At 41.0% G+C, this 57,671-nt stretch carries 48 protein-coding genes and 2 pseudogenes (1 of these 50 cut by a window edge); 20 read left to right on the top strand and 30 right to left on the bottom strand.

Annotation, left to right across the window (positions count from 1 at the left end; all coding sequences use genetic code 11):
* On the bottom strand, positions 1-1,452 hold the 5' portion of the coding sequence (locus tag NYR17_RS01285) for a fumarate hydratase (protein WP_302505892.1). 156 nt of this gene lie to the left of the window's left edge; the window shows 1,452 of its 1,608 coding nt (coding positions 1-1,452); it begins with the start codon at positions 1,450-1,452; its stop codon lies beyond the left edge, outside the window.
* A gap of 227 nt (positions 1,453-1,679) precedes the next feature.
* Entirely contained in the window at positions 1,680-2,528 is an 849-nt protein-coding gene (gene hchA, locus NYR17_RS01280; protein ID WP_302505891.1) for a glyoxalase III HchA, read from the bottom strand.
* Positions 2,529-2,788: 260 nt separating this feature from the next.
* On the opposite strand from hchA, the gene NYR17_RS01275 reads away from it, so the two are divergent.
* The 6 genes from NYR17_RS01275 (at position 2,789) to NYR17_RS01250 (ending at position 11,972) form a co-directional block, all read left to right on the top strand.
* Positions 2,789-3,238, top strand: coding sequence for a MarR family winged helix-turn-helix transcriptional regulator (locus NYR17_RS01275; protein ID WP_302505890.1), 450 nt, complete (start codon positions 2,789-2,791; stop codon positions 3,236-3,238).
* 36 nt (positions 3,239-3,274) lie between these two features.
* A complete protein-coding gene (locus NYR17_RS01270) occupies positions 3,275-4,657 on the top strand; it encodes a TolC family protein (RefSeq protein WP_302505889.1) in 1,383 nt (460 codons plus the stop codon).
* Positions 4,658-4,667: 10 nt separating this feature from the next.
* On the top strand, positions 4,668-5,633 hold the full coding sequence (locus NYR17_RS01265; protein ID WP_302505888.1) for an HlyD family secretion protein: 966 nt from the start codon (positions 4,668-4,670) through the stop codon (positions 5,631-5,633).
* Between the two features lie 4 nt (positions 5,634-5,637).
* On the top strand, positions 5,638-6,789 hold the full coding sequence (locus NYR17_RS01260; RefSeq protein WP_302505887.1) for an ABC transporter permease: 1,152 nt from the start codon (positions 5,638-5,640) through the stop codon (positions 6,787-6,789).
* A 313-nt stretch (positions 6,790-7,102) separates the two neighbouring features.
* The gene (locus NYR17_RS01255; RefSeq protein ID WP_302505886.1) at positions 7,103-9,490 is read left to right on the top strand and encodes a TonB-dependent receptor domain-containing protein; all 2,388 of its coding nucleotides are present in this window, start codon (positions 7,103-7,105) and stop codon (positions 9,488-9,490) included.
* A 121-nt stretch (positions 9,491-9,611) separates the two neighbouring features.
* Positions 9,612-11,972 carry an outer membrane beta-barrel protein gene (locus NYR17_RS01250; RefSeq protein ID WP_302505885.1) on the top strand — a complete coding sequence of 787 codons (2,361 nt, stop codon included), beginning with the start codon at positions 9,612-9,614 and terminating at the stop codon, positions 11,970-11,972.
* 533 nt (positions 11,973-12,505) lie between these two features.
* Here the strand turns inward: NYR17_RS01250 and NYR17_RS01245 are convergent.
* Positions 12,506-13,213, bottom strand: coding sequence for a VIT1/CCC1 transporter family protein (locus NYR17_RS01245; RefSeq protein ID WP_302505884.1), 708 nt, complete (start codon positions 13,211-13,213; stop codon positions 12,506-12,508).
* Positions 13,214-13,710: 497 nt separating this feature from the next.
* On the opposite strand from NYR17_RS01245, the pseudogene NYR17_RS01240 reads away from it, so the two are divergent.
* Positions 13,711-14,442, top strand: a pseudogene (locus NYR17_RS01240) (nitroreductase family protein).
* 99 nt (positions 14,443-14,541) lie between these two features.
* On the opposite strand, the pseudogene NYR17_RS01235 reads toward NYR17_RS01240, so the two are convergent.
* From NYR17_RS01235 to NYR17_RS01215, 5 genes and pseudogenes are all read right to left on the bottom strand, one after another.
* Positions 14,542-15,066 (bottom strand): annotated as a pseudogene (locus NYR17_RS01235) (substrate-binding domain-containing protein).
* Complete coding sequence (locus NYR17_RS01230; protein WP_302505882.1) at positions 15,066-15,293, bottom strand: hypothetical protein; 228 nt, start codon at positions 15,291-15,293, stop codon at positions 15,066-15,068. Before NYR17_RS01230 ends, NYR17_RS01235 begins: the two are co-directional and overlap by 1 nt.
* 45 nt (positions 15,294-15,338) lie before the next feature.
* The gene (gene sufB, locus NYR17_RS01225; protein ID WP_302505881.1) at positions 15,339-16,802 is read right to left on the bottom strand and encodes a Fe-S cluster assembly protein SufB; all 1,464 of its coding nucleotides are present in this window, start codon (positions 16,800-16,802) and stop codon (positions 15,339-15,341) included.
* A gap of 124 nt (positions 16,803-16,926) precedes the next feature.
* Complete coding sequence (locus tag NYR17_RS01220) at positions 16,927-17,205, bottom strand: four helix bundle protein (protein ID WP_302505880.1); 279 nt, start codon at positions 17,203-17,205, stop codon at positions 16,927-16,929.
* Between the two features lie 43 nt (positions 17,206-17,248).
* Positions 17,249-17,578, bottom strand: a complete 330-nt coding sequence (locus NYR17_RS01215) for a HesB/IscA family protein (RefSeq protein WP_302505879.1) — start codon at positions 17,576-17,578, stop codon at positions 17,249-17,251.
* 183 nt (positions 17,579-17,761) lie between these two features.
* Here NYR17_RS01215 and NYR17_RS01210 point away from each other — a divergent pair, with 183 nt between their 5' ends.
* The 4 genes from NYR17_RS01210 to NYR17_RS01195 all read left to right on the top strand — a co-directional run bounded on the left by NYR17_RS01210 (position 17,762) and on the right by NYR17_RS01195 (position 21,814).
* A complete protein-coding gene (locus tag NYR17_RS01210) occupies positions 17,762-18,556 on the top strand; it encodes a GLPGLI family protein (RefSeq protein ID WP_302505878.1) in 795 nt (264 codons plus the stop codon).
* Between the two features lie 27 nt (positions 18,557-18,583).
* Positions 18,584-18,940, top strand: a complete 357-nt coding sequence (locus NYR17_RS01205; protein WP_302505877.1) for a hypothetical protein — start codon at positions 18,584-18,586, stop codon at positions 18,938-18,940.
* 74 nt (positions 18,941-19,014) lie between these two features.
* Complete coding sequence (locus NYR17_RS01200; RefSeq protein WP_302505876.1) at positions 19,015-19,407, top strand: heavy-metal-associated domain-containing protein; 393 nt, start codon at positions 19,015-19,017, stop codon at positions 19,405-19,407.
* 37 nt (positions 19,408-19,444) lie between these two features.
* Positions 19,445-21,814: a TonB-dependent receptor gene (locus NYR17_RS01195; protein WP_302505875.1), complete on the top strand. Its 2,370-nt coding sequence runs from the start codon at positions 19,445-19,447 to the stop codon at positions 21,812-21,814.
* Between the two features lie 138 nt (positions 21,815-21,952).
* On the opposite strand, the gene msrB is transcribed toward NYR17_RS01195, so the two are convergent.
* The 16 genes from msrB to mraZ form a co-directional block, all read right to left on the bottom strand.
* Positions 21,953-22,405 carry a peptide-methionine (R)-S-oxide reductase MsrB gene (gene msrB / locus NYR17_RS01190; protein ID WP_438826610.1) on the bottom strand — a complete coding sequence of 151 codons (453 nt, stop codon included), beginning with the start codon at positions 22,403-22,405 and terminating at the stop codon, positions 21,953-21,955.
* A gap of 138 nt (positions 22,406-22,543) precedes the next feature.
* On the bottom strand, positions 22,544-24,064 hold the full coding sequence (locus tag NYR17_RS01185; protein ID WP_302505873.1) for a GH3 auxin-responsive promoter family protein: 1,521 nt from the start codon (positions 24,062-24,064) through the stop codon (positions 22,544-22,546).
* Between the two features lie 165 nt (positions 24,065-24,229).
* On the bottom strand, positions 24,230-24,640 hold the full coding sequence (locus NYR17_RS01180) for a BrxA/BrxB family bacilliredoxin (protein WP_302505872.1): 411 nt from the start codon (positions 24,638-24,640) through the stop codon (positions 24,230-24,232).
* Positions 24,641-24,806: 166 nt separating this feature from the next.
* Positions 24,807-26,642, bottom strand: coding sequence for a cell division protein FtsZ (ftsZ, locus tag NYR17_RS01175; protein WP_302505871.1), 1,836 nt, complete (start codon positions 26,640-26,642; stop codon positions 24,807-24,809).
* 30 nt (positions 26,643-26,672) lie between these two features.
* Positions 26,673-28,019: a cell division protein FtsA gene (gene ftsA / locus NYR17_RS01170; RefSeq protein ID WP_302505870.1), complete on the bottom strand. Its 1,347-nt coding sequence runs from the start codon at positions 28,017-28,019 to the stop codon at positions 26,673-26,675.
* Between the two features lie 13 nt (positions 28,020-28,032).
* Positions 28,033-28,782: a cell division protein FtsQ/DivIB gene (locus NYR17_RS01165; RefSeq protein WP_302505869.1), complete on the bottom strand. Its 750-nt coding sequence runs from the start codon at positions 28,780-28,782 to the stop codon at positions 28,033-28,035.
* Positions 28,783-28,798: 16 nt separating this feature from the next.
* Positions 28,799-30,169, bottom strand: coding sequence for a UDP-N-acetylmuramate--L-alanine ligase (murC, locus tag NYR17_RS01160; protein ID WP_302505868.1), 1,371 nt, complete (start codon positions 30,167-30,169; stop codon positions 28,799-28,801).
* 12 nt (positions 30,170-30,181) lie between these two features.
* Entirely contained in the window at positions 30,182-31,330 is a 1,149-nt protein-coding gene (murG, locus tag NYR17_RS01155) for an undecaprenyldiphospho-muramoylpentapeptide beta-N-acetylglucosaminyltransferase (RefSeq protein ID WP_302505867.1), read from the bottom strand.
* Between the two features lie 24 nt (positions 31,331-31,354).
* Positions 31,355-32,587 (bottom strand): FtsW/RodA/SpoVE family cell cycle protein, encoded by a 1,233-nt coding sequence (locus NYR17_RS01150; RefSeq protein WP_302505866.1) that lies wholly within the window; start codon positions 32,585-32,587, stop codon positions 31,355-31,357.
* A gap of 4 nt (positions 32,588-32,591) precedes the next feature.
* Entirely contained in the window at positions 32,592-33,920 is a 1,329-nt protein-coding gene (murD, locus tag NYR17_RS01145) for a UDP-N-acetylmuramoyl-L-alanine--D-glutamate ligase (protein ID WP_302505865.1), read from the bottom strand.
* A gap of 77 nt (positions 33,921-33,997) precedes the next feature.
* Positions 33,998-35,239: a phospho-N-acetylmuramoyl-pentapeptide-transferase gene (gene mraY / locus NYR17_RS01140; protein WP_302505864.1), complete on the bottom strand. Its 1,242-nt coding sequence runs from the start codon at positions 35,237-35,239 to the stop codon at positions 33,998-34,000.
* Between the two features lie 49 nt (positions 35,240-35,288).
* Entirely contained in the window at positions 35,289-36,749 is a 1,461-nt protein-coding gene (locus tag NYR17_RS01135) for a UDP-N-acetylmuramoyl-L-alanyl-D-glutamate--2,6-diaminopimelate ligase (protein WP_302505863.1), read from the bottom strand.
* Positions 36,750-36,755: 6 nt separating this feature from the next.
* Positions 36,756-38,747 carry a penicillin-binding transpeptidase domain-containing protein gene (locus NYR17_RS01130; RefSeq protein WP_302505862.1) on the bottom strand — a complete coding sequence of 664 codons (1,992 nt, stop codon included), beginning with the start codon at positions 38,745-38,747 and terminating at the stop codon, positions 36,756-36,758.
* Entirely contained in the window at positions 38,737-39,099 is a 363-nt protein-coding gene (locus tag NYR17_RS01125; RefSeq protein WP_302505861.1) for an FtsL-like putative cell division protein, read from the bottom strand. Before NYR17_RS01125 ends, NYR17_RS01130 begins: the two co-directional genes overlap by 11 nt.
* A gap of 45 nt (positions 39,100-39,144) precedes the next feature.
* Positions 39,145-40,047 (bottom strand): 16S rRNA (cytosine(1402)-N(4))-methyltransferase RsmH, encoded by a 903-nt coding sequence (rsmH, locus tag NYR17_RS01120; RefSeq protein ID WP_302505860.1) that lies wholly within the window; start codon positions 40,045-40,047, stop codon positions 39,145-39,147.
* 33 nt (positions 40,048-40,080) lie between these two features.
* A complete protein-coding gene (gene mraZ / locus NYR17_RS01115) occupies positions 40,081-40,545 on the bottom strand; it encodes a division/cell wall cluster transcriptional repressor MraZ (RefSeq protein WP_302505859.1) in 465 nt (154 codons plus the stop codon).
* Positions 40,546-40,805: 260 nt separating this feature from the next.
* Between mraZ and NYR17_RS01110 the strand changes: the two genes are divergently transcribed.
* Genes NYR17_RS01110 through NYR17_RS01100 form a run of 3 tightly spaced genes read left to right on the top strand, consistent with a single transcriptional unit; the run spans position 40,806 to position 42,653 of the window.
* A complete protein-coding gene (locus tag NYR17_RS01110) occupies positions 40,806-41,573 on the top strand; it encodes an alpha/beta fold hydrolase (RefSeq protein WP_302505858.1) in 768 nt (255 codons plus the stop codon).
* A gap of 11 nt (positions 41,574-41,584) precedes the next feature.
* Positions 41,585-42,208, top strand: a complete 624-nt coding sequence (yihA, locus tag NYR17_RS01105) for a ribosome biogenesis GTP-binding protein YihA/YsxC (RefSeq protein ID WP_302505857.1) — start codon at positions 41,585-41,587, stop codon at positions 42,206-42,208.
* Positions 42,201-42,653: a GNAT family N-acetyltransferase gene (locus tag NYR17_RS01100; RefSeq protein WP_302505856.1), complete on the top strand. Its 453-nt coding sequence runs from the start codon at positions 42,201-42,203 to the stop codon at positions 42,651-42,653. Before yihA ends, NYR17_RS01100 begins: the two co-directional genes overlap by 8 nt.
* A gap of 40 nt (positions 42,654-42,693) precedes the next feature.
* Here NYR17_RS01100 and msrA read toward each other — a convergent pair whose 3' ends face one another.
* From msrA to NYR17_RS01075, 5 genes are all read right to left on the bottom strand, one after another.
* Complete coding sequence (msrA, locus tag NYR17_RS01095) at positions 42,694-43,335, bottom strand: peptide-methionine (S)-S-oxide reductase MsrA (RefSeq protein WP_438826604.1); 642 nt, start codon at positions 43,333-43,335, stop codon at positions 42,694-42,696.
* 1 nt (position 43,336) lies between these two features.
* Positions 43,337-44,302, bottom strand: coding sequence for an ROK family protein (locus NYR17_RS01090; protein WP_302505855.1), 966 nt, complete (start codon positions 44,300-44,302; stop codon positions 43,337-43,339).
* A gap of 133 nt (positions 44,303-44,435) precedes the next feature.
* Positions 44,436-47,507, bottom strand: coding sequence for a preprotein translocase subunit SecA (gene secA, locus NYR17_RS01085; protein ID WP_302505854.1), 3,072 nt, complete (start codon positions 47,505-47,507; stop codon positions 44,436-44,438).
* Between the two features lie 96 nt (positions 47,508-47,603).
* Positions 47,604-47,825 (bottom strand): DUF2795 domain-containing protein, encoded by a 222-nt coding sequence (locus NYR17_RS01080; RefSeq protein ID WP_002662059.1) that lies wholly within the window; start codon positions 47,823-47,825, stop codon positions 47,604-47,606.
* Positions 47,826-47,912: 87 nt separating this feature from the next.
* Entirely contained in the window at positions 47,913-48,944 is a 1,032-nt protein-coding gene (locus NYR17_RS01075) for a GDP-mannose 4,6-dehydratase (RefSeq protein WP_302505734.1), read from the bottom strand.
* A 104-nt stretch (positions 48,945-49,048) separates the two neighbouring features.
* Between NYR17_RS01075 and NYR17_RS01070 the strand changes: the two genes are divergently transcribed.
* Both NYR17_RS01070 and NYR17_RS01065 read left to right on the top strand, forming a co-directional pair.
* Complete coding sequence (locus NYR17_RS01070) at positions 49,049-49,843, top strand: DUF2797 domain-containing protein (RefSeq protein ID WP_302505732.1); 795 nt, start codon at positions 49,049-49,051, stop codon at positions 49,841-49,843.
* 42 nt (positions 49,844-49,885) lie between these two features.
* A complete protein-coding gene (locus NYR17_RS01065) occupies positions 49,886-52,345 on the top strand; it encodes a hypothetical protein (protein ID WP_302505731.1) in 2,460 nt (819 codons plus the stop codon).
* Positions 52,346-52,351: 6 nt separating this feature from the next.
* On the opposite strand, the gene NYR17_RS01060 is transcribed toward NYR17_RS01065, so the two are convergent.
* Entirely contained in the window at positions 52,352-52,837 is a 486-nt protein-coding gene (locus NYR17_RS01060) for a YkgJ family cysteine cluster protein (RefSeq protein WP_302505730.1), read from the bottom strand.
* Between the two features lie 105 nt (positions 52,838-52,942).
* Here NYR17_RS01060 and NYR17_RS01055 point away from each other — a divergent pair, with 105 nt between their 5' ends.
* From NYR17_RS01055 to bioB, 4 genes are all read left to right on the top strand, one after another.
* Positions 52,943-53,320 carry a group III truncated hemoglobin gene (locus tag NYR17_RS01055; RefSeq protein ID WP_302505728.1) on the top strand — a complete coding sequence of 126 codons (378 nt, stop codon included), beginning with the start codon at positions 52,943-52,945 and terminating at the stop codon, positions 53,318-53,320.
* Positions 53,321-53,359: 39 nt separating this feature from the next.
* Positions 53,360-54,466: a DNA-processing protein DprA gene (gene dprA, locus NYR17_RS01050; protein WP_302505727.1), complete on the top strand. Its 1,107-nt coding sequence runs from the start codon at positions 53,360-53,362 to the stop codon at positions 54,464-54,466.
* 183 nt (positions 54,467-54,649) lie between these two features.
* Positions 54,650-56,008 carry an NADP-specific glutamate dehydrogenase gene (gene gdhA, locus NYR17_RS01045; protein ID WP_302505725.1) on the top strand — a complete coding sequence of 453 codons (1,359 nt, stop codon included), beginning with the start codon at positions 54,650-54,652 and terminating at the stop codon, positions 56,006-56,008.
* Between the two features lie 146 nt (positions 56,009-56,154).
* Positions 56,155-57,258 (top strand): biotin synthase BioB, encoded by a 1,104-nt coding sequence (gene bioB / locus NYR17_RS01040; RefSeq protein WP_302505724.1) that lies wholly within the window; start codon positions 56,155-56,157, stop codon positions 57,256-57,258.
* The last annotated feature ends 413 nt before the right edge of the window (positions 57,259-57,671 follow it).

Raw genomic sequence — 57,671 nt, 5'->3', positions numbered from 1 at the left:
TGCTGGACCACCAATAGACCCTAAATAGAAACCGCCATATTTAGCACAAGCCTCTGTCACTTCTTTGCTTCTGTTGCCTTTCGCGAGCATAATCATACTACCGCCGTGCTTTTGAAATGGTGCCACATAAGGGTCCATTCTGCCGGCCGTAGTCGGTCCAAAACTTCCTGATGGCATATCTTCTGGCGTTTTTGCCGGTCCCGCGTAGTAAATCGGGTGGTTTTTAAAGTAGTCTGGCATCGGCTGACCTGCATCTATCATTTCTTTAATCTTGGCGTGAGCCGTATCTCTCGCTACGATGAGCGTTCCTTTCAGTTTCAATCTCGTTTTAATTGGATATTGTGAAAGCTCGGCTAAAATCTCAGGCATTGGTCTATCCAAATCGACTTCCACAGGAGCTTCCAAATGCGGCGGCACCTCTGGTAAAAAGCGTTTAGGGTTGGCCTCTAATTGTTCTAAAAACAAACCTTCTTTGGTTATTTTAGCCTTGATATTTCTGTCTGCCGAGCAAGAAACACCCATACCCACAGGGCAACTAGCAGCGTGGCGCGGCAAACGAATCACGCGAACATCATGGGTCAAATATTTCCCTCCAAACTGCGCGCCAATGGCACTTTCTTGGCAAATTTCCTGAATTCTTTTCTCCCATTCTAAATCTCGGAAGGCTTGCCCTCCCATATTACCTTCGGTAGGGAGATTATCGTAATAACCCGCGCTGGCTTTCTTCACGGCGGCTAAATTCGCCTCGGCAGAAGTGCCACCAACAACAAACGCCAAATGGTAAGGCGGACAAGCCGCGGTGCCTAAATCCATAATTTTTTCTCGTACAAACGCCTCAAAGCTCTCCTCGTTAAGCAAAGATTTTGTTTTTTGATATAAAAAAGTCTTATTGGCAGAGCCTCCACCTTTGGCTAAAAATAAAAAATGGTATTCATTGCCTTTCTCCGCGTAGATGTCAATTTGTGCTGGTAGATTGCTGCCCGAGTTTTTCTCCTCAAACATTTTTAGCGGCACCAATTGAGAATATCTTAAATTTCTATCCTGATAAGTGTTAAAAATACCTTTGCTTAACCACTCGGCATCCTCCACGCCTGTATAGACATTTTCACCTTTTTTAGCCACGCAAATGGCCGTTCCTGTATCTTGGCAAGATGGCAATGCGCCCTCCACGGCTACCGCAGCATTTTCCAATAAATTATAAGCCACAAAGCGGTCGTTATCCGTAGCTTCTGGGTCGTCTATAATTTTTTTAAGCTTCTCCAAATGCGAAGTTCTCAGCATAAAGGAAACATCTGCCAAGGCTTTTTCCGCTAAAAGCTCCAAGCCTTTGGGGTCTACACGCAAAATTTCGCGGTCGCCCAGTTGCTCCACAGTCACATAATCTGAACTTATTTTTTTGTATTGGGTATCGTCTTTCTGAATAGGAAATGGTTTTTGATAATTAAATTCCATGATTTAAATTTTAATTACGAAATAATTTTTGGTAAAATTACGCATCACAATGGTTTTATTCAAAAAATAGGCTATGATTTCGTGCCTGAATTCCAATTTATATCCAATCTAAATAATTGATTGATGTATTTTTAACCGCTTTCTTATTCATCCAAGAGACAATCGGTTAAAACCAAAGCCTCCCGAACTGTGCAGGAGGCTTTATAAGTTTGAAGTACCGTTTAATTTTAAGACAATAACGCTTCTGCGCTCATTTTTCCAAAATTATTGGCTGCCAAAGGGCTATCCCCTGTAATGAGTTTTCTATCCGTGTGGCAAAGCCCTGAAATGCCTTCATTGATAATTTCCACACCCAATTTCTGGAGTTTCTCGCCATAGAACCAAGGCATTTTGCCTGGCACATAGCCTATTTCTGGCGTTTGTGTGTCTATCACATCAGGAAACGAAGCGATTTTGTAACCTTTATAAGGGTAGTTTTCTGGCGCTTCCTCGTGTGCAGCTGCCAGCAGCGTAGCGGGACCATGACAAATAGACAGCATATATTTATCTTCATCTAAAACCCAATAGATCACCTTTTTGAGGTCGTTATTGGCAGGAAGCCCAAGCATAGCGCCGTGCCCACCAGGGGTAAACACCGCCACAAAATCCTCTTCTGACTGCATACCATTCTCTACGAAATCCTTTAAACTTCTTGGATGCTCAAACTGAGCGCGGTATTTTTCATAAATCCCTTTTACCGCCTCATCTTCGCTTGGCATAGCCCACATTTCCAAAACGACAGGTTTTCCTGTTGGCGTAAAAATCACCGACTCAAACCCTGCCGCCTCTAAGTGCAGCATCGGCACCAGCGTTTCCACAGGGTGATTGCCCGTAGAGAACATTTTGCCATTCTGCATGGTCATATATTGTTCTTGGGTACAAACCACCAATATTTTCTTGTTTTTATCTGTGTTGGGGCGGTCGTATTGGGTAAAATCATAATCGGTTTTTGCCGCTACAAACTGCGCGCGAGAAAACGGCGATGGCTCGTAGCCCACACCATCAAATATAGGTTCTTTGCTTAATTCTTGTGTCATCTTTTTTAAATTTTTAGTTGATTGAAGTCCAAAATTACGAATAAAAACCGAAATTCCTCGCCCCAGCGTGCGCCCACCATCACAAAATTATCGCCATTAAGCCTCCAGCTGTCATTATTTCTCAAGAATCTAATTTTAAATGCTATTTTAAATTACTGATAATCAAAATATTAAAAAATTTTATTAGATTTATCTTCAAAATAGTTGCGTAAACAACAGTAATGGTATTAACTTTGCAACTTCAAAAGAAAAATAACACAATGGAAGACACCATATTATCTAACGAAAACCGTTACAACCTTTTGGCAGGGCGCGTGCCGATGCTGGTCAACCGCTTTCTGTCTCAGCAATTGAAAAACGAGGGTGTGCCGCTCACCCGCGAACAATGGTCGGTGTTGGCAGTGCTTTGGAAATCTGATGGTTGCTCGCAACAGCACATCGCAGATGCAACTTTTCGGGATAAACCGAGCATCACCCGCCTGATTGACAATTTAGAAAAAGAGCAATTGGTAGAACGCCACAATGCCCCGAACGACAGGCGTTTGAACCTCATCTTCCTCACGCCCAAAGGGAAAAAAATGGAACAGAAAGTTCTAAAAGTGGTCAATGATACCATCAGCAAAGCCACAGAAAACCTCTCCAATGAGGAAATATTAACCATCAAAAATGGTTTTGAGAAAGTTTATCAAAATATCAAAAAATACGAATAAAATTTATTTATCCTAAAAATTTAAACCCTATCAACAATGAAAAAATGGATTCTAAGTTGCATATTGGCAGCATTCTCCCTCATCGGTTACGGACAGATTTTCGTATCAGAAGGGGTAGAAATGGCGATCAACCAAGCACTTCATAAAGATGTAGAGCTCCGCAACCAAAGTTTGGAACAGAAGAAAATGGCGCTGGAGCACAAAGCCGTGCTTCAAAAATACATTCCCAGAGTGGAAGCCAACGCCCTCTATGGCTACCTCCACAGCCAAGCGAATTTGGATTTACCTCCGCTCAAACTCCCTCTGACAGGGCTTACGCTGTTCAACGGCAGCACTGATTTTTCTGCGGAAGGACAGGCTTTCCACGGCGGCATTACGGCAAAAATGGTGCTCTTCAGCGGTGGACAAATTCCCAATGGTGCCAAGGCTTTGCAAGAAAAAAATCAAGGACAAATTTATATGATGGCACTGCGAAAAGACGAGGTTTTGCAAGACCTTTTGCAGAGTTTTGACCAACTAGAACTCCTAAAAACTGCCGAAGTCCTCATCAACGATAGCGACAAACGCCTCGCCAAAGAAGCCGAACGCGTGCAAAAAGCCATCGCCCTTGGGCTTGCCATTCCGTACGACCGAGATAAAATCAAGTTGGCACGCTTAGAATTGGAAACCAAACGCGCCGATGTTCACAACAAACAACAACTCCTCGCGCTGAAAATCAACCAGTTGACAGGATTGGAAACCGATGAGATTTTGAGCATCCAGCACCAAGTAACACCCATTGTGATTTTGAGCACACTGGACACCGAAAATCGCAATGAAATTAAGGCTTTGGAATCGTTTCAAAAAGCCTCAGAATACGCCATCAAAAAGGAAAAAGGTGCGTATTTACCCACCCTCGGCGCGTTTGCGGGATACAGTTATTCCTCTCTTTTCAATGCTGAAACTCAAGTGCCTATCGGGGCGCTCAATACCACCACTCATCTGAAAATGAACCACCTGACCCTGCACCCAAGCTTTATGGTAGGCGTGGCGATGAAATGGGAGATTTTTAGCGGTTTTGAACGCCTGCACAAAGTGGAAGAAGCCGAATTGAACGCCCAACAAATTGCGAATAAATTGGCAGATGCCAAAGAAAAAATGAAACTTCAACTTCTTAAAAATCAAGCTGAATACGAAACTATGCTTCATCAAATCGATATTGCGGAACAACGCGAAAAAATCGCTCAGAACAACAATATTTTGGCGGAGAAACAGTACCGCAATGGGCTCATCGGCATTACAGAACGCCTTGCCGCAGAGAACGACACTTATAAAGAGGCTTTAAACAAAATGGAAACCATCATCAACGAGAGAAAAGCTGCCATCGAGACCTATAAAGCCGCTGGCATTTTGCAAGAATCCATCAATTCAACCTTATAAAATTATAACTATGCATCTTAACATCAATAAAATCAGTTTAGTAATAGGCACCGCACTTTCAATAATATCGTGCCAAAATCAAGATAAAACCACCGAAATCCAAGGCAAAGTAGAGCGTGAAGACCTCGCTGTGGTGAGTAAAATCCCTGGGCGTATCCAGAAAATATTGGTCCAAGAAGGAGATTGGGTGAAGAAAGGCGATACCCTCGCGATTTTAGACATTCCCGAAGTGGAAGCTAAAAAAGCCCAAGCCCAAGGCGCCGTAAAATCCGCTGAAGCCCAGTACAATATGGCACATCGTGGCGCTACCGCTAATCAATTGAAACAACTAAGAGCCAAAAAAGCCGCCCTTACCGAGCAGTATGAATTTGCCAAAAAATCGCTCAGAAGAATGCAAGCAATGGTAGATGATTCCCTGATTCCGCAACAGAAATACGATGAAGTTTTTGCGAAATATCAAGGTGCCCAAGCCCAACTCATCGCTGTAGATGCCGAAATTGCCGATGTTCAGAACGGCGTTCGGATAGAGCAACAGACAATGGCTTTGGGGCAGCAAGACCGTGCTTTGGGAGCGCTACAAGAGGTGAGCGTTGCCGAAAAAGAGCGGTACATTATAGCACCGCAAGATATGAAAATCAGTAATATCACGCTAAAATTAGGCGAGTTAGCCTTGCCAGGATATACTTTATTTAAAGGTAATTTGGCACAATCCACCTACTTCCGATTTACCCTCGCCGAGAGCCAGCTCAAAGCCTACCAACAAGGGCAAGAAGTTCAGGTGTTTAGCCCTTACCTCAACCAAAGCATCAAGGGTAAAATCAAGAATATCAAACTGATAGGCGCTTATGCCAACATCGCCAATGCTTATCCTGATTATGAACTTCAAGACCAATTGTACGAGCTGACTGTAAGCCCAGAACAGCCTCAGAATACAGAAAAATGGCTCACCAAATCTACCGTTATCCTCAAAAAATAAAACGATGAAAACCTTTATACAATTACTCCGCAGAGAGTTTCGGCATTTTTGGAAAAATGATGTCTTGAAAATGCTCTTTTTCGGCGCTCCACTGGCGTACGGCTTGCTCATCGGTTATGTCTATAGCAAGGGAAAAGTGACGGATTTGCCCATCATTGTGGTAGATGAAGACCAAAGTAGTATGAGCCAAAAAATGGTGGAAATGATACAGGACAACGAGGTGCTGCACATTGCTCAATTGAAGTTTGACACCCAAAACTTAGACCGATTGATGGCTGAAAAAGACGCCGCCTGCGTGGTATTAATCCCCAAAGATTTTGAGCGAAAAGTGCTGACCAAACAAAATCCAGAGGTTACTACCATGGTGAATACGGCTAATTTCGTTACCGCCAACTATGCTTCCTCCGCGCTACAAGTGGTTTTAGGGACGCTAAAAGCAGGCACACAGATTGAAATTCTCCGCAAACAAGGCACGCCAGAAGAGTTGCTCCTCAGTCAATACGAGCCCTTCAAAACCACTTATATCAAGAAAAATAACCGCAGCTCCAATTATATGTATTTCCTTTGGCCAGGGGTGTTGGCAACGGTGCTTCAGCAAGTTTTACTGTTGGCGTTGGCGTTGTCTTTCGCTTCGGAATTTGAGAAAGGCAGCTTTAAAAATTTGGTTCAGCAATGCCCTAACACACTGATGCTGATGGCAGTCAAATTATTGCCCTACTGGCTGATGAGCTTCTTGATATGGCTGATGTATTGGGGCTTTACCTTTTGGTTTTCCATTCCATTTGAGCATCATTTGGGAGAACTCACCTTGATTGCAGGGCTGTTTATCGTTGCCGTGAGTTTTATCGGAATACTGGTCAGCATATTGATTCCCAGTGAGCTGAAAGCCACGGAAATCTTAATGGTGGTTGCCACTCCGAGTTTTATGATTTCTGGATTTACATGGCCCCTCAGCCAAATGCCCGAATGGATCCAATGGCTCGCCAGCGGTATTCCGCTCACGCATTTTCTCCCCGCTTTCCGAATTTTAGTTATTGAAAACGGCGATTTTGACCTGACTTATCCCTACATTCAAAATTTGCTGATCATCGGCGGAGTCTGTGCTGTGCTGAGTTACATCGCCCTCTACATCAAAGTGAGAAAAGTTAAGGAATAAAACCTTTTTAGTGGGCAAATTGACAAGTTTAGGTATTAAGAAAATTGAAAAATTAAAAACGCATTTCAAATTCCCAACAAGAGAATATTTATAGATGCTAATATCTTTAAGCGGAGAAGAAGTTGATAAAAACTTCTCTCCGCTATTTTTTTCTTAACGGATGAAAAAACGAAAGTCCAAATAAAAATGAATGAAAAAACCATTAAATACAACAAAACCAGTGTTTTGATTAAAAAAAACGCTTGTTTATTTAAAATTAATTTATTTTATTTACAGAATAGAATGAATTTTATCAACTATAATCCTCAAAACCATGAAAAACCTCACCATTTTATTTCTGTCCATCATTGTGTTTTTTATCAACCCCAATGCTTTTGCCCAGCAATACCAACTCAAAGGCAAAGTAGTTGGAAGTACTTCAAATGCACCTGTGGAATGGGTAAATGTGGTTTTGGTAAAAAATGACAGTATTTTTAGTGGGACTACAACGGACAGCTTGGGCGGGTTTCTTATCACCGCTCCAAAAGGGATCTATACACTGAAATTGGAGTATTTTGGAGAAGTTGCAATAAATAAGGAATTAAACATTTTAAGTAATGTAGACTTAGGAATATTAAAAATCAAAGAGTCTGTTCAATTGCAAGAGATTGTGATTGATGTAAAAAAACCTTTAATTCAACGAAAAGTAGATCGATTGGTCTTTAAGGTCGGAAACTCTATATCTGCCACAGGTGGAGATGCTATAGATGCTTTAAAAGTTACTCCAAGTTTGAGAGTTCAAAATGACCAAATATCAATAATTGGGAAAAGTGGGGTTTCTGTCATGATAGATGATAAATTGGTACAGCTTTCTGGAGATGATTTATTCAGTTTTCTAAAAACAATTAAATCAGATGATATAGAAAGTATAGAAGTCATCACCACGCCACCGGCAAAATATGAAGTAGAAGGAAATAGTGGAATCGTAAATATTAAATTGAAAGAAACAAAACAAAATTATATTAGTGGTAATTTAAACACTTCATATACGCAAGCTACATATCCATTAGGGAATTTAGGGGGCGGTTTGAATTATCAAAAAGATAGATTAACGGTTTCTTCCAATCTGAATTATCAAAATGGAAGTATCGCGCCATACCAAGAGTACACGATCTTTTACCCCAATTATATATGGAATGAGCAGAGTAAAAAAAGGGTTTTTATAAACAGTCTAAGCGGTAGAATTGCCTTAGATTACAAAATTAGTCCCAAAACGACAATGGGAATTCAGTATATGGGAATGCTTTCAAAGCCAATTTCTAAAGGAACTAATACCTCATATATCACCAAAAATAATGCATTAGATTCTATAATAATTACGCCTTCTCGATTAGAAATACAAAGAAAAACACATTCTTTAAATTTTCATAGCACGACTAAAGTAGATACTATTGGAACGCAATATTCAATAGATATAGACTATTTCAAATATAAATCGGACATAGACAACAATTTCAGTACGAATACCTATTTTCCTAATAATACTCCGGTACCTAATCGTTATGCTTCTGCAAAAAATTTAAGCCTTCAAAATATTGACATATATACGGCTAAATTTGATTATGAAATGCCTCTGAATTGGATTAACCTTTCATTTGGTGCTAAAGTGGCTTTCATTAACAATAATAGTCAAGTTTCTTATATTGACAAAACTACAAACAATCCTGTTTTAGACCCCTCAAAAAGCAATAGTTTTGATTATAAAGAAAATACCCAAGCATTGTATATTTCAGGAAGTAAAAAACTTTCTGAAAGATGGGACTCACAATTGGGATTACGATTAGAAAATACACAAACTGAAGGTTATTCAAAAACACTCAACCAAACGAATAAAAATAATTATCTCAAACTATTTCCTACTTTTTACCTGACATACAAAGTGTCTGAAAGTAGTACTTTAGGGTTGAATTATAGCAGAAGAATTAACAGACCCTCTTATAGTAATTTGAATCCTTTTAGGTTCTACAGCTCTAAATATAATTACAATGAGGGAAATCCTTTTTTGCAACCTTTTTATATAGATAACGCAGAAATTTCATTTACATATAAAAATTATTTTGCTTCATTATATGCTAATTATATGACAAATGGTGTTGATCAAGTTACATTCGTTTCAAAAGATCATCCCATTCAAAAAGTTATTCCCTACAATTTTTATAATCATCTCAATATTGGAACAACACAACACTACACTTTTAATAAGTGGAGTTGGATGGAAAGCAACAATTCAGCTACAATATACTACTCCAAGACAACATCAGATTTACCCAATACATTACCTAAAATAGATAGATGGGTACTATATTTTAATTCTAATAACAGTTTTATACTAAACAAAGAAAAGACATTGAGAGCAGAGTTAGGCTTCTCGTATCTATCTCCGTCAGTTGCAGGAAGTTACACCACAACAGCATGGTATTATATAGATGCAGGACTAAAATATTCAATGCTGAACAAGCAACTTCAAATAGCTATAAATGCAACGGATATATTCAGAACGAATAAAACGACATTCACCCAAATCGTAAACGGCATAGAGCAAAAAAGTTACGATTATGGAGATACACAAAAAGTACGATTATCTATTATTTGGAATTTTGGAAAATCATTACAGAAACAACAAAACATACAGAGTAACGAGGAAGAAAGAAGCAGGTTATAAATCATATATAAATGCTTAAAACAACTTGCAAGCAATTAGTGGAGAAGGAGGAGGGAATGTGAAAAAACGCTTGTTTATTTAAACTTAATTTAGTTCTTTTGTAGAGAAAAAATATAAAATAATGAGAGATTACCGTTTTTTGTTTTTATCACTTATGATCATTTGGGGAGGTATCAATGTTTACGCCCAACAATACCAACTCAAAGGCAAGGTGGTTGGAAGTACTTCAAATAACCCTGTGGAATGGGTAAATGTGGTTTTGGTAAAAAATGACAGCGTTTTTAGTGGGACTACAACGGACAGCTTGGGTGTTTTTCTTATCACCGCTCCAAAAGGGATCTATACACTGAAATTGGAGCAATTTGGAGAGACCGTCACAAATAAGGCGGTAGATCTTTCAAATGATATAGACTTCGGAGTGTTAAAAATCCGAGAATCCGTTCAGTTAAAAGAGATTGTCATCAATACGAGAAGAAAAATCATTAAACAAGTCGGCGATAAACTTCAATTTGATATAGAAAACTCCCCTTTCGCTGAGGGAAATACAGGTTTAGATATTTTAAAAAAGAGCCCTAAACTAAGCGTTACCTCTTCAGGAGGTATTATGCTAAAAAATAAATCGGTTGAAGTGCTTGTGAATGGCAGAAAGATGAATCTGTCATCTGATGAACTCGGAACTTACCTTCAATCATTATCTTCGGAGGATATTAAGGTGATTGAAATTCAAGAAATGGCTTCGGCAGATCAAGAAGCGGCAACTCAAGGGGGAGTGATTAATATCATATTGAAAAATAACCCCAAAGGGATTCGCGTAATAGCTAAATCGTCTTATCTGCATCGAAAAAATAATTTTGGAACCTATCAAGGCGGTCTTAATTTGAATTACGGGACAGAACAATGGAATTTATATTCAGATTTTTCTTATGCTAAAAATAGAGATTCAGGAACATCAAGAGGGACTTTTTACTACAAAAATGGAAATAGCAATGATAGCAATGGCGATTTTATACAAGACAACAATAATATAGGCATTCGTTTGGGGACTATGTATTATTTGAATGATAAGAATACGCTTGGGATTGAGGGATATTTCAGCACCAATCAATTTGAAATTGACTCCAAAGAGGCTATGGAGATCATTAGCCCAACGATGAATATTCAAAGTAAAAATCAATCATTATGGAATTTGCCGAGTGATTTATGGTACACAACTTTTAACTACACCTTAAAAACCGATGAGAAAGGCAGTTCCCTAAAACTCATTGCCGATATGGGCGAAAATCAAGGAACATCTCAAAACAATGTATCCTCAATATATGACGCTAATTCATCTCTGAACTCAAATCATTGGTTTACTTCAGAGGCTCGCTCTAAGTATTATACCGCTCAGTTAGATGCCGTTCAAAAATGGGATGATGATTGGGAATTGAATGCGGGGGCTAAATTTAACGCCGTCAGTAGAGATAATCTTTTGAATGTTAAGTTTTTACAATCTCACCAATGGATAGAGGACATAAGTAAAAAGCAAGATTTTGATAATCAAGAGCAAATTTTAGCAGGATACACGACTTTGGCTAAAGTTCTGGGGAAGCATTTCCTTAAAGTAGGCGTTCGCTTAGAAAACACTAAAATAGAAGGAGTTAATAAGATAAATCAGCAAAAAGTGGATCAAGAATACACTCGGTGGTTCCCAACGCTTTACTACAAATATAATTTTGGAAATCAAAAAAGTATTTCAGCAAGTTATCGAAAAAGTATTTCGCGTCCATCATTCAAAGACTTAAATCCATTTATATTTAAACAAAATGATTTTTTATATCAAATCGGAAATGCTAATTTACAACCTTTTTACAAAGACCTTGTAGACATAGAAATGACCTATAAAAACCATAGTCTGTCATTATATGCAGCTTATACCAAAGATTTGATAACTAATGTATACTATACCGACACCAACCATATCAATTACTACCAACCAAAGAATTTTGGTAATTATAAAGAATGGGGATTAGATTATTCTTACGCGGGGAATATCACAAAATGGTTATATACAAGTATGGCTACTGGAATTTTTTATAATAGTTTTCAGTCAGGAGATGGTGTAAATACATCGGGAGCCTCTTTCTATGGTACTATGTATAATGATATACAACTTCCTAATCAATGGGGGTTGGAGTTATACCATTCATATCATCATAGTCGAATAAGCAAAAACCTTAAAGCTTATGAAAAGTATTATTTGGATGTAAGCATTAGAAAAAAGTTTTTAGATAATAAACTTTTATTGGTCGCTGGTGTTGATGATATATTCAATACGCTTAGAGATAGAAATATTTCCTATTTTAATGATTTTGACTTTGAATTTTATCAAAAACGACTTACACGTAGCTTTTTCCTTAGTTTTACATACACATTTGACAATCATAAAAATGTAAGCAACAATAAAGTTAAATCCGAAAACGAAAGTCGCCAGAGATTTTAAGTTAAAGCAAAGGAGGTTGCTGAAAATCCTATAAAAACATAAAAACTACAGACCAATAAGCGTCGCCCTACAATACCCTTCCAACATTGAAAGCGACGTAGAAGTAGACAGCACCAGAAACAACATCAATAGGAAGTGATGGAGAGAGTTAAGATATTCAAGGATTAAAGGGTTGAAAGATTGAAAGATTTGTGAAGTTGTAAAGTTGTGAACAATTCCCCTCTTTTTTTAAAGAGGGGTGGCACGAAGTGACGGGGTGTTTATCCGAAGGAATTTCAGATTTCAGATTCTAAAATTCAAAGATTTAATGATTTAATGATTCGTGAAGTCGTTGATTTGTGAAACCCACCCCGCCTTGCAGGCACCCCTCCAGAGGAGGGGAATCAAAGAGCCTCCACAAGCGATTTTTGACACAAGCTTGCGATACCTCCCCCTCCCCCCCCCCAAAAAGGCGGATTGGGCAGAGCCAATCTTTGAATCATATAATCATTAAATAATTTAAATTTTTAAATTTAAAAATAGGTATTCGCTTGCTACACGCTTACGCCAAAAGCATAGCCTACTAAGGCGGAAATACCCATCGCTAAGGTACCCCAAATCGTGATGCGAATGGCGGCTTTGAGCATACTGGAACCGCCGGTTTTGGCTGAAATAGCGCCTAAAATCAGTAAAAATACGAGGGTGAAACCGTAGAGGAAATATTCCATTTGCGAGACCGGTGCCAAGAGCGTGACTAAAACAGGCAACACACCACCGACCAAAAACGACGCTCCAGATGCCAATGCGGCTTGGATGGGATTGGCTTGAGAGATTTCGGTGATGCCCAACTCGTCGCGGGTGTGGGCAGCAAGAGCATCGTGGGCGGTGAGTTCTTGGGCAACTTGCCAGGCGGTTTCTTTTTTCAAGCCTCGTTGTTGGTAAATTTCGGCTAAAATTTGTAGCTCTACTTCGGGTTGGTCACGGAGTTCTTGTGCCTCGCGCTCGATGTCCGCTTTTTCGGTGTCCGTTTGGGAACTTACCGACACATACTCGCCAGCCGCCATAGACAGGGCACCTGCCACCAATCCTGCCACCGTCGCCAATACAATAGGATGTCGCGCATCGCTGGCTGCCGCTATCCCTATCGCCAAACTGGATACGGAAATGATGCCGTCATTCGCTCCCAAAACCGCTGCCCGAAGCCAATTGCTCCGATGGATGTAGTGGTTGTCTAAATAGTTATCTATATTTGTCGCTTTCATAATATTTGTTCGTTGATGGGTTTAGTGGGGGGGGGGGGGTAAAGGTAGGGAAAATATTTAAAAATTGCGGGGAGCACCCGTAGGCGATTTTTTAATGATTCAAAGATTGAAAGATTTTACCTCCCTCTGCCTCCTCCAAAGAGGGATTCCGATGTAAATTCCCCTCCTTCGGAGGGGTGCCTGAAAGGCGGGGTAGCGGAGAGTCTCCGATAGCGTTTTTTGACACGAACTTGCGAACTTAGCGAAGTCAATACCTTTGGACAAACACCCCGCCCTACGGGCACCCCTCTTTAAAAAAAGAGGGGAATTATTTACAACTTCACACACAATTCTTCTCCTTTCGGAGGATTGGAAGGGTAGCACCCGCAGGCGATTTTAATGATAAATTGCAAAAATGAATCATAGCTCGCAGGTGCTGCCTGTCTTAACTTTATTAACCTAAAAACCACACGGACTTTAAAAACTTTTGTTACCTTTACCTCATTAAAAACACGAAGATGAATTTAGAGAAAATCCTTCAGCACCGCAGAGCCGTTCGTGGACACAATACCTCACAATCAATTGATACAGAAAGGGTTAAAAAACGCATTGCGATTAACCCAATTAGCACCTACCAGCTCCAATATGCAGCTTTGGGAAGCCCATCATATCGCCAATCCTGAACTTTTACAACGGATTTCTCACGCTTGTTTAAACCAAAATACAACGAAAACAGCACAGCAAATCGTGGTTTTTGTAACACGACAAGACCTCTATCGAAAGCGTATCCGACAGATTATGGCGTTTGAAAAAGACAATATTCAGCGGAATAGTCCGCCGGAGCGAGTGGCAAAACGCTTTAAAGAAAAGCAAGATTATTATCAAAAAGTCATCCCTTTTTTATACGCTCGTTTCTTTGGAATACTCGGTTGGGTGCGGGTTTTGATTTCCTAACTCATCGGGATTTTTCAGCCTATGGTACGCCAAGTTTCCGAAACAGATATGCGTATATGGTTGTGCATAAATCCTGCGGTTTGGTGGCTCAAACTTTTATGCTCGCAATGGCGGAACAAGGCTATGACACCTGCCCCATTGAAGGGTTTGGCAGCCTCAGACTTAAGAAAATTCTCCGCCTACCACGAGGGAGCGAAATCAATATGGTAGTCAACTGTGGTATTCGCAGCACACAAGGTATTCACGGCGACCGCTACCGAGTGCCTTTTGAGGAAAATTACCATTTTCATCAGTAATATAATGATCTCATTTTTAATATTTTGAGGAATTTTATATTACCAAAAAACCATTTTTAACCAAACTAAAATGACCTTGTTTCTTTCAAAAATACTCCCCTACTCCTCATGCGCTATCCAGCCCCATTGGGTAAAGGTTTTTTGAACTTCGGGAGTTTTTAGAAATTCATAAAATTGTTGAGCCTTAGGGTATTGTAGAGCATATTGGGTAAGGGCGATACCACAATCTCGGTAGAGGCGTTTGTCCCTTGGGAGCTATACAAAATCAGCGGTGGTTTCGTTTTGTTTTTGCCAAATATTCCACGAAAGCCAAACCTCAATCTCTGGACTGTTTTTCCACGTCTGAGCCGCCGCACCGCTATTGATAGCAAACATCACGATATTTTTTCTAAACAACCTAAGTTTCTTAATATCAACCGAATAACGCATCACCAAGTCTTCCCAAGTTCCCGTGAGCCCTGCTCCATTCACGACCATAATTTTAGTATTGGGCTGGAGCAAATCTTCAAAATTGCGGATATTTTTGGGATTACCCTTTCGCACAATCAGTCCTAACTCCCTCAAATAGAGCGGATAAACTGTCGCTTCATCAATGATACCCAAATCTTGAATAAAGTTGGTCATCATAAATTCCGAGCCGCTATAAATGAGGTGGCGGCATTTTTCCACTTTCCAAACGGTCCTTTGATCACTTTTACAGGCACTTGGTGCTGTTGCGAAAACCGCTTCGCCGCCTCTTGTATCGGCGGATAAGGGGCACCAGGTCCGTAGACATAGAGCGTATCATTTTGTGCCCACAACAGAGTTTGGCAGAGGCAAAGGAGCATCGCAAGGAATAATCGGAATTTCATCGTTTTTAGTTTTTAATTGATTGATATTTACAACTTTACAACAACTTACCCCACGCTCCCCTCCAAGCTGATTTCTAACAGTTTTTGGGCTTCTATGGCAAATTCCATCGGCAACTTGTTCAAAACTTCTTTGCTAAATCCATTGACAATCAATGCGATAGCTTTTTCCGTATCGATGCCGCGCTGGTTGCAATAGAAAATCTGATCTTCGCCGATTTTGCTCGTGGTGGCTTCGTGTTCTATCTGTGCCGATGGATTTTTCACTTCTATATATGGGAAAGTATGCGCACCGCACTCGTTGCCCATCAGCAAAGAATCGCATTGCGAAAAGTTCCTCGCTCCTTTGGCAGAAGGCATTACCTTCACCAGCCCTCGGTACGAATTGTTGGATTTTCCTGCCGAAATCCCCTTGGAAATAATGGTGGATTTGGTGTTTTTACCAATGTGAATCATCTTCGTGCCCGTGTCCGCCCATTGGTGGTTGTTGGTTACAGCGATGGAGTAAAACTCGCCGATGGAATGGTCGCCTTTGAGGATGCAACTCGGATATTTCCAAGTAACGGCAGAACCTGTTTCCACCTGCGTCCACGAAATTTTGGCGTTTTTCTCGCACAATCCACGCTTGGTCACGAAGTTATAAACGCCACCCTTGCCGTCCTTATCTCCTGGAAACCAGTTTTGTACGGTAGAATATTTGATTTCGGCATTGTCCAATGCGATGAGCTCCACCACAGCGGCGTGAAGTTGGTTCTCATCTCTCGATGGCGCCGTACATCCCTCTAAATAAGACACATAGCTACCCTCATCGGCAATGACCAAAGTTCGTTCAAACTGCCCCGTACCTGCCTGATTGATACGGAAATATGTGGACAATTCCATCGGACAACGCACGCCCTTCGGAATGTAGCAAAACGAGCCATCGGAAAACACGGCAGAATTGAGCGCTGCATAGAAATTATCGGCTCTCGGCACCACCGACCCGATGTATTTTTTCACCAAATCAGGGTATTTTTGAATGGCTTCGGAAATGGAGCAAAAGATGATGCCCTTCTCCGCCAAAGTCTCCTGAAAAGTGGTCTTTACCGACACGGAATCCATCACCACATCAATCGCTACATTGCTCTCTACCACGCCTGTTAAGCGTTTTTGCTCCTCCAACGAGATGCCCAATTTTTTGAAAGTTTCCAATAGTTCTGGGTCTACCTCGTCCAAGCTGGCGAGTTGCGGTTTTTTCTTGGGTGCTGCGTAATATCTTATCGCCTGAAAATCAGGCTTTTCGTACTCCACATTTGCCCAATCGGGTTCTTCCATTTTTTGCCAAATCCGAAAGGACTCCAAGCGCCATTGTGTCATCCACTCGGGTTCCTCTTTCTTCGCCGAAATAGCTCGGATAATGTCCTCATTAAGCCCCACCGGAAAATCCTCATATTCAATATCGGTATAAAAACCGGCTTCGTATTCTTTATTTTCTAAATCTTTCCTAAGATGGTCCTCTGTATACTTACTCATTATTTTTTTATTAAAAAATTAAATAATTCAAAGATTAAAATGATTATTTGCAATAATTTAGCCTCAGATAATCAATGAATTTAGATAATTGTACGGATATATTTTTGCTATCTTGTATTAAATTTCATGTATTTATCCCAAAAATATAGTGGGCTAAATGCAACATATTTCTGACTTCTGCACAACTCCCTTTGGCGTATTTCAGAAATCGAATAAACTGTAAATTATTATTATACTCTGCGCCTTCGGCAATGTTATTACTGATGGACAGCACGGCTCTTTTCATCTGATTTTTAAATTCATACTCTTTATCAAAAGTTTGATCTTTCAGCAAATCAAAGACCTTCTTAGTGAGTTGCATCGCTAATTGGTAGACTTGAAATTCCTCAAAAGATTTGGTCACTATATTTTTGAATTTTTAAATCATTAAATCTTTTAATCTCTCTCTACAGCGAAAAACTCTCGCCGCAGCCGCAGGTTCTTTGGGCATTTGGGTTGTTGAAGACAAAGCCCTTGCCGTTGAGTCCGCCAGAATATTCCAAAGTGGTACCCGCTAAGTAGAGGATAGATTTTTTATCCACCACAATTTTTACGCCATTGTCTTCAAAAACTTGGTCGGCATCGTTCTGTTGGTTGTCAAATTTCAAGACATACTCCAGCCCACTGCAGCCGCCACTTTTCACGCCCACACGGATGAAATCTTGCTCGGGATTAAACCCATCTTCCGTCATCAGTTGCATGGCTTTATTTTTGGCTTGGTCTGATACTTTTATCACAATATTTAAATTTATTTAGAATGATTTTTTTCAACGGCAAAAATACAAACTAATTTATGGACTGACAAACATCATTTTTTTATTTTAACAATCTCTACCATTGATAAAAATTTTAACGATTGTATTTAACTTTATATCTTTGCTCGCATCTAAATATCGTCAACTTTTAAAATATTTCTATCAATGAGAGCCTCCATTTTAATTTTAATATTAGGATTTCAATTTTGTGCCGCACAAACCACGCGCTTTATTTATGAGCTAAGAATGAAGCCAGACACCACCAACCGAGAGCAAACCGTAACCGAAAATGTGGTGTTAGATATTACAGGGCAGCACTCTATTTTCTACTCGGAGAAGAGATTTCAAAGAGATTCGGTGATGACCAAAATGCGAGAAACTAAAAATTTCAATTTTGATAGAAGTAGTATGGAAAACTACCGCACCAAGGTTAATTATGTGGTATCCAAAGACTACCCGCAAGCTTTGGTCACCTTTAAAAACCGATTGGGCGCTGATGAATATCTTTACAAAGAAACCCAACCGATGACTTGGGAGGTGTTGCCAGAAACCTCCAAAATTGGAGAATATACCGTTCAAAAAGCGAAAACACAATATGGCGGAAGACTTTGGTACGCGTGGTTTACGATGGATATTCCTCTGCCTGATGGACCCTATAAATTCTACGGACTTCCAGGACTGATCGTAAAAGTGGAAGATGATAAAGGCGATTATAGTTTTGACCTAAAAGAAAGCAAAAAGGTGGAAGCTCCTGCGGTATTTTCCTCGCGGCGCCCTGCCATAGAAATTGAGAAAAAAGACTATCTGAAACAAGAACAACGCTATAAGGAAAATCCACTTTCTTTCATCAACAACTCTGGGAGAGCGAGAATACAAATTAACGATGGTGCCGCAAGAAAAAAAGTGGAAGAAACCTTCAAAGAAAATATGAAAAAGGAAAACAACCCTATAGAATTATAAAATATTTTATACATTTGTAGCATCAAAATGGCAAAGAAAATATCCATCTGGCTTATGATGATCGGTTTAGGCTTCTTTATTTACCCTAAATCTAATGTTGCTATGCTATTTTCTGCCACCGATTGTTGCACCATAAAAACAACCAAAACCGACTGTTGTTCATCGCATAAAAAAGAGAAGCACACGCCTCAACAAGAGCATTGCAGTTCAGACTGTGCCACCTGCCACGCACCTGTGGTTTCTATGGGCATTGTACAAACTGAAAAAGATTTCATCGCTAAAGAAAAAAAGGAAATTGCCAACCATATGGTGGTAGATTTTTACCTTCATTTTTTACCGCCTAACCCGCTAAAAGAGATTTGGCAACCGCCTAAAATCAGTTAATTTAAAATAAAAATAGACGCCATTCAGAATGGGTCTTATCATTCAGTTTTATCTTAAATTAACACTTATAAAAAATGAAAAATCTTTTTAAATATACCTTGGTTTTCCTATTCAGTATGGGAACCACCTTATTTTCAGCGCAAATCAGCAATGCTAAAACTGAAACCGCAAAAGTTTATGGCAACTGCGGAATGTGCAAAAAAACAATTGAAAAAGCTATCAATCAACCAGATGTAGTAGCTGCCACTTGGGATAAAAATACCAAAATCCTTACTTTTACCTACGACACTCAAAAAACCAACCGAAAAGCCATTTTGAAAAAAGTGGCAGATGCGGGCTATGACAATGAATTGTATAGAGCGGGAGATGTCGCCTATGGCAAACTCCATCAATGCTGCCAGTACAAGCGCCCAGAAGGCAAACACGAGGAAGTCACACACAAAGGACAAACCTGCGAAGTCCAATAACATCATCATTTTTTAACCGATTTTAAACCTTTTCGTTATGAAAAATACTGTCAGAAACCTATGGGTTTTTGCCTTGCTGTTGGTTTATGGGTGGTCTTTTGGACAAAGCACACCGCATACTGTTTTTGTAAATGGAGATTGTGGAGAGTGCCAAGAACGCATCGAAAAAACTGCCAAAAACGCAGGGGCAAAAACCGCCCATTGGGATATGGAAACCCAATTGTTAACCTTTGAAACCGAGGCGCCTGTTACCGAACAGCAAGTCTTAAAAGCTGTAGCGGAGGCTGGATACGACAATGCCCTATTCACCGCCCCAAAAGAGGCGTACGAGCAACTGCCCGAGTGCTGTCTTTATACCAGAAAACCTTCTGATTTTGAGAAAAATCTTAAAGAAGATAGCATCAAAATAGAGCATCAAAACCACCCCGCACATCAACATCAAAAAGATAAGAAAGATGAAAAAAATATAGAGCGGATTACCTTGACCAAACTAAAAGAAGCCACAGCGCTCCGCAAAAAAGAGGTCGGATTAACCTTTAATATCAGCAGCAAGGAACTTCTTAAAGCCGCTTGCTGTAACCTTTCCGAAAGTTTTGAAACCAATGCAACCGTAGATGTTTCGTTTAGCAATGCCGTTACGGGCACCAAGCAACTCCGAATGCTCGGTTTAGACCAAAAATACACCGCCCTCACCAAGGAATTATTGCCTGAAATTCGTGGTTTAGCAACTGCCTATGGGCTCAACTTTATCCCTGGGAGATGGATTGGCGGCATACAACTGACCAAAGGTGGTAGCACTGTGGTTAACGGCTACGAAAGTATTACAGGGCAAATCAACACCGAGTTGGTAAAACTGAACAAAAAACCAGAGTCTACCCTCAATATTTTTGCCGATGGCAATGGCAGAACGGAGCTCAATGTAACCAATACCACGCTACTTTCCCACCATTGGAACCAAAGTCTATTGCTCCACGCCAATGGCACTTTTACGGAAATGGATCAAAATAAAGATGGCTTCTTAGACCAGCCCAAAGGTCATCAGCTGAACGCCACTTATCTCCTCAATTATAGCGATTTAGAACACACAGGTTGGGGCAGTCATTTTGGTATCAATTTCCTTAGAGATGAAAGGAAAGCAGGGCAAAAAGGCTACGACTGGCAACGCCCTCAGAGCGAGCAATCGCTTTATGGTGTGGGCATCAATATTGGTAGAGTACAGCTGTGGAACAAAACGGGTTTTGTCTTCCCCAACCGCCCTTATCAAAGCCTTGGCTGGATGAACCAATTCACTTATCATCAGCAAGATAGCTTCTTCGGAAAACGAAATTATTTAGGAAAAGAAACTTCTTTTTATTCCAATTTGATTTTTGAAAGCATCATCGGCAATACCAATCATAAATATAAAGTGGGCGCGAGTTTCCTCTACGATCATTATGATGAAACCTACCTCACCGAAAATTTTAGTCGCACGGAAACGGTGCCTGGCATTTTTGCCGAATACACCACTACGGGCGAAAACTGGACACTTGTGGCAGGGCTTCGCTCCGATTTTCATAATCTGGCAGGCACACAAGTTTCGCCAAGGTTAAATTTTAAATACGACCTTACGCCCAAAACCGTGCTTAGGTTGAGTGCTGGGCGTGGCTTTAGAACGGCTAATATTTTTGCAGAAAGTCAGCGCTATTTTGCCTCTAATAGAAGTATAGAAATTAAAGCCAACGATGGCAAAATCTATGGTTTAAAGCCAGAAATCGCGTGGAATTATGGCGCCAGCCTTCAGCAAGAGTTTAAACTTTTCGGTAGAAAGGTATCGTGGGTAACGGATATTTTTAGAACCGATTTTAGCAGCCAAGTGCTCACGGATTTAGATGCTTCTACCCACAAAATTATTTTTTATAATTTAGATGGAAAATCTAAAGCCAATGCACTACAAACCCAATTGGACTGGAGCCCTATCCAAAACTTAGAACTTCGGTTGGCTTATAAATACTATGATGTTTGGGCTGATTATGAAAGCGGAAGGCGCAAAATTCCGTTTGTAGCCAAGCATAGAGGCTTTTTTAACGCCAGCTATTCTACCACGAAGAACGAAAAAGGCGGTTATTGGAATTTTGATGCTACGCTGCAATACATTGGAAAACAGCGATTGCCATTCACTCAGCAAAATCCTGAGGCTTTTCAATTGCCTTCTTATTCCAAGCCGTATGCGTTGCTCAATGCCCAAATTGCCAGACACCTCAACGAGAAAGTCCGCATTTATTTAGGTGCCGAAAATCTGACTTCTTACCACCAGCCACAACCGATTATAGATGCTGAAAACCCTTTTGGCAACTACTTTGATGGCGGTATGGTCTATACTCCTATTATGAACGCGAATGTCTATGCTGGGGTAGATATCAGTTTTTAATTTAATTTTTTAGTTTAATTCACTCTCGGTCAAGTGTTGCGCTTGACCGAGAGTTTTTTATTTTAAGTTTTTCTTTCTTTAAAAATGTTGATAAACAAAACCGCCCAAAGCAAAGGCACTATGGGCGATTTTAATTCTTTATTTTTGCTCTTTTTCGGGTTCAAATTTAAGACTGATGGAGTTCATACAATAGCGTACGCCCGTAGGTGGTGGACCATCGTTAAACACATGCCCCAAGTGGGAATCGCAGCGTTTGCAAACCACTTCTATACGCTCCATACCGTGGGAAGAATCTCGCTTGTATTTCACGCCATTTTTGTCGGCTTCAAAGAAGCTCGGCCATCCACAAGTGGAGGCAAACTTAGCATCTGACTTGAATAAATGATTGCCGCAAACTGCACAATAATAGTCACCTTTTTGATCAAAATCATTATACACCCCTGTGAATGGTCGCTCTGTAGCGGCTTCACGAGCTATTGCATAAAGCTCTGGCGAGAGCACGGCTTTCCATTCTTCGTTACTCACACTGAGATTATTATTGTCCGTTGTAGAATAATAAGGGTTGGTTTTAGAGTTTTCTAAAGGTTTCATATCTGTGTTATTTTTAGAGGTGCATTGTTGTAAAACGAGTCCTAAAACTACTGCCATTAGACTCATCTTGATTTGCATTGGATTATAATCCATATTTATTCATTAAAAATTGGTTGATTTGCTGGATTTAGAAGCTCTTTAAGGTTCTTGGTTCATCGCCAAAAGCGGCTCTATATATTCTCGGCTATTGCTGAGGCGTGGCACTTTATTCTGTCCCCCCAACTTACCTCGGCTTGCCAACCAGTTATAAAACAACTGAGGTTTCGCTTGGTGGATTACGGGGGTTTTAAGCGTCATATCATTATAGCGCTTGGCTTCATAATCAGAGTTGATGGCTTTGAGGTGTTCATCTAACAAATGCGTGAACTGCGACAAATCCGCTGGCGGACAGAGAAATTCTATTATCCATTCGTGGGCACCGCTTTCGCCTTCTTTCATAAAAACTGGAGCCGCTGTGTAATCCGTTATTTTGGCACCCGTGGCTTCGCAGGCTTTTGCGAGTGCCATTTCCGCATTGTCAATCATCAACTCCTCACCAAAAGCGTTAATGTGGTGTTTGGTTCGCCCAGAAATTTTAATGCGGTAAGGGTTAGTGCTCGTAAAACGAACGGTATCCCCAATCAAATAGCGCCAAAGCCCACCATTGGTCGTGATGACCACAGCATAATTTTTCCCTACCTCTACCTCTTCCAGTGGAATAGCTTCCAATTGATTTTGATTGAAACGATCCATTGGAATAAATTCATAGAATATTCCATAATCCAGCATCAAGAGCATTTCATCGCTATCGGAGCGGTCTTGAATTCCAAAAAAGCCTTCTGAGGCGTTATAAATTTCGTAATAATTGATCTCTTTTCCGATGAGATTTTTATATTCCTCTCGGTAAGGCTTAAAACTGATGCCACCGTGAAAAAAGACTTCCAAATTAGGCCAAAGCTCCGCGATAGTTTTATGTTTTGTTTCTTTTAAAATCCGCTGTAGAAGCACCATCATCCAGCTGGGAACGCCCGTTAAACTGCCCACATCTTCTTTAACCACCTCCGAAACGATAGCTTTCAGTTTGGTTTCCCATTCGGACATTAGGGAGGTTTTTTTGCTCGGCGTAGTGGTCATTTCTACCCAAAATGGTAGATTTTCAATCAGAATGGCGGAGAGGTCTCCAAACTTGGTGTTAAAATCTTCGTAAAGCTCTGAACTGCCGCCCAATCGCAAGTTTTTATACTGAAACAAAGTATTTTCTGGATGGTTATTGGCATAGATAGAAATCAAATCTTTGCCTGCCTTAAAGTGGCAGTTTTCTAAACTTTCATCGGAAATTGGGATAAATTTACTCTTCGCATTAGTGGTTCCCGAAGATTTGGCAAATTTTCTAATCGTTCCTTTCCATATGATGTCCTTTTCGCCACGGCGTGCGCGCTCTATATATGGCTCAAACGCTTCATAAGTCACAATGGGCACTTGGTTACAAAAATCTTGGTAGGTGGCAATATCCTTGAAGCCGCATCGCTTCCCATAGAGGGTTTCTTCTGCGGAAAACAACTGAGAAAACAACAGTCCTTTTTGGGTTTCTATGGGGTATTTAATAAAGTTCTGTATTTGGTCTATCCGCTGTTTGATAAACCAATTAACTACCGTATTAAAAAGCATTTTTGTAGCCATACCAAGCAAAGATAAGAAAAAAATAGGATTTAATAGCGGGGCCTCAACAGTATTTTAGTCTAAAAAATTATAAAATTTCATCAAATCGATAAAAAACCACCCCCGCAAGTTGTTTTAATATTCTGCGAGGGTGGTGTATGATTTTATTTATTATCAATCAGTGGTTTAGCAATATTCCTCATATGCCGCTTGGAGGTTAGCCGCAATAGCGCCCGCAGGGTTGCCCTCTATATGGTGTCTTTCTACCATATGAACCAGCTCGCCGTCTTTAAATAAAGCCACGCAAGGCGAAGAAGGAGGGAATGGCGCTAAGTGTTTTCTGGCTTCCGCCACGGCATCAATATCAAAACCTGCGAATACCGTTACCAAATGGTCTGGTTTTTTATCGCCAGTTAGGGAATAAAGAACGCCTGGTCTTGCTGCTCCAGCTGCACAACCGCACACGGAGTTGACCATCAATAGGGTGGTTCCTTCTTTTTTAAGAGCCTCATTAACGGCTTCTGGTGTTGTAAGGTCTTGGAAACCATTATCTGTTAATTCTGCCTTCATCGGCATCACTAATTCTTGTGGATACATAATATTATAATTTAAGTTTTTAAAAAGATTGACTACAAAATTACATTTTTTATCTTATTCTGCGAGGACTTAAGCATCAAAATCGTTCCAAAAAAAATATGTGCCATTATGTCAAAAAAAACACTCTAAGCTATTTTAGAGTGTTTTTTCATTTCAATTATTCAAACTAATCTACATCTTTATTGAGGTAACGATTTTCTCGCAATTCTATTTTGCCATTATGGTTGGTCATAAACTGGTCTATGTGCTGTTCGGAAGAGTTGATGTCCTCTATATTCAGGTTTTTTCTTCTGAAAGCTGGAATATTCTCAAAAGACTTTTCTCCCTCGTTTTTTTGATAATAGCGAGAATTAAATTCTTTCAATTTATTTTTGCGCTCCTGTACTTTAGTACTTTCGCTTGGCTTCTCGATAATGCTAAATAAATTCTGTTCCTCTGTAGGAAAAGAAGTTGAAGCGATGTCCTCTTTAGGCTCTTCTGTCACTGGTGTAGCGCTGGTAACTTCTTTAGAAACCTCTCTGATCTCCATCGCTACTTCTTCATCATACCGGAATTCTTCGTCATTATCCTGCACCTCATACTGGTGTGACTGCTCTTCATAATTAAAAGTTACACTCATCTCATCTGAGAAAAAATCATCATCTCCATAAGATGAAAAACCTAAGTCTGATGCGCTATCTCCCTCATCCTCTTGGAACTCATCAGAAGTTGAAATTTCGGTTAAAACCTCTATTTTTTGAGTTTGTAGCGTGCCTTCAATTGGGGTTGAAATAGAGTTACTTGTAGTAAAAGAGTGTGAATATCCGTCCTCCTCTCTATCGATACTCTGCGTGTTAGTAGTTGATGATACCTTTGTTTTTTTAAATGGAGATTCACGCTTCTCATTAGAATTTTGCTTTGGAGCAGGCTCTTCATCAAGGGAACGCCTTACCTTTTCCTTTGGGGTATTATCGTTAATGGGTTTATCTTTATTAAAGCCCGTGGCAATAACCAAAACTTTAATGGCGTTTCCTAATTCTTCATCAATACCGATACCTAAAATAATATTGGCACTGTTATCCCCTCCAGCTTCCGTTTGTACATAATCACTGATGAGTCCCACCTCATCCATTGTGGCTTCGTACAATTCATTTTCTTTGCCTTCTTGTTTGGTATTATCCACATTGTCAGGTGTTTTACCACTAAGTACCAATAAGAGCACATTCTTAGCCCCTGTGATTTTGTTATCGTTCAATAGTGGCGAGTCTAAAGCTTTTCTCACCGCCTCTTCCGCTCTGTTTTCTCCTGTGGCAACCCCTGTGGACATCAGCGCTGTACCTGAATTTTCCAGTACAGATTTCGCATCTCTAAAGTCAATATTCACAGAGAAAGGTGCGGTAATGACTTCTGCCATCCCCTTGGCGGCGTTGGTTAGAACCTCATCAGCTTTAGAAAACGCTTGTGTAAAACTCAGATTACCAAACTGTTGACGAAGTTTATCATTATTGATAACAATGAGAGAGTCTACATTTTCTCTTAATTTTTCTAAACCTTTAGCGGCTTGCTCCAATCTCCTTTTGCCTTCAAAAGCGAAAGGTACGGTAACGATAGCCACGGTAAGGATCCCCATTTCTTTAGCCACTTTAGCCACGATAGGCGCTGCCCCAGTCCCTGTGCCACCGCCCATTCCTGCGGTAATGAAGACCATTTTGGTATTCTGCCCCAAGGCGGCTTTGATGTCATCTATATTCTCTATGGCGGCTTTTTCGCCCACCTCTGGATCTGCCCCTGCGCCTAAACCTTCGGTAATGGTGGTTCCCAGCCTTACTTTGTTTGTGATAGGGTTTTCATTCAGCGTTTGGGCATCGGTATTACAAATGATGAAATCTACATTACGAATGCCTTTTTCGTGCATATGCTTAAGGGCATTATTACCGCCACCGCCTACGCCTATTACTTTGATAATAGATGACTTGCCTTTTGGTAAATCTAATTCAAATCCTATATTATTTTTCTCTTCCATGGGTTGATTTAAAAAAACGAAAATACTTAATTATTCTGTATCATCCAAAAATTCTTTGATTTTTTTTAAGATGATTTGTCCTATTGATTCTTTTTTAGCGGTTCTTTTTTCTTTATGCTCAAGCACTGTCTCTTTGGCCTCTTCTCTTGTGGGCTCTTGCTGTGTTTGTTGCGTGGTTTCTTGCTGTTTTTCTTCTTCCTCTTCTACTAAGTTGGCATTGTTTCGCAAGCCTTCCATTAAAAGTCCGATGGAGGTGGCAAAACTTGGGTTTTTTAAAATTTGCTCTTTATCATTAGCAATGTATTCATTAGCAAAGCCAATGCGGCTCTCTATCCCCAATTCAAAATTAAATAACTGCCTCAAATGCTTTAGGTTAGAGCCTCCGCCAGTGAGCACCACCCCTGCGATGAGCTTTTTCTTCGGTTCTTGTACGCCGTAAGTAATCAATTCACTATTGACCATGGTTAAAATTTCCTCCAACCGCGCGTGGATAATCTGTGCCAAGGCTTTTTGAGATATTTCTTTATTCGGACGCCCACCGAGCCCTTTTATGGCAATCACCACATTGTCTTGTTCCATTTCTGGCAATGCAGAGCCGTATTTTACTTTTAGAATCTCGGCATCTCTTTCAAGGATAGAGCAACCTTCTTTAATATCATGGGTAATGATACCGCCTGCGTAAGGAATCACACAAGTGTGTTTGATGGTATGGTCTTTAAAAATGGCAATATCCGTAGTGCCTCCGCCAATATCTACGATGGCAACACCCGCTTCTCTCTCATCCTTGGTTAGCACAGATTCCGCCGATGCTAAGGGCTCCAGCGTTAAGCCTACCATCTCTAAACCAGCTTCTTTTACACAACGGGCGATGTTTTTAATATTGCTAATGCGCCCCACCACCACATGGAAATTCGCTTCTAAACGCTTGCCGTGCATCCCAATTGGGTCTTTAATATCCCCTTCGGAATCCACCTTGTATTCCTGTGGCAAAACATGGATGATCTGTTCCCCAGGGAGCATCACCAGTTTTTTCACTTGCTCTTTAAGCGCTTCTATATCTTTTTCGGTGATGTATTCATCAGGGTTTTCCCTCATAATATAATCCGAATGCTGTAGCGAGCGGATGTGCTTTCCTGCAATCCCCACCGTTACTTTTTTTATCGTTACTTTTGCGCTTTTTTCGGCAAGCTCTACCGCCTTTTTAATGGAGTCTATGGTTCTGGATACATTATTCACAATTCCGTTCTGTACGCCCAAGCTCTTGGCAACGCCCAAGCCCATCACTTCTATTTTTCCTAATTGATTATAACGCCCTACCAAAGCGACAATTTTAGTTGTCCCGATGTCTAATCCTACTGAATATTCTTGATGTTCCATTTTGCTTATGTCTTTATTTTTTATCTTCTTGCTGTGTTTTATACGGACGTGATAATGTGGTCACAATCTGATTGTTATACTTTAATGATATTTTAGAATATTTCTGCGGTTCTTGATAAACCAAATATTTTTCTACAAAGGTTTTAAATCCTTGGATTTTAAAGTCTATATTCTCTAAACTGCCCAACTCTACGGTGTAATGCTCCTCGTTGGTAATGAGATGATAATTTTGACCTTTTTTAACGATGCCAATGAAAAACTTTCGGCAGAACTCATCTCTATTGATTTTATTAACCAACTGAATCAGTGGGAGATATTCTTCTTTTGAGATATTGCCACTAACCAACATACAAGGGTATGCGTAGTTCTTCTGCATCGGGAACGCCACGCCTTTCGCATCTATATAGACCTCTTGTTTTCCGTTTTGAAGTCTAAAAATAGGCGTTCTCTGGATGATATCCAAATGCAGAATTCCATTGAGGCTAAGGTAAACATTCGCGCTGTCTATGGCTGGTAGGCTGCGAATTTGTTTTTCCAACCGCGGAATATCTATGCTTCCTATTTTCTGCGAAGGGTTATATTGCGCAATCATTTGCTGAATGTCTTGCTCATCAATAAAATAAACAGGATGCTCGCCTTGCATCATATTGAGTGCAACGCCAGGCATTTTGGTCTCGCTAAATCTTTTCAAAGAAAAACTTAGTAGAAACCCTAAAACAACTACGGTAACAATGATTTTTAATATTCTATATTTATTCTTCATTCCACTAAGTCGGTTTTTATTGTGATTTTGGCAATGCCGATATATATTCTACCAACGGCTCATACAAAGTATCAATATTCCCAGCGCCTACCGTAAGGAGGATATCAAAATCTTTGGTTTTTACCGCCTCCAAAGTTTCTTCTAACGATACCTCCGCTTTATCCTCCAACTCTATTTTATCTAAAAGCCACGCCGAGTTAATCCCTTCAAAATGCTCTTGGCGCTCTCTGGCAGGGTAAATATCCAACAACAGCAAAGCATCACCTTGGGCAAGGCTTTTCGCAAAATCATCCGCAAAATCTTTGGTTCGGCTGAATAAATGCGGCTGGAAAAGCACCAACAACTTCTTCTCTGGGTAAAAAGTTCGGATAGAACCGAGAACCGCATTGAGCTCCGTTGGGTGGTGAGCATAGTCATCAATATAGATTTTGCCGTTTTCAAAATTGTGTTTGGTGTACCTTCTTTTAATTCCTTTAAAACGAGATAATGCCTCCTTAAGTACCGACAAATCTACGCCCATACGGTGGAGTACCGCCAGCGCCGCCGTAGCATTTTCCACATTATGAATCCCTGGAATATCCCAAGAAAACGATGCCACCTCGCCCTCTGGCGTATGGAAATCAAAAGCCATCTGATCCCCACGAAGTTCTAAGCCATCGGCGTAATAATCCGCTTTCTCATTCACAGCGTAGGTAGTGGCATTTCTACCAATGTTGATGCCTTTCCTCACGAATAATTGAGGGAGATGAGGTACCAAATGAGCAAAATCTTTAAATCCTTGTTCTATGGTGGCTTTATCGCCGTAGATGTCCAAGTGATCGGCATCCGTGGAGGTGATAATTGCCCAATCTGGGGAAAGATGCAGGAAACTTCTATCGTACTCATCGGCTTCTACCACGGTGTAATCATTGCCGTTATAGAAAAAATTAGAGCCAAAATTTTCCGAAATACCGCCTAAAAATGCAGAAAACGGCAAACCTGCCTCCTGACAAAGATGAGCCACAAGGCTGGAAGTCGTAGTTTTACCGTGCGTGCCCGCAATAGCGATGCACTGGGTATCTGCGGTAATCAGCCCCAACACTTGGGCGCGTTTTAAAACCTCAAAATGGTGGTTTTTAAAATGGTCTAAAATCCCTAAAGTCTTAATGGCAGGCGTATAAATAACCAAAGTGGTCTCTGGTTTTAGCGCTGTTATTTCTGGCGTTATTTCATCTTCAAACTGAATAGAAATCCCCTCGGATTGTAGGGTTTTGGTCAGTTTGGTTTCGGTTTTATCATAGCCTAAAACTTGTTTGCCTATGGAGTGAAAATACCGCGCTAATGCCGACATACCAATGCCGCCAATACCGATGAAATAAAATGTGGTATATTGTTTTAGGGTGTTCATTTCGCTTTGATTTTAAGGCTTTTTTATCATTGTGATCATCTGATTTACAATATCTTGAGTTGCATTAGGCTTCGCAAAAAATGCAATATTTTTGGATATTTCCTGTCTTAGAGCTTCATCATCCGTTAGCGTGGTTAAAGTTTCCCAAAAGCGGGCGTCCATTTCGGTATCTCTGACCATTTTGGCAGCGTTTCTATCTACCAAAGTTTGAGCATTTTTGGTTTGATGATCTTCGGCAGCAAAAGGGAAAGGTACCAAAAGTACAGGCTTTGCCGCCACCGCTAACTCCGAAATGGCAATAGCGCCAGCACGAGAGACAATCACATCTGCCGCCGCATACGCCGTGCCCATATCCGAGATAAATTCTTTAATCAAAAGTGGTGTTTGAGCTTCCTCTGCCCACTTCTGATGAGCCGTTCTAATGGCTTGACCTTCTGTTTTTCCAGTTTGCCAAATCAGTTGGATACCTTTTTCTTGCAAGCTTTCTAAATGTTTTGCCCAAGCTTGATTAAGCGTGCGAGAGCCCAAAGAGCCGCCCACCGAAAGCACCACCATTTGCTCTGGATGAAGCCCCAATTTTTGTTTGGCTTCGCGTGCATCTATCTTATCCGTTATTATATTCTCTCGGATGGGATTTCCTAAAAAATAAGTAGGCGTTTGCCCAAAAAACGAGTTCATTTCTGGGTAGGCTGTAAATACGGCTTTCGCTCTTTTTGCTAAAAATAAATTGGTTTTCCCAGGCAGAGAATTTTGCTCCTGCACAAAAATAGGAACGCCCAACATAGAGGCGACAAACAGCGCTGGACCACTGGCAAAACCACCTGTGCCCACCGCAAAATCTGGCTTAAAGGCTTTGATGATTTGTCTGGCTTTGCGTAAACTTTGGATCACTTTAAACGGTAAGTTAAAGTTTTTCAATAGATTACCCCTATCAAAGCCTGCGATATTCAATCCTTCTATTCTGAACCCCGCTTGTGGGATTTTCTCCATTTCCATTTTTCCCAAAGCACCAATGAAAAGAAACTCTGCCTTAGGATAGCGTTTTTGAATTTCTTGAGCGATGGCTATGGCTGGGAAAATATGCCCACCAGTGCCTCCACCGCTCATCAGCACCCGAGGGGCAAAGTGTTCATCTTGTTCTATGGTATGTAAATGGTTCATCTTCGTTTAAAAATTTAAAATAGTCTATGCAATATCATTGATTTCCTCAATACTTTGTTGCCTGCCAAAGCCTTCTTCATCATAAATCTGGATTCTGGAGCTTACATTGAGAATAATGCCCAACAAAGCGTAGGTTACCAACATAGAGGTTCCTCCGTAACTAATCAATGGGAGTGGCTGCCCTGTTACGGGGATCAGGTTAAGCGCCACCGCAATATTTACCGAGAGTTGTAAGAAAAACATTACTCCTAAACTCAGCACCAAGAGCGTTCCAAAAAAGGCGGGCATTTTATTCGCGATGATGATGATTCTAAAGATAATCACCGAGTACAAAAATAAAAGTCCTATTGTACCCACAATGCCATATTCCTCAATGATGATGGCAAAAATAAAATCTGATGCCGACTGTGGCAACTTTTGTTTAAGTGCGCTCTTCCCTGGTCCTACTCCTGTGTATTTACCGTGAACTATGGCGGCTTTGGCTTGGTTCACTTGGTAGTTTTTCGTTTTTAAAACTTCTTTTTCTTCCTCGGAAAGTTGGTCTTTAGATTTGGTAAAAGCTTCTATACGGCTCGCCCAAGTGTGGATTCTGGTATCTTTGGCAACATCGGTTTTGAGCAAAACAGTAATCGCTACCACACTCACAAGAACGGCGGTGGAGATAAAACCGACAATATACTTCCAGCCTAAACCACCTAAAATAAGCACCGCTATGGACACCATTAAAATCATCAGTGCTGTGGAGCCATTGTCCTTCGCTACTAAGACAAAAACGAGCAAAATAGGACCAAAGACATAGATGATATTTTCAATAGGTAACCGCTCGCGATTTACGCTTTTGGTCAGGTACCAACAGAGGTAGATAATCAGCATTAAATAAGCAATAGAAGAGGGCTGGAACGAAAGCCCAATCCCTGGAATGGTAATCCACCGAGAGGCGCTGGCACCTTCTATGGTTTGCCCCATAAACATCGTTACAATAAGTAGAACGATAGAGCATATTAACCCTATGATGCTCAGTTTCCCGATGTATTCATATTTGAAGATGCTCATCCCTCTCATCAGAAATAATCCTGCGATAATAAAGATAATATGCTTAATCAAGTGCCCCGAAGTGGTTCCATTATTCACGATATAAACCAAATTGGAAGACGCCGAATAAACAGGCAAAATGGAAAACAACGAAATTGCGATAATCGCAATCCACAGGATTCTATCGCCTTTAAAGAAATGGTATTTGGTGATATTCTCTTCCATAGGTTTAATATTTTAGCACCTCATTTTTAAATTGTTCGCCACGGTCTTCGTAGTTTTTAAAAAGGTCAAAGCTGGCACAGCACGGCGAGAGCAGCACGGCATCTCCCTCTTGGGCAATGGTATGCGCTATTTTTACCGCCTCCGCCATACTACTGGTGTCGTAAATTCGTTCTTTTTTATCTCGGAAAAAGTCAATAATCTTCTGGTTATCCAATCCCATAGCGATGATGGCTTTCACTTTCCGTTTCACTAAATCTTCTATCTCGGTATAATCATTACCTTTGTCCACGCCGCCTACAATCCAAATGGTCGGCTGGGTCATACTCTCCAGTGCGTAATAAGTAGCATTCACATTGGTGGCTTTACTATCATTGATGTAAGGCACGCCCTCTTTCACCGCGATTTCTTGCAAACGGTGGTCTACTGCTTGGAAGGTCATCAGCGAGTTTCGGATTTCATCATTTTTAATGTCCAACAACTTCCCTGCGATGGATGCCGCCAGACTATTCGCTACATTATGATTGCCGATGAGGGCTAAATCTTCAATCTTCATTGTGAATTCATCTTGGAGCTTCACCACCAAGCGGTCATCTTCCACATAGCCACCTTCTTCCAGTTTTTCCTTAATGGAGAAGGGTACTTTTTTCACCCGTAAATCCAACTCTTGGAGGATTTTCTGGCTCATTTCATCATCTTTATTATAAATGAAGAAATTATCATTCTCTTGATTTTCAGCAATTTTAAACTTAGCTAATGCATACTCTTCATAATTATAATTGTATTGATCCAAATGGTCTTGGCTCAAATTTAAAAGTAAAGAAATATATGGTCTAAAATTCTGAATATCATCTAATTGGAAAGAGCTCACCTCCAGCACATAGTACTCAAAATTTTCATCTGCCACCTGTTTGGCAAAGCTTTTTCCAATATTGCCACCAATGCCCACATTCATCCCGTTATTTTTTAGGATATGATAGATGAGCGAGGTGGTGGTGGTTTTACCGTTACTCCCCGTAATCGCGATGATTTTCGCGTTGGTAAACTCCGAGGCAAACTCAATCTCCGAAGATAACCGAATGCCCTTCAAGTTGATTTTGAAAATAATATCCGCTTTTTTAGGAATTCCTGGGGATTTAATCACCCAATCTGCACTGAGGATGCGCGCTTCATCATGCCCACCTTCTTCGTACTCAATACCGTGCTGCGTGAGTAGGGTTTTGTATTCCTCTTTAATCTGCCCTTTGTCAGAAACAAAGACCTCCATCCCCTTCTTTTTAGCAAGGTAGGCAGCGCCAAAACCACTTTCTCCAGCCCCTAATACAACGATTTTCATATTTTTTTCTAACAGTTTTTTATGATCAGATGCTCATCACATCTTTTTTTCTATTTTTAATGATTTAAAAAGAATTTTTATCTAATCTTAAGCGTAATAAGGCAGATAATCGCTAATACCACACCAATGATAATCATTCTGTTGACAATTTTGCTCTCGTGATAGCCACTTTTCTGATAATGGTGGTGTAGCGGCGACATCTTGAAGAGTCTATTATTTTGGGCATATTCTAAGCCGTATTTTTTCTTTCGGTATTTGAAAACCGCCACCTGCAGCATCACGGAAATGTTTTCTATCAAGAAAATACCACAAAGCACAGGGATGAGCAATTCTTTCCGCAAGATGATGGCTAAAACGGCAATCACTCCGCCCAACATCAAACTGCCCGTATCTCCCATAAACACTTGCGCGGGGTAAGTATTATACCAGAAAAATCCGATGACAGCACCTACCATTGCTACGGCAAAAATGGTGGTCTCGCCCATATCTGGAAGGAACATAATATTGAGGTAATCCGCAAAAATGATATTCCCAGAAATATACGCGAAAAATGCCAAAGTCAGCAAAATGACAGCGCTGGTTCCTGCCGCCAATCCATCAATACCATCGGTGATATTCGCGCCATTGGACACCGCCGTTACGATGAATATCACGAAAGGGATAAACACCACCCACGCCCACTCATGCGCCTCTTGCTCATCCATCCAGAAGAGAATGCCACTATAATCAAACTCGTTATTTTTAATCATAGGCACGGTGGAAACAGGGATTTTTTCTTCTGGCATAAAGTTTTGCTCTACATTATTTCTATTGACCACCTTGGCATCGGCATATTTTCTTTTCACGGTAATATCGGGGTGGAAATACATGGTCACGCCCACGATGAGTCCTAAGCCTACTTGCCCAATCACCTTGAATTTTCCGCTCAGCCCATCTTTGTTTTTCTTAATTTTTTTGAGGTAATCATCAATAAAGCCGATAACGCCCATCCAAACCACCGAAACGATAAGGAGGATAATATAAATATTGTCAATTTTGGTAAACAACAGCACTGGAATTAGCGTCGCGATGATGATAATCAGTCCGCCCATAGTGGGAGTACCTTCCTTTTGTTTTTGTCCTTCTAAGCCTAAATCTCTCACCAGCTCTCCCATCTGTTTTCTTCTCAGAATATTGATGATTTTCTTTCCGTAAATCAAAGCGATAACCAAAGACAAAAGCACCGCCATAGCCGCCCGAAACGAAATGTATTTCAGCAAATTAAGCCCTGGAACATGGATGCCATTGGCGATTAAATATTCATACAAATAATATAGCATATTTTATTATTTTTTAAATTTAAAACAATAATTTTGTTTCCGTTATTTTTTACTTAGACATCGCTTGGCAAAGGGTTTTTATCACCTCTTTATCATCAAAATGATGCTTTACACCATTGATGTCTTGATAAGTTTCGTGCCCTTTTCCTGCCACCAATACAATATCTTTAGGTTCCGCGAATTTAATCGCCATTTTTATGGCTTCTTTCCGATCTGGCACCACCGTGTATTTACTAAAATACTGCGGCTCCACGCCAGCCTCTATTTCGCGAATAATCTGTTGTGGATCTTCCGTCCTTGGGTTATCCGATGTGATAATCGCTAGGGTAGATTTGCGCGTGGCTATTTTGCCCATTGCAAGGCGTTTGTCTTTGTCCCTATCGCCGCCACAGCCAAATACCGTGATCAGCCTTTCGTTTTTTGTGCGGATTTCATTGATGGCATCTAAGGTATTTTCCAACGCGTCTGGCGTGTGGGCATAATCTACCACGAAGAAAATACCGCCATCTGATTTTAAGGTTTCAAACCTGCCATTCACGCGTTTAAGTTGGGATAAAGCTTGAAGGATTTCCACAGCATCAAAGCCCAATTCTTGTGCTATACCGAAAACCAATAACAGATTATAAATATTAAACTTCCCTGTGAGGGTGGTCCAAAATTCTTTTCCGTTAAAGTTCAACAGCATTCCGTTAAAATCTGCCTCCAAAAGTTTGCCGTGATAATCCGCTATGGTTTTCATCGCGTAGGTTTTCTTTTGAGCAAGCGTATTCTGGAGCATTACCTTACCATTTTTATCATCAATATTGGTTATCGCAATGGCTTCCTTTGGTAAGGCATCAAAAAATGCTTTTTTGGCATTCAGATAATCTAAGAAAGTTTTGTGATAATCCAAATGGTCGTGCGTGAGGTTGGTAAATCCTGCAACGGCAAACCGAAGCCCACGGATACGCCCTTGGTGAATGCCGTGAGAAGAAACTTCCATAAAGGCATACTCGCAGCCGCTGGCGACTGCCTTGGCTAAAATCTGGTTGAGGGTAATCACATCTGGCGTGGTGTGCGTAGATGGGAAAACCTCCGTGCCGATGCGGTATTCCACCGTAGAAATAAGCGCCGATGAATAGCCTAATTTCTGGAAAACATCAAACAATAAAGTGGACACCGTGGTTTTCCCATTGGTGCCTGTAACGCCGATGAGCTTCAACTTCTCTGATGGGCGTCCATAAAAATTAGCCGCCAACAGCCCTGAAGCCTCGGTGGTATCCTTCACTTGGATGTAAACCACGCCCTCGGTGAGCTCTTGTGGGAGGTCTTCGCAAACGATAGCCGTGGCGCCTTTTTCAATCGCAGAAGTGATGAACTGATGACCATCAGCCACCGTGCCTCTCATCGCGATGTAGAGCGTGCCTGCCTCCACCTTACGGCTATCCATAGCTAAGGCTGACACCTCTTGCTCCAGATTTCCGATGGTATTGAGAACCGATATATTTTGTAATAAATCACTGATTTTCATTGATTTTTATCTTTGTAGCGTTAGATATATTTTTTGATCTTTCTTAATATAAGTCCCCTCTTTAGGAAACTGTTCTAAGACTTTCCCCACCCCTTTGTACTCCACGCGATAGCCTAAATTCTCCAATTGCGGAATCACTTCTTTACCAATCAAGCCTTCCAAATGTGGCATTGTATGGTTATTGATTGTGATTTTAGTCTGCGCAGGCGTCAGTTTATTGAGGTTCACTTTTTTATCTACCAACATTTCTTTTTCCACATTGAGCGGCGTTTTCAAGAAAGTTTTACCTGCAATTTCCTTAAAAACAGGAGCTGCCACCGTTGCGCCATAAAACCCTTTGGAAGTATCTGGCTGATTGACCATCACCAAGCAAGTGTATTTAGGATTGTCGGCAGGATAAAAGCCCGCAAACGAAGACTGGTACTTCATTGGGCCCCCTGGAATCCAATATTCAAACCTTGCCGTACCTGTTTTCCCCGCCATTTTGAGATTGGGCGTAAAGATACTCTTAGCCGTTCCCTTTTCTACGGCTTTGGTAAGAGCGTGTGTCATCATCTCTATAGCTTTATCTGATGCCATTTTATTGACCATAACCTCAGGTTTTGCCTCGTAGGTGACTTTGCCATTTTTCACAATTTTATCGATGAAAAGCGGCTTCACCATTTTACCTTTATTGGCAATTCCGTTGTAGAAAGTTGCCAGTTGTAACAGATTAAACCGTGAAGAATAGCCATACGCCAAAGAAGCTAAAGTGGCTTTGTTCCAGCGCGAGTTATCAGGCGTTACCACAAATGGTTTGGTGGTGCCAGGCAGTTCTATGTCCATTTTGTCAAACATCTTCCAGCGCTTGAGGTGCCCAAAAAACACTTGAGGATTATCCGCATAATATTTAACAATGAGTTTGGCAGACCCTACATTACTGGATTTGGCGAGGACATCACTAATATCATAGGTGCCGCCGCCGTGGCCATCAGAAATAGTTTGCTTAGCATAAGTCCAAGTGCCGTTGCCCACATTCACGGTTGTGTTTTCATCAATAAAGCCATCATCCATCGCAGCTAACAGAGAAACCACCTTAAAAGTGGAGCCTGGTTCTGTGGCATCTTTCAGGGTATAATTATAGGCATCTATATACACGCCAGGTTCTTGCCTGCGGAGGTTGACCATAGCGCGCACTTTGCCCGTGGCTGTCTCTATCACCACCACCGAGCCATGGTCTGCATCAAAATTGATGAGTTGCTTTTCTAATGCAGAATGGGCGATATCCTGAATTCTTAAGTCTAAAGTGGTATAGACATCGCTGCCGTCTTCGGGTTCTTTAATTTGCCAATAATCAATGGGTTTCCACTGGGAGGAGTTGATTCTTTGCTCAAATCTAGAGCCATCTTTCCCTGATAGATATTGACTGAAAGCACCTTCTAAACCAGATTTATACACGCCGTTGTCTAACCCAATGGTTCCTCTACCAATCATATTGGTAGCGAGTTCTCTTTGGTATTTTTTCTCTACGATAAAGCCGCCTCGGTTTTGTCCTTTGGAGAAAATGGGAAATTGCCGAATTCTATTATATTCATCAAAATCTAAATCTTTAACCAAGCTGTAATATTGGTTGCCGCGTTTTCTTTCTTTATCAAATTTATCTCTAAAATAGCTGCGTGGCTTGCCAAACATCCGCCCCAGAGAATCGGATAGAGCGCCGATATTGGCTCTATAAACGGTATCTCTAATGGTTTTGAAATCTACATAAATATCATAGCGCATCACGGTGGTTGCCAGTATAGAGCCATCTGCCGCATAGAGATTGCCACGTGCCGCTTTTAGTTTAGCCTCGCGGAAGTTTTTCTTAATATCATCATTGATTTCTTCCACATTGGTGTTCTGGATAATCAGAATTCTAAAAATAAAAGCCACGAAAATAAGCAACGCTATGAAGGCTAAAAAATACCCCATATGAAGCGCTGTGGTTCGTTTTTTTATAAAATCGCTATTATTTTTCATGGATAGAGTCTATTTTCACTAAAATTTTATGTGGATGATTTTCTAATGGTACCAAAGAGTCTTTGATGACCGCTTTCCCCAGCTGGCTTTCTAATTTTATTTTGATCAATTTACTTTGCGCATAGGCATTTCTGGATTTGTATTCTTCGGTTTTCTCCTTCAGGGCGTTGATTTGTTTAACTTTATTATTGGCTAAATTATTGATGTAAATCATAAAAACCATCATCACCATCAATAGCCCTGCATAGCGATAGTACAGCCTTACTTCCTCCCGGTTGAGAAAGTTCCCCTTGATGAGGCTCCCGAAATTGAATTTCTTTTTTTTATAATTATGATTCTTCTTTTTTGCCATTATCTCAATGATCACCGAATATTTCAGCGGTGTGTTTTGTTTTTTCTATTGTTGTTCTCTTTTAATACCCACTCTCATTTTAGCACTTCTCGCCCTTGAATTTTTTTCTATCTCCTCTTGAGAAGGCACGATGGCTTTGGTTTGTAGCAAATCAAACGCTTTATGGTAGTTGCCGTATAAATCTCGCTCTGGCTCTCCCTCAAACATTCCATTTTTAAGAAAACGCTTTACCAACCTGTCCTCCAAAGAATGGTAAGAAATGACCACCAATCGCCCACCTGGTTTCAAGATTTTATAAGCTTGCGTGAGCATTTCTTTCAAGGCTTCCAATTCTTGGTTGACCTCAATCCTGATCGCTTGGAACACCTGAGCAAAAAATTTATTTTGCCGATGTGGCGGTATGTAGCTGAATAGCGCCTTTAAATCTTCCGTGGTTTTTATCTTTTTATTTTTCCGATGGTGTACAATTTCCCTTGCCAACTTTCGTGCCTCTCTCAGCTCGCCGTAGAGGTAGAAAATGTCCGCCAAATGCTCTTCCTCATACTCGTTAACCACCATTTGGGCATCTAATTTTTGCAAAGTGTTCATCCGCATATCCAGAGGCGCCTCACTGCGAATGGAAAAGCCACGCTCTGCCGCATCAAACTGATGAGAAGACACGCCCAAATCCGCCAAAACACCATCTACTTGCTGTACGCCGTACATCAACAATGCATTTTCTAAAAACCTAAAATTCTGATTGATGAGCGTAAATTGTTCGTGGTTGAGGGCATTTTCCAAAGCATCTAAATCTTGATCAAAACTAAACAAACGCCCCTCTGGCGAAAGCCGAGAAAGGATCTCCTTAGAGTGGCCACCGCCGCCAAAGGTGCAGTCCACATAAATACCACCCTCGTTGGTCACGAGCGCATCTACACTGGGTTTTAATAAAACAGGCTGATGGTACACTTTTTTTGTTGTATTTTTTAATTTAAAATAAGGCTAAACTTGCTCTGTATCGGGATTCCCCATGACCTCTTCCGCCATTTCCGCAAAATCATTTTCGTTAAGGCGAATATTCTCTTCGTAGGCTGTTTTATCCCAAATTTCAAAAAATTCGCCCACGCCAGAAATCACAATATCTCGGCTCAGTTGGGCAAAATCCTTCAAATCTTTTGGGATTAAAATCCGTTCAGATTTATCAATCTCCACCGATTTTACACCAGCGGTAAAGAGCCTGATAAAATCTGTATTTCTCTTTTTGAAACGGTTCAACTGGTTCAAGCGCGCCGTTAGTTGTTTCCACGGCGTTTCGGTATAGACTTCTAAACAATTCTGGAACACCGCACGCTTCACGATAAGTCGCTCATCTTGCAGGGTTTCCAAGTGCTTAGCCAAAGGCGAAGGGAGTTTAAGCCTGCCTTTATCATCTATTTTACACTCATATGTTTCAAAAAAGTAATTCATTTGGGACAAAATTAGTCAATAATTTCCAAACTTTACCACTTTTTACCACTTTTTAACCTATTGTTGATAAGTTTTTTCTCTCGCCTCAAAAACCTCGTAACCATTTGATTGTCTTAATACAAGCCCTCTTTAAATATTCCACAATGCCGTAACCAAGCCCTATGGCGCTTTGATTTTATGCAGTGCGTAAAACAAAAAAAATTTTTATACGGCGAGTTTGGTGTTTAATTTGTATTTTTGCGAGTCATAGTAGCGTTTTTATGATTTTTAAAACCAAAAAAGAGAAAAAATTCAATTTCATAGAAGAGGGCGAAGGACACCCTATGGTGCTTCTCCACGGGCTGATGGGCGGCCTCAGCAATTTTGATGATACCATTGCTTTTTTTTCGGAAAAAGGCTATAAAGTACTGGTGCCAGAGCTGCCCATCTATGATTTGCCTGTGCTCAACACCAACCTAACCGCCATTTCTAAATATGTGGCTAAATTTATCCAGCAAGAAGTCGGCGGCAAGCCTGTAACCCTTGTGGGCAACTCTATGGGCGGACATATTGGCTTAATTTTAACGCTGGCAAAACCCGAGTTAGTGAAAAATCTGGTGCTGACAGGCAGCTCTGGACTTTACGAAAAATCCTTCGGCGATAGTTTTCCAAGAAAAAGCGACAAGGAATACATCAAAAGAAAAACCCAAGAGGTTTTTTATAATCCAGAAGTGGCGACAGATGCTCTGGTAGATGAGGTTTTTGCGGTGGTTAATGACCGTATGAAGGGGATCAAAACCGTGATGCTCGCCCGCAGTGCCATCAAACACAATATGCTGAAGGATCTCCCAAAAATCACTTGTCCAACCTGCCTTATCTGGGGAAAACAAGACCATGTGACACCGCCTGAGGTGGCTGAAGATATGCATCAGCACATTCCAAATTCTGACCTCTATTGGATTGATGAATGTGGACACGCCGCTATGATGGAGAAACCTCAAGAGTTTAATGAAATTCTATACTATTGGCTCAAAAAAGTCAATTCTTAAACTTTTAGCCTATGATGATTAAAAGCGCCGAGTTTGTCAAAAGTAGCCAAAAATGGCAAAGTTGCCCTGAGCCCAACCTCCCAGAGTACGCTTTTATTGGGCGTTCTAATGTGGGAAAGTCCTCGCTCATCAACGCCATTACCAATCATAAAGGCTTGGCAAAGACTTCGCAAACGCCTGGGAAAACCCAGCTAATCAACCATTTTCTCATCAATAATGAGTGGTACCTTACCGATTTGCCTGGTTATGGCTATGCTAAGGTTTCCAAATCTCTGCGCAAGGATTTTGAGAAGTTGATTACCAACTATATTCTTAACCGAAAGAATTTGGTGAACCTTTTCGTATTGGTGGACATCCGCCATACACCGCAGAAAATTGATTTGGAATTTATAGAATGGTGTGGAGAGAATGGCGTGCCTTTTTCCATTGTTTTTACCAAATTGGACAAAATGAAGCCCAACGCTGCAGAGAAAAATCTACAGCTCTACACAGAAAAACTCCTTGAAACTTGGGAAGAACCGCCCGCGATGTATGTGACTTCTGCGGAGAAAAAAATCGGAACTGAGGAAATCCTCAACTTTATAGAACAGACCAATCGCTACTTAGCCGAACATAAAATCAATTTCAATGGATAACCTTATTTGGAACATTAAAGCTTTTAATGAGCTCAGCGCTGAGGAGTTTTATAAAATAATGGTGGCAAGGCAAGCGGTTTTTATGATAGAACAAAATGTAACCTACCAAGACGCCGATGGCTACGATGACCAGGCGCTCCACCTTTGGGCAGAAAATACGGCGGGAGAATTGTTGGCGTATTGCAGGCTTTTCCCTGAACATATTAAGTATGCTGAAGCTTCTATTGGTCGGGTTTTGACCACAGAACAAGGGAGAGGGCAAGGCTTAGGGAAACAGCTCATTGCCTATGCGATAGAATGTATAGAAAATAGATATAGAACCCGAAATATCCGAATCTCTGCACAAGATTATCTTTTAAAATTCTACAATGATTTCGGTTTTAAAGATACTGGTAAAAAATACTTGGAGGATACCATTCCTCATACAGAAATGCTAAGAGCTTAGATAAATCTAAACTCTTTTTTTAAAATTAAAAAGTCATTTTTTACTTCAACCAACCTAAGTCTCCAAAATATTTTTCAAATTTCTGGATTTTAGGGCCTACTACGGCACTGCAATAAGGCTGCGTTGGGTTTTCATTATAATAACCTTGATGATAATCTTCGGCTTTCCAGAATTTTTCAAATGGTGCCAACTCTGTTACATAAGTCCCGTTCCAGCGCCCTGTGGCTTCGGATGTCTTGATGGCTTCTTCTGCCATTTGTTTTTCGTTTTCATCATTGTAAAAAATAACCGAGCGGTACTGCGTGCCCACATCATTACCCTGTCGATTGAGTTGCGTAGGATCGTGAAGAAAGAAAAAGACCTCCATCAATTGCTGATAAGAAATTTGGTCTGGATGGTAGGCAATCTGCACCACCTCGGCGTGTCCTGTTTCGCCAGTGCAGACTTCCTTATAAGTTGGATTGTCTTTGTGTCCGCCAGAATAGCCCGAAAGCACGGCTTCTACGCCTTTCAGTTTATTGAAACAACTTTCTACACACCAAAAACAGCCCCCACCTATCGTAAGGTATTTTATATTATTTTGCTCTATCATTTCTTTTTGATTTAATTCTTGGTTAGATTTTTTAACTTGCCCACTGCACGCCCAAAGCATACAGCAAAGCCCTATGAATATGGCTTTCATCTTATTTTTCCCAAACCAAAGCACTGGCACCCAAAATAGCCGCATCTGCCTCATCTAACTCACTAAATACCAATTTAACTTTACCTCGGAAAGTTGGGAATAGGTTACGCTCCATATGGAGTTTAGTCGGTTTCAAAATAAAATCTCCTGCCTTAATAACACCCCCAAAAAGCAAAATAGCTTCTGGCGATGAGAACATCACGAAATTAGCCAACGCCTCACCTAACTTTTGCCCTGTGTAGCGGAAGACCTCAATAGCTGTAGAGTCGCCTGCTAAAGCGCATTCGTGAACAGTTTTAGCGTTAATTTGTTCCTCAGGATAGTCATTCAGCATTGATTCTGGAAATTCAGCGCGCATCTTTTTTGCCGTAATAGCAATGCCCGTAGCAGAAGCGTAAGCCTCCAAACTGCCTTCTGAGCCTGTGCTCCAGTGTTTCCGCCCTCCAGGTTTTACAATGGTATGCCCCAACTCTCCAGCAAAACCATCGTGGCCATAAATCAGCTGTCCATTCGCGATAATGCCGCTCCCCACGCCTGTTCCTAAAGTAATCATAATGAAATTTTTCATTCCCTTAGCGGCACCAAACATCATCTCGCCAAGAGCTGCAGCGTTGGCATCATTGGTAATAGTACACGGCACACCAAACTTTGCTGTAATTTTCTCCGCCAAAGGCACAATACCTTTCCAATTAAGATTAGGTGCGTTCTCAATGGTGCCATTATAATGATTGCCATTGGGTGCCCCGATGCCGATGCCTTCTAAAACGCCATCTTTGGCGTGCTGGTCTAATAGTGGTTTAACCTCGTTATAGAGTTGGTCTATAAACTCATCTACGGTTTCTGTTTCCGTTTTGATGCGGCCTTTACCAAGAATATCTCCTCTATGATTAACCAACCCAAATTTGGTATTGGTACCACCGATATCTATCCCCAAAGCCAACTGTTTAGATAAATCCACTATCGCCATAATCTTAAATTTTTAGAGGCTATAAAATTACGAATTTTTATCCGTTTGTACCAAAACTTTAACTTTAAGTGAGGAAAAAATTGCCCATTTCCAAAATTGAAAACGGGCAAGATGTTATTTAAAAATCGGTTCCTTACGCTGGGATTTCCCCTTTATAAAGGAAAGACACGATTTCCTTATTAATTTTATCTACCATTTCGCTAAATAGATAAAAAGATTCTTGCTTATAAATCACCAATGGGTCTTTCTGTTCATAGACTGCCCCCTGCGAAGAGCGGCGTAAGTCGTCCATTTCTCTAAGGTGGAGCTTCCAGTTTTCATCAATAATGGCTAAGGAAATATTTTTCTCAAAATCATTGATGAGGCTATCACAATGAGTTTCGTATGCCTCTTTTAAGTCGGCTAAGACGGTCATCGTTCTAGTGCCATCACTAAACGGCACTTGGATCATTTTAAACATATTCCCTTGGTTTTGGTATACATTCTCTATGATTGGGAACGATTTTTCCTTGAGCAATGCCAACTTCATTTCGTAGTCTTCTTGGGCTTTTTTGAATACGATGTTGGTCAGCTCTTCTACGGTTTTATTTTTGAAATCAGCCTCAGAAACTGGGGTTTCCATCGTGAAATATTTGATGATTTCGTATTCAAAATCTTTGTAATCTCCTTCCATTTTCGTTTTGTTCACGATGGAGTGGGCAACATCAAAAATCATATTGGCGATGTCGTATTTCAGATGGTCTCCAAAGAGGGCATTTTTTCTTCTTTTGTAGATCACATCTCTCTGTTTGTTCATCACATCATCATACTCCAAGAGCCTTTTACGGATACCGAAGTTGTTCTCTTCCACCTTTTTCTGCGCTCTCTCGATAGATTTGGTAATCATAGAATGCTGGATCACCTCGCCATCTTTGTGCCCTAATCTGTCCATCATTTTGGCAATTCTTTCGGAGCCGAATAAACGCATCAAATTATCTTCTAACGATACATAGAACTGCGAACTTCCTGGGTCTCCCTGTCTTCCTGCTCTACCTCTCAGCTGTCTGTCCACACGGCGAGAGTCATGTCTTTCTGTCCCGATGATCGCCAATCCGCCTGCATCTTTCACTTCTTTGCTTAGTTTAATATCGGTACCACGCCCTGCCATATTGGTCGCGATGGTTACCACACCTGGAGCACCTGCACCTGCCACAATTTCGGCTTCTTGTTTATGCATTTTGGCGTTGAGTACTTGGTGCGGAATTTTTCTAAGTTGTAAGGCTTTAGATAAAAGCTGCGAGATTTCCACGGAAGTCGTTCCTACCAACACTGGGCGACCTTGGGCGGTCAATTTTTCCACTTCTTCAATAACGGCGTTGTATTTTTCACGGTTGGTTTTGTACACCAAATCGTGTCTGTCGTGGCGCTGAATAGGGCGGTTAGTTGGAATAACCACTACATCTAATTTATAGATTTCCCAGAATTCACCTGCTTCGGTTTCTGCGGTACCCGTCATTCCTGCCAGTTTATTATACATACGGAAATAGTTCTGCAATGTAATGGTGGCAAAGGTTTGTGTAGCCGCTTCAATTTTCACATTTTCTTTGGCTTCTATGGCTTGGTGCAATCCATCGGAATAGCGTCTGCCCTCCATAATACGCCCTGTTTGCTCATCAACAATTTTTACTTCGCCATCCATTACCACATACTCATCATCTTTTTCAAAAAGTGTATAGGCTTTAAGTAACTGATTTAAAGTATGAATTCTTTCAGATTTAATAGCGAAGTCTCTAAATAATTCTTCTTTTTGAGCAAATTCTTCTTCTTTCGGTAAGTTTTTAGCTTCTAATTCTGCGATTTCCGTACCGATGTCTTGCAACACGAAGAAATTAGGGTCTGAGTTGCCTTGCGACATATACTCCACGCCCTTGTCTGTAAGGTCTATTTGGTTATTTTTTTCATCAATCACGAAATAAAGGTCTTTATCCACCTTCGGCATTTCACGATTGTTATCTTGCATATATTGGGCTTCTACCTTTTGTAAAAGGGCTTTGTTCCCTGTTTCTGATAAGAATTTAATCAGCTGTCTGTTCTTTGGCAAACCTCGGTAAGCTTGTAGGAGCTTAAAGCCGCCTTCTTTGGTATTGCCTTGTGCGATAAGCTTTTTGGCTTCGTTAAAGATAGTACTTACTGTTTTACGCTGGATTTGGACAATGCGATCCACAGAAGGTTTGAGCACATCATATTCCTGTCTATCGCCTTGTGGCACGGGACCAGAGATGATGAGCGGCGTTCTGGCATCATCGATTAAAACAGAGTCCACCTCATCTACGATGGCATAGTTAAGCTCGCCTTGTACCATTTCTGATGGCGAATTGACCATATTATCTCTAAGGTAATCAAAACCGAATTCGTTATTGGTACCGTAGGTAATGTTGCACTGGTAGGCTTTTCTTCTGGCATCAGAGTTCGGTTGGTGGTTGTCAATACAATCTATGGTCAAGCCGTGGAATTCGTATAGAGGTCCCATCCACGCGGAGTCCCTTCTGGCGAGGTAATCATTCACCGTAACCACATGCACCCCTCTTCCTGGTAAGGCATTGAGGTAAATCGGCAAGGTTCCCACTAAGGTTTTACCTTCCCCTGTTGCCATTTCGGCGATTTTACCGCTGTGGAGCACCACCCCACCGATGAACTGCACATCATAATGCACCATATCCCACTGGACTTTTGTGCCTGCGGCATCCCAATGGTTGAGCCAAACCGCCTGATCGCCCTCTATCACCACAAAGTCTTTGGTGGCGGCAAGTTCTCGGTCTCTATCGTTAGCTTTCACTCTGATTTCGCCATTTTTAGCCCATCTTTTAGCGGTTTCTTTGAGCACTGCAAAGGCTTGTGGCAAGAGGTCTGTAAGGACTTTTTCTTCAATCTGATAGGCGTCTTTTTTCAGCTCTTCTATTTTGGTAAAGAACGCTTCTTTTTCATCTACATTGGTGGTGTTTTTGATGTCCTTTTTTACCTGTTCTATCTGAGTGGTAATTTTGGCAGTAGCTTCTTTTATTTTGGTTTGGAATTCTACAGTTTTTTGTCTCAGTTCATCATCAGAAAGTTTCTCTATTTCGGGTTCTGTAGCCTTAATTTTAGCGACTACTTTTTTGACTTCTTTGAGGTCTTTTTCGTTTTTATTTCCAAGGAAACTTTTCAGTATCGTATTTAAAAAACTCATAATAATAGATTAAATTAAGCCTAAAAAAGAGTAGGCTTTTTCATTAAATAGTTATAAAAGGGTACAGCGAAGAGCGTAGTGCCCATCGCTGTTTGGTTAATATTCATCTTCGTTCCAGAGGAAGTCTTCATCTGTGGGGTAATCACTCCACACTTCTTCTATACTTTCATAGATTTCGCCTTCGTCTTCTATGGCTTGTAGGTTTTCTACGACCTCCATTGGCGCACCTGTTCTGATAGCGTAATCTATCAATTCTGCCTTAGTCATTGGCCACGGCGCATCACTAAGATAAGATGCTAATTCTAATGTCCAGTACATATTATTTTAATTTTTTGCAAAAATAAAAAATTAAGTGAGATTTTTTATCTTTTTTAAATGATTGTTATGGTTTTATTTTAAAACAACTTAGGCTTGCTTTCTCAAAAACCATTCCACAAATTTTTTTATGCCATTTTGGAAGTTAGTTGATGGGGCATAGCCGATCATTTTTTTGGCTTTTTGTATATCGGCATTGGTTTTTTGCACATCGCCAGGTTGCATAGGCTGCTGGTTCCGTATGGCGGTTTTTTCCATCGTGGTTTCTATGGTTTGGAGCATAGCATTGAGGGTAACCACCTCGCTTTCTCCTAAGTTGATAATTTCATAAACCCCTTGGTGCGTTTCCAAATAGGCGATGGATTTTAGAATGCCATCAATAATATCCGCAATATAAGTGTAATCTCTCGCCGTGGAGCCATCGCCATAGAAAGGTACGGCTTGCCCTTCGCTCATCATTTTGGTAAATTTATGTATCGCTAAATCAGGTCTTTGGCGAGGTCCATACACGGTAAAAAATCGCAACTGTATCATATCAATACCATACAAATGGTGGTAAGTATGCCCTAAAATTTCACCGCATTTTTTGGTGGCTGCATAAGGCGATATGGGACGGTCTACATTATCCGTTTCAGAAAAAGGCACCTTTTCATTATTCCCATAAACACTTGAAGATGAAGCACAAACAAACTTTTTAATCCCTCTATCTTTGCAGACTTCCCAAAGGTTCATCGTGCCACGGATATTCACGGCTTCGTAGTCGAGTGGGCGCTCTATCGATGGGCGAACGCCTGCCAATGCCGCCAGATGAATCACCATATCGGGGTGGTGTTTTTTCACGATTTCATCTATGCCCTCTTTATCTTTAATATCTTGATAATAAAGTTGATAATTATCCGAAGTAGTCTGCGTTATCAGGCGATGAATGTCCTCGGTTTTATCATTGGTAAAATCAAAATCGGTGGGAAGACCTACGGATTCTAAGGTGTTTTTGATTTTGATAGGATAGGCATAAAAATCATCAAAATTGTCTATATTGATAACAGAATGTCCTTTTTTTAACAAAGCTTCTACCAGATGAGAACCAATAAAGCCACTGCCGCCTGTGATAAGATATACCATTGCTAATATTGTATTTTGGTAACGATGATGAAACAAAAAATCTGCACAAAAGTAACAAAATTATATTAAATTTTAATTCTTATTTTTGGAGAAATTTTTTGAGTATGAAATTCCAAGGGCAAATCCGAAAAATGAAAGCGCAGTGGGCAGAGCCTATTCAATATTACCTCAACCTCTCTCGTGATTTATTGCACATCAACGAGCTGTTGCAGCGCCATATTACAATCTCGCACCAAGGCTATGAATGCGTTAACTGCGGTAGTGATGAGCCTATTTACCAAATGGGATTCTGCAAAAAATGCTTTTTTGAAAGCCCTTATGCCAGCGAAACCATCCTCAAACCAGAGTTATCCAAAGCCCACTTAGGCATAGAGGAGCGAAATCTCAGCGTAGAGAAAGAGATCCAACTGCAGCCACACATCGTGTATTTAGCTTATACTGGCGATTTTAAAATCGGTGTAACCAGGGAAACGCAAATTCCTACCCGCTGGATCGACCAAGGCGCCTCCCAAGCTCTCCCTATCGCCCGAACGGAAAACAGATATGAGGCAGGGATGATAGAAGTCGCTCTAAAACAGCACCTTTCCGATAAAACCAACTGGCGAAAAATGCTCCAACTTCAATCTATCGATAATGATACAGACCTCTACGCCAAACGCGATGAAATAACACCACTCATCCCCGCTGAATATCAAAAATTTATTATTGATGCCGAGGTGCTCAACTTAGATTTCCCCTACCAACCACCCGCCAGCATCCGCTCTGTAAGCCTTTCTAAAACCCCAAATTTTGAAGGACAATTGGTAGGCATAAAGGGGCAGTATTGGTGTTTTCAAGACGGCAGCGTGATGAATATTCGCGCCCACGAAGGCTTTGTTGTAGCCCTCCAAATCTCGTAAGGTATAGATTTTGTTAGTGCTATACTTTTTACACTAATCTATATGAATAAATATCTAAAAGTAGGCGGCATAGTGCTGGGCGCCGTGTTGCTCATTGGCATTTTACTTAATTTCGGGCTCAATCTTTGGCTCAAATACGGACTGCCCAAATACATTAAAAACAACACCGACTATGCCGTGCAATACGAAAATTTAGGCGTAGATGTATGGACGGGCAACGTCAGCGCTAAAGCCATTCGCATTAAAACCACTTCTAAAAAAACAAATATCCTTAAAATTTCAGGGGATATTAAAGCTTTGGAAGTTTCAAGATTGGGTTTGTATAGTGCAATATTTCAGCACGATATCAATTTAAATCGGTTGGCATTGGAGCAACCTCAACTGCATATTCTATTGCCCGAATCTCAAAAACAAAAACAAGACAAAAATTGGAGCTTAAGCCTCGGGCAAGTGCTGATAGAGGGCGGAAATATTGAAATCCATCAACCGAAGCAAAAATTAGCCTCTGTAAAAGATTTGCACCTCAACATCAAAAATTTAAAAACCAGCCAGAACCCCAACCAAGAGCTGCCTTTTAGTTTTGAGGATTACCAAATTCGTGGTAAAGCCCTTGAAATCTCGCCAGATGAAGTGTACCGCTTTACTATGGACGATTTTTCCAAAGATAAAAACGAGGATTTGCATTTGGTTAATTTCAAGCTCAAACCCTTGATGGATTATGCCCAGTTTACGAAGAAATTTCCTAAAAAAAGAAATCTTTTTGATGTAGAAATCAAAGAGGTACAGCTGAAAACCTTACAGTTTGAAAGTCAGAAAATTAAGTTAGAAGAAGTGGTTTTTACCGAACCACAACTCACACTCCATACCACCAATGTCGCCCCAGAAGAGAAGGAAAAAAGTTTTACCTACCAAGTGGAAATGGGCAATGTGCAACTCCAAAATGCGAAAATCAACATCCTGAAGCCCAACACCAAACCGCTGTTTTCCACCGCATCTCTCACGATGAACATCAGCAAAATTTTTATGGATGACCAGACCGCCAAAGGTAACATTCCTTTCAATTATGAAACTTTTGATATTGATGCCCATCAGCTGGCTTATTATTCTAATACAGAGCAAATTAAAGTGAACCACCTCAAAGCGCAAAAGAATGATTTAAGCCTGAGCCAAATTTCTGTGAAGCCCACGGCACGCTCGCCGTATCAACCAGAAATTCAGATGAATATAGACCAACTTCGCTTTAAAGCCAAATATTGGGCATTTGAGGATAATCGGTTGAAGTTAGACATCGCTCAAGCCTATGCAGGTCGGGTAGATGCGCACATTAAGGCCGCTACCCAATCTCGGCAGAAGCAACAGGATTTTTCTGGAATTGCGATGCCCCTACTCATCCGCCGCGCCGAGGTTAAGCACGCCAACCTAACTTTTGAAAAAGACCAAAAACCACTTCAGATAAAAGGCGCCTCTTTTGCCGTGAATGATGTGGAAATGAACGAGAACACACTCAATCACCAAATTCCTGTCAAAGTTGGAAATTTTAAATTGGCTGTGCAGTCCGTGGATTATAAAATGAACCCTTATTATCGCTTGAAAACCCAAGCCATCACGGTAGAAAATCGGCAGTTTGCCATCCATCAATTTGAGATGATCCCTATGGTTTCTCGTGCGCAGTTCATCAAGATGATTCCTTATGAAAAGGACTTTTATACCATTACTGCCAAAAAAATTGCTGGGCACGGCGACTGGAATTTGCTCACCACAGCGCAACCTTACATCAATGCTGAAAACCTCCTCCTCAGCGAGGTTGATGCCAATATTTTCCGCAGTACCATTCCGAAAGATGACAACAGCGCGCGCCCACTCTATGCCACTATGTTGCGGAAGATTAAACTGCCGCTTTACATTAAACAAGTGGATTTAAAAAACTCTAAACTGGTCTATGAAGAAGATACCGAAAGTAGCAACGGCGCAGGAAAAATCGCGTTCAGTTCCTTTAATGCCACACTGAAAAACATCAACTCGGCTAAGATGAAAAACAAACCTACGGTGGTAGATATTGCCGTGAATGCCAAGTTTATGAACGCCTCGCCGCTCATCGCTTATTGGCAGTTTGATGTTAGAAATCAGCAAGATGCCTTTAAAATCTGGGGACATTTATCGGATTTGCCCGCGGTTCGCATCAACTCGTTTTTATTGCCTTATCTTAAAATCAAAGCCACGGGCGCTATACAGCGTTTAGATTTCAATTTTAATGGTAACCAGCAGTTTTTAACTGGAACGATGAAGATGAAACACCAAGAGCTTAAAATTGCTTTTGTAGACAAAGATGGAAAAGAGAAGCACAAACTCCTCAGCGGCATTATCAATTGGGTAGTCACCAACGATTCTAAAAAATACCCTGATGCCGTGGATATTGGCAAAGTGGAGCGCGAGCCACAACGGTCGTTTTTCAACTTTTTTTGGAAAGGTTTAGAGGCCGGATTAAAGAAAATTCTCATCTAAACTTTGCTATCCTAAACGCACGTTCATCTTATCCACCCAAGCCAATGCGGCAGGGCATATCTCTATGTTTTTCAAGGTCAGGTGGTTAATTTGATACACCTTTTTTCGGTTGGTATGCGGAAATTCGCGACAGGCTTTGGGGCGCACTTCATAAATCATACACGCGTTATCATCGAGCAAAAACGGACAGGGCATAGACTGGAACACCCAATCTTGGTCCTCATCTACCCTAAGATAACGAGCCTCAAACGCCGCAGATTTCATTTTGAGGAATTTAGCAATCCGCTCTATATCTTGTGCGGTCAGTAGAGGTCCCGTGGTTTTGCAACAGTTGGCACATTCCAAACAATTGATTTGCTCAAAGACCTCATTATGAACCTCTTCTGCCAAGTAATCTAAATTTTTAGGTGGCTTTTTCTTGAGCTGATTTAAAAACTTTTGGTGGGCTTTTCGCTTTTGCTGTGCCGCCCGCTGGTGTCCCTCTAAATCCATACCGCAAAGATAGAATAAAAAATAAAATGCTAATTAAGATTAAAAAGTCTTATTTTTGCATCAGAAATAAAAATGCCGCTCAGTGGCTAAATTAAAAATACCGTGATGAAAGACATTGAATCCCGCGCAGATATAGAGCAATTGGTCAATCGGTTTTATGATAAAGTAAACCGCGATGAAACCATAGGCTTCTTTTTTAACCAAATTGCCAAAGTGGATTGGGATGAACACCTCCCTAAAATGTACGATTTTTGGCAAACGCTATTATTTGGAGAAGTGGCTTATAAAGGCAATCCTATGGGCGCCCATTTCCCTATCAATGAAGTGGTTGCCATGGAAAAGTACCATTTTGAGCACTGGCTACAACTCTGGACAAGCACCATAGACGAGCTCTTCCAAGGCTCTATGGCGACCACCGCTAAATATAAAGCCGCCAATATTGCCAACCTGATGGCGTACAAAATGGAAATGGCAAGACGCTGATTTTCATAATTAAAAGAAAATAATTACTTTTGTTTCCTTATGGATGCAGAAGAAATTTTATACGCCATTGCCCTTCGGAAAAGCCCCTCGGTGGGCGATGTGGTTTTTAATACATTAGTAGATGCCGTGGGCTCCGCTAAAGAAGTCTGGCATCTCTCCAAAAATCATCTTAGAGGCATCTCGGGTATCGGCAAAACTATTGCAGAGCACATCGGTAACGAGAAATGGCTCCGGTTTGCCGAGCAAGAACTCCAGTTCTGTGAACAGCATCAAATCAAAATTAGACTGCGCCATTTGGGCGAACTTCCGCCACTCTTAAATGAATGTTATGGTGCGCCCGCTATCCTCTTTCAAAAAGGCAACTATGATGAAACCGCCACCAATATTAGCATTGTGGGTACCCGCAACGCCACCGCTTATGGCAAAGCTTTCATCAAAGACCTGATGGAGGCTTTGAAATCTAAAAATATACAAATCATCAGCGGGCTGGCACTCGGCACTGATGGCACGGCACACCAAGAAGCCTTGAGCGTTCAGCTTAAAACCTCCGCCGTTTTAGCCCACGGATTGCACACGCTGTATCCGAGTAAGCATCGGCAATTGGCACAAAACATCATAGACCACGGCGGTGCTCTGTTTTCGGAATTTACTACGGATAAAAAGCCCGATAGAGAACATTTTTTGCAAAGAAATCGGATTGTAGCAGGGCTGTCGCAAGCTACCATTGTGGTGGAAAGCGCCTATGCTGGCGGCTCTATGAGCACCGTAACCTTCGCCAACCAATATAATAGAGAGGTTTATGCGCTCCCTGGGAAAATTAACGACCTCTATAGCCAAGGCTGCAACCGTGTGATTTTTCAAAATAAAGCCAAAAACATTTGTGATATTCCTTCATTATTAGAAGATTTGGGGCTGGGCAACCAACCGCCTCGGCTAAGGGAATTGTTTCCTAAACCTTTGCCAGAGCTCAATGAACAGCAAAAATCAGTTTACGAAATCATCAAAAATAAACCTCAAACCAGCTTAGATGAGTTGGCGGCACAGCTTCATCAAAATCCTGTAAAACTCTTGCCTATTTTATTAGATTTGGAAATTTTAGGCGTCATCAGCACCCATTCTGGGAGGCAATATTCCACAGTATTATAGAACATCCTTTTTTTATAAAATAAATAATTTTAAAAATCAATTTTTAGTCCGTTAACGATATGTTTTTTTTTATTGTAATTATGACAATAAAAATATTTTGAAGCGATTTTTTTTTTGAAATTTACAAATAAGGCTTGCGTGATATTAAAAAAAGTTTAATTTTGTTGCTATCAATTAAACGCTATGGAACAATATAATGTAGACCAAAAAATTCAAGAATTTATTGCAAATGTAGAAGCTAAGAACCCTAATGAACCTGAGTTTCTACAAGCCGTGAAAGAAGTAGCGGTAACTGTAATACCTTTTATCGCCACTAAAAAAGAATACCGTGGCATGAAGTTATTAGAAAGAATGGTAGAACCTGAGAGAACCATTATTTTCCGTGTGCCTTGGGTGGACGACAAAGGCGAAATCCAAGTGAATAGAGGCTTTAGAATCCAGATGAACTCTGCCATAGGACCTTATAAAGGCGGTATTAGATTTCATCCTACTGTGAATCTTTCGGTACTTAAATTTTTAGCGTTTGAACAAGTATTTAAAAACTCCCTAACGACCCTACCTATGGGCGGCGGAAAAGGAGGCTCAGACTTTGATCCACAAGGCAAATCCGATATGGAAATTATGAGATTCTGCCAAGCCTTTATGACCGAACTTTGCAAGCACATAGGCCCTCAAACCGATGTTCCGGCAGGAGATATAGGCGTAGGCGCCAGAGAAATTGGCTACCTTTTTGGGCAGTATAAAAAAATCAGAAACGAATTTACAGGCGTACTCACAGGTAAAGGCTTAGCCTATGGTGGTTCCCTCATCCGCCCTGAAGCAACTGGTTACGGTGTAGTTTATTTTGCTGAGCAAATGTTAAGAACCATCGGCGAAGAAGTGAAAGGTAAAACTTTCGCGGTATCTGGCTTCGGTAATGTTGCTTGGGGGGTAATCAAAAAAGTAGACCAATTGGGCGGTAAAGCTGTAACCATCTCTGGGCCTGATGGTTATGTTTACGACAAAGACGGCATCACTGGAGAAAAAATAGATTTCTTATTAGAACTTAGAGCCAGCGGAAACAACCGTGCCGAAGACTATGTGAAAAAATATCCAGAGGCAGAATTCCACGCTGGAAAACGCCCTTGGGAAGTAAAATGTGATGTGGCTATCCCTGCCGCTACACAGAATGAACTTCATTTAGAAGACGCCATCAACTTGGTTAATAATGGTTGTATCTGCGTAACGGAGGCGGCTAATATGCCTTCTACATTAGATGCCATCAACCATTTTATCGATAATAAAGTCTTATTCTCACCTGGAAAAGCATCTAACGCTGGTGGTGTAGCCACTTCTGGATTAGAAATGACTCAAAACTCAATCCGCCTCAACTGGACTTCTGAAGAGGTAGATGCCAGATTAAAAGAAATTATGATTGGCATCCACAAAATGTGTAGAGATTACGGTAAAGAAGAAGACGGCTATGTAAATTATGTAAAAGGTGCTAATATTGCAGGCTTCGTAAAAGTAGCAGAAGCGATGCTGGCTCAAGGCGTAGTATAAAGACTAATGACCAAAAAACCATCTCGTAGGTTATACGAGTAAAAAGTAAAATGAAAGAAAAAAGTTCCTCACCTGAAAGATTGAGGAACTTTTTATTGCGCTAAGCCCAACAAAAATCATTATTTTTGGACTTTAAATTCAAACTTATGCAAAAAAACACTTGGACCACAGAAGACATCTTAGAGATTTATAATCAACCTTTTTTTGACTTAATCTACCAAGCCGCCACGGTACACCGCCAGCATCACGACCCACAGAAAGTGCAAGTTTCCTCGCTGATTTCCGTAAAAACAGGTGGCTGTCCCGAAGACTGCGGCTACTGCCCACAAGCTGCAAGATACCACACCGAGGTTAAAATCCACGAGATGCTCCCTGTTAACCAAGTGAAAGCCCAAGCGCTTAGAGCCAAACAAAATGGCATTTCTCGCGTTTGCCTCGGGGCAGCGTGGCGTAATGTAAAAGACGGCCCTGATTTTGACCATGTTATCGATATGGTAAGAGAGGTCACCAAGCTGGATATGGAGGTTTGCTGCACCTTAGGTATGCTCACCGAAAATCAAGCCAAAAGACTTGAAGAAGCTGGGCTCTACGCCTATAACCACAACATAGACAGCTCCGAAGAATATTATAAAGAAGTGATTTCCACCCGTGCCTTTGAAGACCGTTTGGAAACCATTGGCAATGTCAGAAAAACCTCTATCACCCTGTGTGCTGGCGGCATTATCGGTATGGGCGAATCTGTGGAAGACCGTTGCGGAATGCTCAAAGTTTTAGCCAATATGACGCCACAGCCAGAAAGTGTGCCCATCAATGCCTTGGTGGCGGTGGAAGGCACCCCTATGGAAGACCAAAAACCTGTTGATATTTTTGAATTTGTGAGAATGGTTGCCACAGCTCGCATCGTATTACCTAAAACCCAAGTGCGCCTCTCGGCTGGTAGAACAGAGTTTTCCAAAGAAGGACAAGCGCTTTGCTTCTTTTCAGGTGCCAATTCCATTTTCGCTGGCGATAAACTACTGACCACGCCTAACCCTGATATCAACGAAGACAAAACCCTCTTTGAACTCTTAGGCATCCAAACCCAAGCACCGTTTGAAAAACACGCCAAAAGACCAGTCGTAGAAAAAGAAGACAGCCAATACCAGCCTTTGGGCGAAAACCCAAAATGGACACGCCCTGAGCATAAAATCCCTCGCAATGAGGAAAAGAAAAAATCTTCGCTTCAACTTAAAGGAGATTCAAAAATTTAAGGATTGAAAGATTAAATGATTTGTAAAATTGTGAATTTGTTTATTTGGGCGTACCGCACTGCCTTTTTTTCAAGGGAAAAAGGCAGTGCGTCGGTCTACGGGCAGTCGCTTTTTTTGATTTTTTTCGAAAAAAATCAAAAAAGAGCTCCAACAATGCCCTCCGCCCTCACGCGAATACCCTGCGATAATTCCAAATTATTTGAAAATATTTGCCAGCGGGTGCTACCCACCCTGCGGAAGTTCTCCGTTTCCCCTCCTTGCGGAGGAGTAACCTGAAAGGCGTGGAAAATAGCCATTGGAGGGAACATGGGAAATATTCACAGCTTCACGATTTAACAAATCACTCCATTAGAAAAAATATTTGTGCAGAAAAATTCCCTTTTTTTTAAAGAGGGAGGGCCGTAGGACGGGGT

It is taken from the genome of Riemerella columbina, assembly GCF_030517065.1.
Classification (GTDB): domain Bacteria; phylum Bacteroidota; class Bacteroidia; order Flavobacteriales; family Weeksellaceae; genus Riemerella; species Riemerella columbina_A.
This window is presented reverse-complemented; position numbering and strand designations above follow the sequence as displayed.

Coding starts and splice junctions, on each gene's coding strand:
- hchA (WP_302505891.1), bottom strand. CDS start 2,528: ATGACACAAGAATTAAGCAAAGAACCTATATTTGATGGTGTGGGCTAC.
- NYR17_RS01275 (WP_302505890.1), top strand. CDS start 2,789: ATGGAAGACACCATATTATCTAACGAAAACCGTTACAACCTTTTGGCA.
- NYR17_RS01270 (WP_302505889.1), top strand. CDS start 3,275: ATGAAAAAATGGATTCTAAGTTGCATATTGGCAGCATTCTCCCTCATC.
- NYR17_RS01265 (WP_302505888.1), top strand. CDS start 4,668: ATGCATCTTAACATCAATAAAATCAGTTTAGTAATAGGCACCGCACTT.
- NYR17_RS01260 (WP_302505887.1), top strand. CDS start 5,638: ATGAAAACCTTTATACAATTACTCCGCAGAGAGTTTCGGCATTTTTGG.
- NYR17_RS01255 (WP_302505886.1), top strand. CDS start 7,103: ATGAAAAACCTCACCATTTTATTTCTGTCCATCATTGTGTTTTTTATC.
- NYR17_RS01250 (WP_302505885.1), top strand. CDS start 9,612: ATGAGAGATTACCGTTTTTTGTTTTTATCACTTATGATCATTTGGGGA.
- NYR17_RS01245 (WP_302505884.1), bottom strand. CDS start 13,213: ATGAAAGCGACAAATATAGATAACTATTTAGACAACCACTACATCCAT.
- NYR17_RS01230 (WP_302505882.1), bottom strand. CDS start 15,293: ATGAAATTCCGATTATTCCTTGCGATGCTCCTTTGCCTCTGCCAAACT.
- sufB (WP_302505881.1), bottom strand. CDS start 16,802: ATGAGTAAGTATACAGAGGACCATCTTAGGAAAGATTTAGAAAATAAA.
- NYR17_RS01210 (WP_302505878.1), top strand. CDS start 17,762: ATGAGAGCCTCCATTTTAATTTTAATATTAGGATTTCAATTTTGTGCC.
- NYR17_RS01205 (WP_302505877.1), top strand. CDS start 18,584: ATGGCAAAGAAAATATCCATCTGGCTTATGATGATCGGTTTAGGCTTC.
- NYR17_RS01200 (WP_302505876.1), top strand. CDS start 19,015: ATGAAAAATCTTTTTAAATATACCTTGGTTTTCCTATTCAGTATGGGA.
- NYR17_RS01195 (WP_302505875.1), top strand. CDS start 19,445: ATGAAAAATACTGTCAGAAACCTATGGGTTTTTGCCTTGCTGTTGGTT.
- msrB (WP_438826610.1), bottom strand. CDS start 22,405: ATGAAACCTTTAGAAAACTCTAAAACCAACCCTTATTATTCTACAACG.
- NYR17_RS01185 (WP_302505873.1), bottom strand. CDS start 24,064: ATGGCTACAAAAATGCTTTTTAATACGGTAGTTAATTGGTTTATCAAA.
- NYR17_RS01180 (WP_302505872.1), bottom strand. CDS start 24,640: ATGTATCCACAAGAATTAGTGATGCCGATGAAGGCAGAATTAACAGAT.
- ftsZ (WP_302505871.1), bottom strand. CDS start 26,642: ATGGAAGAGAAAAATAATATAGGATTTGAATTAGATTTACCAAAAGGC.
- ftsA (WP_302505870.1), bottom strand. CDS start 28,019: ATGGAACATCAAGAATATTCAGTAGGATTAGACATCGGGACAACTAAA.
- NYR17_RS01165 (WP_302505869.1), bottom strand. CDS start 28,782: ATGAAGAATAAATATAGAATATTAAAAATCATTGTTACCGTAGTTGTT.
- murC (WP_302505868.1), bottom strand. CDS start 30,169: ATGAACACCCTAAAACAATATACCACATTTTATTTCATCGGTATTGGC.
- murG (WP_302505867.1), bottom strand. CDS start 31,330: ATGAACCATTTACATACCATAGAACAAGATGAACACTTTGCCCCTCGG.
- NYR17_RS01150 (WP_302505866.1), bottom strand. CDS start 32,587: ATGGAAGAGAATATCACCAAATACCATTTCTTTAAAGGCGATAGAATC.
- murD (WP_302505865.1), bottom strand. CDS start 33,920: ATGAAAATCGTTGTATTAGGGGCTGGAGAAAGTGGTTTTGGCGCTGCC.
- mraY (WP_302505864.1), bottom strand. CDS start 35,239: ATGCTATATTATTTGTATGAATATTTAATCGCCAATGGCATCCATGTT.
- NYR17_RS01135 (WP_302505863.1), bottom strand. CDS start 36,749: ATGAAAATCAGTGATTTATTACAAAATATATCGGTTCTCAATACCATC.
- NYR17_RS01130 (WP_302505862.1), bottom strand. CDS start 38,747: ATGAAAAATAATAGCGATTTTATAAAAAAACGAACCACAGCGCTTCAT.
- NYR17_RS01125 (WP_302505861.1), bottom strand. CDS start 39,099: ATGGCAAAAAAGAAGAATCATAATTATAAAAAAAAGAAATTCAATTTC.
- mraZ (WP_302505859.1), bottom strand. CDS start 40,545: ATGAATTACTTTTTTGAAACATATGAGTGTAAAATAGATGATAAAGGC.
- NYR17_RS01110 (WP_302505858.1), top strand. CDS start 40,806: ATGATTTTTAAAACCAAAAAAGAGAAAAAATTCAATTTCATAGAAGAG.
- yihA (WP_302505857.1), top strand. CDS start 41,585: ATGATGATTAAAAGCGCCGAGTTTGTCAAAAGTAGCCAAAAATGGCAA.
- NYR17_RS01100 (WP_302505856.1), top strand. CDS start 42,201: ATGGATAACCTTATTTGGAACATTAAAGCTTTTAATGAGCTCAGCGCT.
- msrA (WP_438826604.1), bottom strand. CDS start 43,335: ATGAAAGCCATATTCATAGGGCTTTGCTGTATGCTTTGGGCGTGCAGT.
- NYR17_RS01090 (WP_302505855.1), bottom strand. CDS start 44,302: ATGGCGATAGTGGATTTATCTAAACAGTTGGCTTTGGGGATAGATATC.
- secA (WP_302505854.1), bottom strand. CDS start 47,507: ATGAGTTTTTTAAATACGATACTGAAAAGTTTCCTTGGAAATAAAAAC.
- NYR17_RS01080 (WP_002662059.1), bottom strand. CDS start 47,825: ATGTACTGGACATTAGAATTAGCATCTTATCTTAGTGATGCGCCGTGG.
- NYR17_RS01075 (WP_302505734.1), bottom strand. CDS start 48,944: ATGGTATATCTTATCACAGGCGGCAGTGGCTTTATTGGTTCTCATCTG.
- NYR17_RS01070 (WP_302505732.1), top strand. CDS start 49,049: ATGAAATTCCAAGGGCAAATCCGAAAAATGAAAGCGCAGTGGGCAGAG.
- NYR17_RS01065 (WP_302505731.1), top strand. CDS start 49,886: ATGAATAAATATCTAAAAGTAGGCGGCATAGTGCTGGGCGCCGTGTTG.
- NYR17_RS01060 (WP_302505730.1), bottom strand. CDS start 52,837: ATGGATTTAGAGGGACACCAGCGGGCGGCACAGCAAAAGCGAAAAGCC.
- NYR17_RS01055 (WP_302505728.1), top strand. CDS start 52,943: ATGAAAGACATTGAATCCCGCGCAGATATAGAGCAATTGGTCAATCGG.
- dprA (WP_302505727.1), top strand. CDS start 53,360: ATGGATGCAGAAGAAATTTTATACGCCATTGCCCTTCGGAAAAGCCCC.
- gdhA (WP_302505725.1), top strand. CDS start 54,650: ATGGAACAATATAATGTAGACCAAAAAATTCAAGAATTTATTGCAAAT.
- bioB (WP_302505724.1), top strand. CDS start 56,155: ATGCAAAAAAACACTTGGACCACAGAAGACATCTTAGAGATTTATAAT.